Raw genomic sequence first — 56,921 nt, forward strand, 5'->3', positions numbered from 1 at the left:
GTCTCACGCTCAGCCCCTCAGGCTCGCGAGCTGCAGCTCGGTGAGGGTGGAGGTGCCGCCGACCGCGAGGTCGAGCAGAGCGTCGAGCTCGCGCCGGTCGAACGGGGCGGCCTCGGCGGTGCCCTGCACCTCGACGAACAGCCCGCGGCCGGTGACGACGACGTTCATGTCAGTGTCCGCGCGCACGTCCTCGGTGTAGGCGAGGTCGAGCATGGGCACTCCCCCGACGATCCCGACCGAGACCGCGGCGACGCTGTCGATCAGCGGCTTCGCATTCTGACCGATGAACCGCTTGCTGCGTCCCCACTCGAGAGCGTCGGCGAGCGCGACGTACGCCCCCGTGATGGCCGCGGTGCGCGTGCCGCCATCGGCCTGCAGCACGTCACAGTCGATGACGATCGTGTTCTCGCCCAGCGACTTCATGTCGACGACGGCGCGCAGCGAGCGGCCGATGAGGCGGGAGATCTCGTGCGTGCGCCCGCCGATGCGGCCCTTGACCGACTCGCGGTCCATGCGGTCGTTCGTCGAGCGGGGCAGCATGGCGTACTCGGCGGTGACCCAGCCCTTGCCCTTGCCTGCCATCCAGCGGGGAACGCCGTTCGTGAACGACGCGGTGCAGAGCACCTTGGTTCGTCCGAACGAAATGAGCGCCGAGCCCTCGGCCTGCTCGCTCCAGCCTCGCTCGATCGTGACGGCGCGCAGCTCGTCGCTCGCGCGGCCGTCCTTGCGGGGGGCGATGATGGGGAGGGCGTTGGTCATTGTTGCCTTTCAGGTAGGTGGATGACTCCAGTCTCGACCAGTTCGACGTTCTGGACCTCTGGTCCGAGGAACCGCCTGGCGAGGGACATGAATTCGGACTGGCTGTCGCCGGTTGCCTCGAACCGATAGATCGGCTTCGCGCCGGCAGAGCGTTCGAGGCCGTGCTTGACGAGCGTGCGATAGACGTCGAACGCCGTCTCCTCCGCGCTCGAGACGAGGGTGACACCGTCGCCCATGACGTACTGGATTGCCGCCGACATCAGCGGATAGTGGGTGCAGCCGAGCACGAGCGTGTCGATTCGGGCGGCCTTGAGCGGGGCGAGGTAGCCGCCTGCGACAGCGAACAGCTCGTCGCCGCTCGTCACGCCGGCCTCGACGAACTCGACGAAGCGGGGACAGGCGCGCGTGAACAGTTCCAGGTGCGGTGCCGCGGCGAACGCGTCCTCGTAGGCGCGGGAGGACACCGTGCCCGCCGTGCCGATCACCCCCACCCGGGAGTTGCGGGTCTGCCGCACGGCGGCACGCACGGCCGGCTGGATGACCTCGACGACGGGGATGCCAAGGCCCTGTGTGTACCGCTCGCGGGCGTCGCGGAGCATCGCTGCCGACGCGGTGTTGCAGGCGATCACGAGCATCTTCACACCCTGGGCGACGAGGTCGTCCAGCACCGCGAGGGTGTATTCGCGCACCTGCGCGATCGGCTTCGGACCGTAAGGTGAGTGCGCCGTGTCGCCGACATAGAGCACCGACTCGTTCGGCAATTGGTCGATGATCGCCCTCGCGACGGTGAGCCCACCCACCCCGGAGTCGAAGATTCCTATCGGCGCGTCGCTCACGGAAGTCGAGTTTACCGACGTGCGGGCGGGACCGCTGTCGCGCTAGAGAGTGTCCCGGCGAGATTCCTGGTCGACGACGGCCTCCCTGTCCGCGAGCCGGCGCAGCCCGGCGAGGGGCTGGGCCATGCGGTGATTACCGCGCAGCACCGGTTCGACCCGGTCGAGGAACGCCCAGTAGCCGGCCGTGAACGGGCACGCGTCGGGCCCGAGCCTGACCTTGGGGTTGAAACGGCAGCCGCCGCAGTAGTCCGTCATCGTGGAGATGTAGGCGCCGCCGGCCGCGTACGGCTTCGTCGCGACGATGCCGCCGTCGGCGTGCTGGGACATTCCGATCACGTTCGCGGGCATGACCCACGGCGTGCCGTCGACGAACATGCTGACGAACCAGTCGTTGAGTTGTCTGGGCTCGTAGCCGCGCTGAAGTGCATGGTTGCCGATGATCATGAGCCGTTGGATGTGATGGGCCCATCCGTGCTCGGCCACGCCGCGGATCGACTGGCTCAGGCAGTTGGCCTCGATCCGATCGGCGTCGAGTTCGAGCAGGGCCGCCGGAAGCGGCTCGTGCGCGCCGAGCGCGTTGTGGGAGTTGGTGTAGTCCTCGCCCAGCCGCCAGTAGAGGTGCCATACCCAGTCACGCCAGCCGGCGATCTGCCGCACGACGCCCTCGACGCTGGCGATCGGTGCACGGCCCGCCCGGAACTCCGCCACCACCGTGTCAATCACCTCGACCGGGTCGATGAGGCCCAAATTCAGGGGCGCGCTCAGCAGTGAGTGCGCCATCGTCCAGTCGCCCGTGAGCGTCGCATCCTCGAAGGGTCCGAAATCTCCCAGCCTGCTCTCGACGAAGTCGGCGAGCACCGCCTTCGCCTCGGCAGCGGTCGCCGCAAATCGGCGCGGGCCGTCGGCGCCGACCAGTCGCACGCGGCCCTCAGCCTGCCACCGGTCGAGGTCGGCGCGCACCTCGGCGTCGATCTCGTCCTCCTCAGGCCAGCGCGGCTCGGGAAGTCCGAGCGTCACCGCATTCTTCGGCGGCCGCTGCCTGTTGTCGTGGTCATAGTTCCATTGGCCGCCGGCTGGGGTGTCCCCGTCCATGAGGATGCCCGTGCGTTGCCGCATCGCGCGATAGAAGTCCTCGAGCAGCAGCCGTTTGGCGCCGCGCCGGTCGGCCCAGGCGGCGAACTCCGCCTCGCTCGTGACGAAGCCACGGCTCGGGAGGACCTGGGCCCCGACCTCCCGGACCAACGCCCGCGCCCGGTATGAGGTGGGATCGATGACCTCCAGGTCGTCGCGGCCAGCGACCGCATCGCGGTACCGGTGCACCTGGTGGAACTCCACCCTGTCGCCGAGCTCCGCCGCGCGGTGCCGGATGGCCGACAGGATCAGGTGGGCCTTCGCGCGGTGGATGGGCCCCCGCTCAAACACCGAACGCGCCTCGACGAGCAGCATCCGCCCGCCGTCGTCGAACTGCTCACCCAGCTGGCCAGCGAGAATCCAGCGAACACGCTCCATGCCACCCACCTCCCGTGCTGGGAATGCTAGCTGCCCAGATCACGCCGAAGCTGCACGCGGCCTAGGCTCGAGACCATGACGACCGCGCTGCTGACCGATCGCTACGAACTCACGATGATCGACGCCGCCATCAGGGCGGGCACCCACGACCGCGAATGCGCGTTCGAGGTATTCGCGCGCCGTCTGCCGGATGGCCGGCGGTACGGGATCAACGCGGGAACCGGGCGGCTGCTCGACCTCATCGCCGACTTCCGGTTCGGCGACGCCGAGCTCACCTGGCTGCGCGACAGCCGAGTCGTCACCGCACCGACGCTCGACTGGCTGGCCGACTACCGCTTCAGCGGTGACATCTGGGGATACCGGGAGGGCGAGGCCTACTTCCCGAACTCCCCGCTCCTGGTCGTGCAGGGCAGCTTCGCGGAGGCCGTCGTGCTCGAGACCCTCACCCTTAGCGTGCTCAACTACGACAGCGCGGTCGCGAGCGCCGCCGCCCGGATGGTGGGCGTCGCCAACGGGAGGCCGATCGCCGAGATGGGGTCTCGCCGGGCGAGCGAGCGCAGCGGGGTCGCCGCAGCGCGCGCCGCGTTCATCGCCGGGTTCGGGGCGACGAGCAACCTCGAGGCCGGGCGCACCTGGGGCATTCCCACGATGGGGACGGCGGCGCACGCGTTCACCCTCCTGCACGATACCGAGGAGCAGGCCTTCCGAGCCCAGGTCGACGCCCTCGGCCCCTCCACGACACTGCTCGTCGACACGTACGACGTGAAGGAGGCGGTCGATCTCGCGGTCAAGGTGGCGGGCCCCTCTCTCGGCGCGGTGCGCATCGACAGTGGCGACCTGCCCGAGCAGGTCGCGACGGTGCGCAAGCAGCTCGACGGACTCGGCGCGCCGACGACCAAGATCACCGTGACCAACGACCTCGACGAGTACACGATCGCGGCGCTCCGCGCCGCACCGGTCGACTCCTACGGGGTCGGCACCTCGGTCGTGACCGGGTCGGGACACCCGGCCGCCGGATTCGTCTACAAGCTCGTCGCTCGGCGGGACGGCTCGGGAGCGTGGGTGTCGGTCGCCAAGAAGTCCGCCGCGAAGGCGACCGTGGGCGGACGCAAGCTGCCCGTCCGGGAGCTCAATGGCGGCATCGCGACCTCCGAGACCATCCATGTCGGCGAGGGCGCCGGGCCGGCGCCCGGCGCCCGGCCGTTGCACGTGCGCCTCATGACGGCGGGGGTGCCGGACGAGCGCTATCGCGGCGCAGCCGGAACGCTTCTCGCCCGGGACCATCGGGCGGCGGCCGTCGCCGAGCTTCCCGCCGATGCGCTGCGACTGAGCCGCGGTGAGCCCGCGATCCCGACCGTCTACGTCGAGGCCTGAGAGCCCGGCCCCGCTGTTAGGGTGGCGAGCGTGAGCGTACGCATCGAGAAGGTCGAACTGCCCGGGATCGGCACCCGGCATGACGTGATCACCGAGGCGGGCCGACGAATCGGCGTTGTCTCACACCGGTCGGGCAAGCGCGAGCTGGCCGTCTTCGACGTCGATGACCCGGATGCCGCGACCGACTCGATCGAGCTGAGCGACGGCGAAGCCTCCGCCCTCGCGGACGTTCTCGGAGCCTCCGTCATGCTGGGCCAGCTCATCGGCATCCGAGAGCAGGCCGCTGGGCTCGCCACGGAGCAGCTCGTGCTCGCACCGACCTCGCCCTACGTCGGCGGAGTGCTCGGCGACACTAAGGCGCGCACCCGAACGAGCACCTCCATCGTCGCCATCGTCCGCGGCACGGAGGTCATCCCGTCCCCGACGCCCGACACCCCGATCCGGGCCGGCGACACGATCATCGCCGTCGGCACCCGCTCGGGACTCGACGCGCTCGCCCGACTGCTCTCCACCGGCCCCAGCTAGCAGCGCCGTGTCCGAGTCGACCATCCTGCTCGTAGAGGTAGGAGCGCTGTTGCTCGGACTCGGCCTCCTGTCGCGCTTCGCCGACCGGATCGGGGTCTCACCGATTCCGTTCTACCTGGTCGCTGGGCTCGCGTTCGGCGACGGGGGGATACTCCCCCTGTCGGGCGGAACTGAGTTCTTCGAGATCGGCAGCGAAATCGGGGTGATCCTGCTCCTACTCATGCTCGGACTGGAATACACCGCAAGTGAGCTCGTCACGAGCCTCACGAAGTCCCGCACTGCCGGGCTCGTCGACGCACTCTTCAATGCCCTGCCCGGCGCACTGTTCGCCCTCGTGCTCGGGTGGGGGCCCGTCGCCGCGGTCGCCCTCGCCGGGATCACCTGGATCTCCTCCTCGGGCGTGATCGCCAAGGTGCTGCGTGACCTCAAGCGACTCGGAAACCGCGAGACGCCCACGATCTTGTCGATCCTCGTGCTCGAGGACCTCGCGATGGCGTTCTACCTTCCGGTGCTCTCGGCACTGGTGCTCGGTGCCGGCATCGCCGCGGGAGCCACTGCACTCGTCGTCGCGGTTCTCGTCGTGCTCGTCATCCTCTACGTCGCGCTGCGCCACGGCCGGCTGATCTCGGCGATCTTCGCGCCGAACCACCCGGAGTCCCTGCTTCTCGGAGTGCTCGGCCTCACCATGCTCGTGGCCGGACTCGCACAGCAGGTCAACGTGTCGGCCGCGGTCGGAGCGTTCCTGGTCGGCATCGCCCTGTCCGGTCGGGTCGCCCACAACGCCCAGCCCCTGCTGTCCCCGCTGCGCGACCTGTTCGCGGCGGTGTTCTTCGTCTTCTTCGGGCTGGCGACCAACCCCGCGGACATTCTCGAGGTGCTGCTGCCGGCCAGCATCCTCGCGGTGATCACCATGGTCACCAAGACGTTCACGGGCTACCGGGCCGCCGCCAGCGCCGGCTTGGGAATCCCGGCCCGCTGGAGAACGGGCCTGACCCTCACACCGCGCGGCGAGTTCTCAATCGTGATCGCCGGGCTCGCGGTTGGCGCGGGAGTCGAGCCCCGGCTGGCTCCGCTGGCCACCGCCTACGTCCTCATCACCGTCGTCTGCGGACCCCTGCTGGCCCGGCTTCCCGAGGCCGGGTGGTTCAGAAACGCGCTGCGGCGGCAGACCGCCCGGGCGGGAACCGCGCCCGTTCCGCCTATTTCTTGAGCTTCTCGTAGATCTCTTTGCAGGTGGGGCAGACAGGGAACTTCTCCGGATCGCGCCCGGGTAGCCAGACCTTGCCGCACAGGGCGATCACCGGCTTGCCGCTCAGCGCGGACTTCATGATCTTGTCCTTCTGCACGTAGTGGGAGAAGCGCTCGTGGTCGCCCTCCTCCAGCTGCTCCTGATTGAGCAGCTCTTCGAGTTCGCGGTCGAGGGTCGACGTGCCGCCGCCGCCTTCTTGAGTGTCGTTGGCCATGACCCAATCGTACGTGCGAGCGGTCAGTTGCGCATGGTGAACGCGAGCAGCTCCGGTCCGCGGCGGTCGAAGATTCGACCGCCGAACCAGACTCCGAGCGCGAGGGTGGCCGCCCCGACGCCGAGTCCGGACAGCAGCGAGTAGAGCGGCAGGTCGCCGCCGTCGGTGAGACCGAGCAGCCCGAAGCCCAGTGCGGGAAGCGTGAGGGCGACCGTGGCGATGAAGGCGGCGGCCTGGATGAGTGCTGCCGCGCCGCCTGTCGACTGCGGTTGGGAGAACGGGCTGTCCCCCGGCTGCACCGACGGGTATGGGAATCGGGCCGACAACAGGCTCGACAGGCCGAGGCCGGCCAACAGGATGCAGGCCGAAACGCCGATGAGCGAGGCGAGCACGCTGGGATCCGGGTAGAACATGGCCGAGATCGGGGCGCCGACGGCGATGAGCACTGTGCCCAGCACGAGAACGGGAACGACGCGCCCCAGGCGGTCCGCGGCACCCGAGGTGTTGGAGGCGACATGGAGCCAGACGGCGGTGTTGTCGTAGGCGACGTCGTTGTGAAGTGACCAGCCGAGGAAGAGACACATGACCGGCAGCGGGAGCACGGCGAGATTTTGCCAGTACACCCCGCTGATCAGGAACACCACGATCATGAGCATCGGCACGATCGGCACGATGACCAATTGCACCCGGTATCTCGCGTCGCGCACCCAGTAGGTGAAGCTGCGAGCGGCGATGGCTCCGAGCGGGGTCGCCGGCAGGCGATCGAACCAGCCAAGCCCCGTGTAGGCCCGCACGCGTGCCTCACGGTGGGGAGTGACGAGCATCGCTCCGACGAGGGCCCGCCAGGCGAGCCAGAGCAGCCCGGCGCTGGCGATCGCGATCATGAGCTTCTGCACGGCGGCGTCCGAGGCGCCGGTGGCCGCGTCGGCGGGCGCCGCCCAGGCCGCGCCGAGCGGTGTCCAGCCGAGCACATCCGCGATCCCGCCGAGCGCGGCGATGCCCTCGCCGGCCCAATCGATCCCGGCGAGCACCGCGATCGTCGGCGTCAGCGCGACAAGAGCCATCAAGGCGACCAGCCCACTGATCTCGCGCGCGCGGCGTGTGGCGAGCAGGAAGGCCGCGAGCGAGGTGCTGACCCGCGCGCCGAGAACGCACGTCACGACGATGACGACGGCGCCGACCAGTGCAAGGACCACCGGGAACGGTCCCCTGCTCCACGTCACGATCTGGGCGACGGCGACCGCCGTGATGACCACGCTCGGCACGCCGACCAGCGCCGTGAGGGCGAGCAGGCCGGCAAGTCGCGACGTCGGCAGTCCGAACAGGGCGAACTTGCGGGGGTCAAGGGTGTCGTCGACCCCGAACACGAGTGGGACGACGAGAAAACCGAGAACGACGAGGGAACCGAACACCACGACGATGCTGCGCGCGAAATCGGCATCCGCGAATCGCAGCCCGACGAGGGTAGCAACGACGAACGCGGAGGTTGCGAGGCCGTAGAGCAGCGCGACGGAGATTCCGACGATCTGCCACGGGCTTCGCTTGAACGTATTGGCGAGCAGCCGGAGCTTCAGTCCGAGAAACTGTGCAACCACTCCATGCCCTCCGCTGCCTTGCGACCGCCGGCCAGTTCGACGAAGCGGTCCTCGAGCGTTGCCCCCGCTCGCACCTCGTCCATCGTGCCGCTCGCGAGAACCACGCCGCGCACGATGATCGCAACCGAATCGCAGATGCGCTGGATCAGGTCCATGCTGTGGCTCGACATCACGACGGTGCCGCCGGCCTCCGCATACTTCTGGAGGATCTCGATGACATTCGCTGCCGACACCGGGTCGACCGCCTCGAACGGCTCGTCGAGGATGAGCACGCGGGGCGAGTGGATCATGGCAGCGGCGAGGGCGATCTTCTTCATCATCCCCGCCGAATAGTCGGTGACAAGCCGGTCCAGGGCGTCCTCCAGCCCGAAGGCGGCGGCGAGGTCGACCGAGCGCGCTCGCACAGTCGCCCGATCGAGCTTTCTGAGCACGCCGGAATAGTGAAGCAGCTGGGCACCCGTGAGCCGATCAAACAGGCGCAGCCTGTCGGGCAGCACTCCCATATTGCGCTTGGCCACGACGGGATCGCTCCAGACATCGGCACCGTGCACGAGGATGCGTCCGGCGTCGGGTCGCAGCAGTCCGGTGACCATCGACAACGTCGTGGTCTTGCCCGCGCCATTGGGGCCGACGATTCCGAAGATCGAGCCCGCCTGCACCGTGAGGTCGATCCCGGCGACGGCGGCGACCGACCCGAAGCTCTTGCGGAGTTGCTCGATCACGAGGACCTTCTCGCGCCGCGCGGCGGGATTCTTGTGGACCGTCGTCGTCTTCGGGGCGCGGGCTGTGCCGGGTGCGCTGACGGGCAGGACGTCTGGCGTGGCCTGCGGCTGCGCCGCGGGTAGAGCGGTGGTCGGCCGAACGTCCGCTCGCGCGGTCGTGCGGCGGAAAGCAGCGGGAGGGTCGATGGGGCCCGGCGCGATCGTCGGCGGGGTCGTCGGCGCAACCGACTCTTCTGGCGGATTTGTCGCGCCTGTCGACTTTGTCGCGCCTATCGATTTTGTCGCGGCGGCCGGGGTCCGTGGCGCAGCCGGCGTGCGCGGCGCAGGGGCCGACGCCCCGGCGACCGGGGCCGCCCTGGGGGCGCGTGGCTTAGCCGGCGGCTTCGGAGATGGCTTCGGTGCGGGGTTCACCGCCGGCGCGTCGGCGTCGCCCACCGGCTCCGCACGCTGGTCTTTGGCCTGATCGGCGCTACGGCCGTCCGCTGGCGTGGCCGGTTTGCGGGGCGCACCTGGTTTGCGTGCCGCTGCCGGTTTGCGTGGCGCTGCCGGCTTGCGGGGCGCAGTGGGCTTGCGCGCTGCTGCGGGCTTCGTGGCGGCAACGCCAGGTTCGACGTCGGCGGTGACTGAAGGGCCGGTTGGGGTCTGCGCCGCCCCGGTCGACGGCTCCGCCGAAGGCTCGTCGACGGTGCGCGCGTGGTCGGTGATGGGCTCGGCGGCCGCTTCGGAAGCCGCATCAGAATCGGTTTCGAAGTCCATTGTGCAACCGTATCAACGCGTTGCCGAGAGGGCGTGCGTAACCCGAATTGCGCGTCGAATCCGGGGCGCGCAAAATCCCTACTGCCCAAAAAGGCCCCCTGCAGGTAAGCTGGGCACAGCACAACGAGGTGTCTAGATCCGAGTCACGAGATGAATAGCAGGTAAAGAGCGCATCGCGCTGAGCTCTCCCGACTCGTCGAAAGCCAATCTGAGGAGACAAATCGTGAGCACGCAGGTAGTTATTCTGGCCGCTGGAATGGGTAGCCGACTCGGCCGATCCCTCCCGAAGCCCCTGACGCAACTCAGCGACGGCCGGTCCATCATGCAGCAGCAGTTCGAGAACATCGAGCACGCCTTCGGCAACAGCGCCCAGGTGACCATCGTTGTCGGCTACAAGCTCGAGCACATCATCGAAGCTTTCCCGCAGGCGTCGTTCGTCTACAACGAGCAGTACGACCAGACCAACACCTCCAAGAGCCTGCTGCGCGCACTGCGGGCCTCAGGCCCCGGCGGGGTGCTGTGGATGAACGGCGACGTCGTCTTCGACCCTGCCGCGTTGGTGCGGGCCGCGAAGATGGTCGCCCGCGACCAGTCCTTCGTCTCGGTCAACCGCGAGAAGGTCTCTGACGAGGAAGTCAAGTACACCACTGACGCCGAAGGGTACATCCGCGAACTGTCCAAGACGGTCAAGGCCGGGCTCGGCGAGGCCGTCGGCATCAACTACGTCTCTCGCGGCGACAAGGCCGCCCTGATCCGCCAGCTCAGCAAGGTCGGCGACCAGGACTACTTCGAGCGCGGCATCGAGTTGGCCATTGAGCAGGACAAGCTACGATTTGAGCCGATAGACATCTCCGACTTCTACGCCGTAGAGGTCGACTTCGCGGAGGACCTCGAGAGGGCCAACCTCTTCGTCTGACGCCGGAGTGCGGAATGTCTCCCGAGTAGAGGATTCCGCGAACGTGACTGCCGCTCTCGCCACGCGACCGCACCGGTCCCCCTTCCAGCGGTATCGGCAGTCGCTGTGGCTGCTCACCCAGCGCGACCTGAGGGTGCGCTACTCGACGTCGCTGCTGGGCTACTTCTGGTCGATCCTCGACCCGCTGGTGATGGCGGCGATCTACTGGTTCGTGTTCACCCAGGTCTTCGACCGAACCGTGGGCGAGCAGCCGTACATCGTGTTCCTGCTCACCGCACTGCTGCCGTGGATGTGGTTCAACGGCGCGGTGGCCGATTCCACGCGCGCGTTCCTGCGCGAGGCGAAGCTCATCCGCTCGACCAAGATCCCCCGCACCATCTGGGTGAACAGGCTCGTGCTCTCCAAGGGGATCGAGTTCGTTGCGAGCCTGCCCGTGATCGCCGTGTTCGCCATCGCGACGGGTGCGCAGCTGCACTGGGAGGCCTTCTGGGTTCTCCTGGGGATCGTGCTGCAGGCGGTACTGCTCGTCGGCATCGGACTCATCGTCGCGCCCCTCGTCGTGTTCTTCCGCGATCTCGAGCGTGCGGTGAAACTCATGCTGCGGTTCCTGTTCTACGCCTCCCCCATCATCTACGGACTGTCCGACCTTCCCGACGGCCTGCACTTCTGGGCGGCCTTCAACCCGCTCGCCGGCATCTTCTCGCTCTACCGGGCCGCGTTCTTTCCCGAGCAACTCGACTGGTACGCCATCGGCATCGGCAGTGTGGTGTCGCTCGCCTTCCTCGCGATCGGCCTGGTCGTCTTCGCCAAGGTCGAGCGTGCCGTGCTGAAGGAGATCTGATGACACTCACCGAGAAGCTCGAGGCCCGGATCGGCCACCCGGTGATCGAGGTGACGGACGCCGGCATCCGGTTCAGGCGCAACCGTCGTTCCCGCCGCAGCTTCAAAGACCTGTTTGCCGGTCGCAACCGCCGTGGGCGGCCGGACGAGTTCTGGCCCCTTCGCCGAGTGAGCTTCAGCGTGCATCCCGGTGAGGCGATCGGCGTCGTCGGCCGCAACGGGCAGGGAAAGTCCACGCTCCTCAAGCTCGTCGCGGAGGTCATCCTGCCCGACGAGGGCGTTGTCCGGGTCGGTGCCGGTGTCGCACCGCTCATCGAGATCACCGGAGGATTCGTCGACGACCTCTCGGTTCGGGATAACGTGTTCCTCACCGCCGGACTGCACGGCATGAAGAAGGCCGAGATCGAGGAGCGGTTCGACGAGATCATCGCGTTCGCCGAGATCGGCGACTTTCTCGATACGCCCTACAAGCACCTCTCGAGCGGGATGCGGGTGCGGATCGCGTTCGCCGTCATCAGCAGGCTCGAGGAGCCCGTCATTCTCGTCGACGAGGTTCTCGCGGTCGGCGACAAGGCCTTCCGCGAGAAGTGCTATCGCCGCATCGAGGAGCTGCTCGCCGGCGGGCGCACCCTATTCTTTGTGTCCCACAACGAGAGGGACCTCAAGCGCTTCTGCACGCGGGGTCTCTACCTCGACAAGGGCGCGCTCGTCCTCGACGCGCCGATCCAGGATGTCCTTGCCCGCTACAACGCCGATTACGGGGTGAAACCATGACCGCAACACAAGACGAACGCAGGCCTCCCGCCCAGATGGAGAAGGGGATCGAGCGGCTCCTGTCGGTGCAGCGCCCGCTCGTGCTCGCTCACGTGCGAAGCATCCGAAAGCACCATCCCGACGCGTCCCCCGACAAGGTCATCCGCATTCTCGAGCGCCGCTACCTCACCGCCGTCACCGGCGGCGGGGCCGCTGTCGGGGCCAGCGCCGTGATACCCGGGGTCGGGGTCGGAATCTCGCTCGCGCTTTCCAGCGTGGAGACCGCGGGGTTTCTCGAGACGAGCGCCCTGTTCGCCCAGTCCGTGACCGAGGTGCACGGCATCGCGGTGGAGGATCCCGAGCGGGCACGCACCCTCGTGATGGCGATGATGCTCGGCACCGCCGGGTCGGACCTCGTGCGCCAACTCGCGGGCCAGGCATCCGGATCGGGGCAGAACCGGAACCGCTTCTGGGGGGACCTCGTCACACGGACGGTGCCGCAGTCATCGATTGGCAAGATCGCCGACCGGCTCAAGCACGTCTTCATCCGCCGCTTCGCGGCGACCCAGAGCGCCACGGTGCTGGGCCGGGCAATCCCGTTTGGCATCGGCGCCGTGATCGGCGGAACCGGCAATCACATTCTCGGCAAGCGGGTCATCACGAGCTCACGGCAGGCGTTCGGCCCACCCCCGGCGAGCTTCCCGATCGAGCTAGAACCGCGCGCCGAGACCGACTCGCCCCGGCTGCCGCTCCGGGCGCTCCGCCGCCGGATGAAGCTGCGCGCGCGCATCGAACCGGACTCGCCCACGCACGACTAGACGGACTATGTCGCGACGGGCAGCGACATGCTGAACTTCGTGCCGACGCCCTCCTCGCTCTCGACATCGAGGTTGCCCCCGTGCGCGATCACGATCGCCTTCGTGATGGTGAGCCCTAGCCCGACTCCGGCGACGGCGTTGCGCGTCGCAGTCGACGCCCGGAAGAACCGGGAGTAGAGCTGGTCGAGTTCGTCGGCGGGGATGCCCATGCCGGTGTCACGCACGGTCACGACAGCATCCGGGCCGGTCACGGAGAGCCCGACGGTGACCGACCCTCCGCGCGGGGTGAACTTGATCGCGTTCGAGAGGAGGTTGTCGCACGCCTGCCCGAGGCGGATGGTGTCGCCGCGCACGAGCGGCGAGACGTCGGGCAGATCGACGAACAGCTCGACCCCGGCGGCCGCCGCGACGGGCTTCGCGGATTCGATCGTGCCGGAGACGACGTCGTTCAGGGGCACATCCGAGAGGGAAAGGGGGAACTTGCCCGATCCGACCTGGGCTGTGAACAGCAGGTCGCCAACCAGCCTGAGCAGTCGATGGGCATTCCGCTCAGCGATGCCGAGGTACTGCAGCTGGTCCTCGTCGAGCGGTGCGACGTCGTCGTCCCGGAGCAGCTCGAGGTAGCCGAGGATCGACGTGAGCGGGGTGCGCAGCTCGTGCGAGACGAGACCGATGAACTCATCCTTGAGCCGCGCTACCTCGAGAGCCCGGGTGAGGTCGGTGCCGACGAAGATGTAGCCGATTGTCGATCCCTCCGCATTGGCGCGCGGTGTCACCGCCACCTCCACGGGAAGGCGCGAGCCGTCGTGGCGCACATAGGTCCACTCGCGCACCTCGGCGCGGCCGAGTCGCGCCGTCTCGACCAGGGCCGAGAACCCGGGGTTCAAAACGGTCTCGCCCGGCGGGTAGTTGAGCTCTTTCGACCTCCGCTCGAGTTCGTCCGGGAGGTGGAACTCGAAAATGGATCGGCGCCCCTGGGTCTCGCTCGGGGCGAGGCCGAGCATGAAAGCGGCCCCGGGGTTCCAGACGTCGATGCGTCCGGTGAGGTCGGTGCCGATGACCGACTGCTCGGTGACGGCGTCGAGCACGCTGCGTGTGAGCTGATCGGCTGCGAGCAGGTGGGCCTCGTTCTCGCGGAGCCGCTCGGTGCTCTCGGCGGCCGCAGCCAAGAGGAGCGCCCGTTCGGACGCGAGCGCCCTGATCGATTCCAGCTGGAGCCGCCCTTGGCGGGAGAGTTCGTTGATGACCGTTGCGCCGAGACCGATCGAGACCGGACCGAGGATGCCGCGGACCCAGCCGACGCCGTCCTCGGGCGGCGCCCACGAGACGACGTACGGCAGCATGAGCGACGCGGCCGAGCCGAGCGCGGCGACGAAGATCCATCGCCGGCCGTCCTCCGCGGCGATCCAGACAACCGGCAGCAGGATCAGGCTCGCGAAGAGGGCTTCGACGCCGGCAGGCGTACCCGCGCGGAACAGGCCGATCGAGACGAGGGACAGGCCCGGAACGATGAGGGTCCACGTGCTCTCGCGCCCCAGCATCCCGAACGCGATCGAGACGGCGATCGCACCGGCCATGATGAGTGAGCCGACGCCGATCAGGGAAAGGTCTGACACAAACACCGCCGGATTGGTCAGTGCGATCACGAGTCCGATCGAGAAGGCGATTGCCATCGGCAACTGCTTGAGCACTGGCGCGGGAAAGCCCACTCCCTGCCGTGCCCTGACCTTGCGAGCTCTGGCTGTCATAACCGCGTCGATCCCCCCGAGAACTGTGACGGATTCACTCTATGAGCTTGAGCGTCATCCCGCTGGGAGGCCCGGCTCCTCATCTTCGACGCCGTCGTCCGCTCCGACGTCGCGCAAATCCGCATCCTCCGCGTGAGCGACAGCGTGCCGGTCCCACTCCTCCATGAGCTGGCTGACCGCCGCATGGAACCGCGCCGTCGCGCGACCGGGCGAGGTGTCTCCGAAGTGGTGGGTCACCCAGTGCTCGAGCCTCTGGCGGGACTCCTCACTGCCCAGCGCTACCGCGATGAGCTCGACGACACCGCCCGCGCCGTGGGCGGTGAGCCAATCGGCGTCACCGAGATACCCGTCCAGATCGACCTCGGCCTCCGGTGAGACCGGGCGCGTGACGAGCAGCGGCTTGCCCGTCGCGAGCCGGTCGTAGACCATTGCCGAGATGTCGCAGATCGCGATGTCGGCCGCGACGAGCTGCCAGCCGAGGATGGGGCCATCGTCGAACACGTGGTGCGCCGCCGGCTCGCGGCGGTTCGCGGCGGCGATCGCGGCGATGATCGCCTCGTTCGCGGCCTTGTAGTCGGGGTCGACGACTCCGCTGCGCGGGTGCGGGCGGTAGATGACGCGGTGGCGGCCGGTCGCCAGCAGCGCCGTGACGGTGGCGACGCCGTGGCTCGCGATGGACCCGTAGGCGGCGGCGAGCCGGTCACCTTCCCAGGTCGGCGCGTAGAGCACGACAATGCGCTCGTCAGGGGTATAGGGCAGGGCGCCGGCGAAATGGTCTGCCTGCGGGCGGCCGATCGGGATCGCCCGGCGCGTGACATCGAAGTCCCACAGCTTGCGACGCAGGCGGTCGAGGGCGGCCTGGCCGGCGACGAAGGCGTAGTCGTATGCCTTGAACTGGTTCGTCGTCATGTACATCTTGTCGCTCTCACCATGGTTGATGAAGACGTGCCACATGCGCCCGTAACGCATCATCTGGAAGTTTCTGGCGTTCTGGTTGACGTAGAACACGATGTGCGGTTCCTGGTCGGCGATGAACGACTCGAGATCGACGACCTGACGGACGTACATCGTGGGAACGGGCGCCTCGGCGAGGAGCGTGAGTGCCGTACCGGGCGACCGTGAGATGATCGCCACGGGCCAGGTCTTCGCGAGCTCGGCGAGAGGCGCGTACCACTGGCGGATCTGGTACATGTTCACCGCCGAGTCGGCGAAATACACGGCGATGCGGATGCTCCCGGGCGCCGGGGCGACGAACTCCGGTCGTCTCCTGGCGAGCTCCTTCCGGGTCTTCCGCGACCGCAAGAGCGATTGCGTGAGCCGCGTCGCCGCTCTCAGGTCCTTCAACAACGCCATGCGACAACTCCAGAATTTCGACGAAACGACAATTAGATCAGCGGCGGTCTGCCGGATCGCGTCATTCGCCACACTGTTACCCAGCCGATACGGCGCCGCTCCCCCGCCGGCTCCCGCCAGCCCGCCATCCAGCCACCGAACCAGGCCCTCAACGCCGCAGGGCGGCGCGCCCAACGAATGAGCTGCACCCCGGTCCACGCCCCGACGTACAGCGGGATGAACACCAACGGGAGGTTGCGGCGGGCGAGCCAGACGCGGTTGCGGGCGTTCAACCGGTAGTAATACGCGTGCCGGGTCGGCTCGATCGCCGGATGATGGGCCACGAGGTCGCCGGCGTACCAGACACGCAGCCCCTGGTCCCAGACACGCCAGGCCAGCTCGATGCCCTCGTGGGCGTAGAAGAACGACTCGGCCCAGCCGCCGGTGGCGTCGAATACCGGGCGGGGAAGCAGCACGGCCCCCTCCCACACCGAGAAGACGTTTCCGGAGTCGGTCGCCTCGCCCTTGCGGATGCGCGGAACCCAGCGGCGGGGGTTCGTGGCCCCGGACGGGTCGACGACGCGCGGCTGGAGGAGTCCGATGTCGGGCTCGAGCCGGAGCTTCGCGATTGCGTCGCTGAGGAATGTGGTGCTCGGGATGCTCGCGTCGTCGTCGAGAAAGAAAAGGTACTCACCTGTAACGTGCTCGACGCCGCGGTTGCGCCCCGCGGGTATCCCGAGGTTCTCGGGGAGCGCCACGGCCCGCACGCCGCTCGGCAGACCGACCGGCTGCCACCCGTTTCCGACGACGACGACGTCGAGCTCGACGCCTTTCTGGGCGAGGATGCTCTGGATGCCCCGGTCGAGGTCGGCGGGACGGGTGCCCTGAGTCAGCACCACCACGCCAACCAGTGGCACACCGGCCGACACGCTCAGGACCGCACCCGCTTCGACGCCATGATGGCCACGAAGTGGCCCACGAGAGCGAGCACCGCGAAGGCCAGCAGCGCGACGATGAGAATCCGGTCGACGAGCGGGCTGCCGACGGCCAGTCCGGCGATCGCCGCGACGAAGGCGATGATCGTGAGCTCGACCGAGTGGTAGAGGCGGTGGAACGGCACGAAGCGGGCCAGTCGACGGAGCCTGGCCACGAGCCGGTGGCTCGGTTCGGCCTCCCCCTTGCGGTCGGCGAGCCGCGCAAGGCCGGCGTTGGCGCGCGCAACATGAACCATGTCGTTGAGCGCCTTGTTGAGCACGATCACGAGTGCGAGCGCGAAGCCGAGGGTCGTCCAGAGGTAGTCCACCCCGGTGTCGAACGGGTAGCCGGCGGCGCGGATGCCGAGCGCGATCGGGATGAGGGCCTCGGTCGTGTAGTGCCCGACCTTGTCAAGGAACACCCCTGCCGGGGAGCGGGTGTTGCGCCAACGGGCGACCTCCCCGTCGCTGCAGTCGACGAGCATCTGCAGCTGGCCGAGCACGAGCGCGAGAGCTGCGCCTCCGATGCCCGGGATGAGGAGCGCGGCGGCGGTGGACCAGCCCACGAGGATCATCAGGCCCGTGACGCCGTTCGCCGAGATCGACGTCTTGAGCAGCGTCCACGTCAGGTAGGGCGAGATGTCGCGCAGGTAGAGCGACGCCGTCCAGTGCTCCGCGTTGGCGCGCAGTCGAACCTCGGGAGGCTGCGTGACCTCGCGCAGCGCGGCGATGCTCGACGGTCGTTGGCTGGAGTCATGAAGCGACATTCCAGTCACCTTCCCGTGTGTGCCGTGATGTTCCTGGTCAGCTTCAGGAAGCCGAGCACGAAGCCGATGCCCCACGCGAAGTGGATGCACGGCAAGACTACGAGATACCAGAGCGCGCTACGCACACCGTCGCTGCGCACGACGGGCACCGCGGCGACGACCACGAAGGCGAGGTACAGGGCGGGCACCGCCAGGGCCAACGCGAGGGCGCCGGCCGCGGTTCCGGGCAAGAACAGTCCGATGACGCCGAGAATGAGCCCGACCGTGACGCCGAGCACCATCGCCGGGGGGACGAAGTAGCGCAGCGAGTTCGCGCGCGGGAAGCGGCGGGCGAGTTCGCCGCGCCATAGTCCTGTGGCGACGAACTGGCGGACGAGCTTGCGCAGGCTCGAGCGTGGCCGGTAGACGACCTTCAGGTCGGGGGTGAACCACACAGTGCCGCCCGTCGCGCGCAGCCGGCGGTTGAGCTCCCAGTCCTGGCCGCGCTTGATCCCCTCGTCGAAGAGCCCGACCTCGACGAGACGATGTCGCTGGAACACGCCGAGATAGGCGGTCTCCGACGGCCCCTCCCGACCACCGACGTGGTGCGGGGTGCCGCCGAGGCCGGCGCGGGCTCCGTAGGCCCGCGCAACGGCCTTTTCGAACGGGGTCTCGCCCTCCGCCTGCATGATCCCGCCGACATTGTCGGCGCCCGTGCGCAGTAGCGTCGTCACGGCAATTCGCGTGTAGTCCCTGGGCAGCACCGAATGCGCGTCGACCCGGACCACGATCGGATGCGTCGACGCGCGGATGGCCGCATTGAGCCCGCCCGGCGTCGAGCCAAGCTCGTTCTCGATGCGGCGGATGCGGGGGTCGGCCCGAGCGAGCCCGTCGATCACATCGTTCGTGCCGTCGACGCTCGGGCCGAGCGCGAGCACGACCTCACACGGCCCGTCGTAGTCCTGGCTGGTGAGGCTCAGGACCGCCGCCTCGATGTGATCGACCTCGTTGAGAACAGGCATCACGTACGACACCCCGGGAGATGTCTCGCTCGTCACATGCAGTCCAGTCGTACGGCCGAGGTCTGAGTAGTTCGCCACCGACGGCCGATCCGGCAAGCTGGCCCGAGCCTAACAGCCCGCAATCCCCCTAGCCGAGGGATCCGCGCTAGCCGAGGGATCCGAGCGTGACCGTTGCCGTGGCACGCTTTCCGTCGCGCACATAGGTGATCTCCGCCTCGGCGCCCGCGGGAAGTGCGCGCACCTGAGCGGTCAGGTCGGTCTTTCCGGTCACGGGGAGACCGTTGATCCCGGTGATGATGTCGCTGGTCTTGAGGCCGCCGCCTGCAGCGGCCCCGCCGGGCGAGACCTGCTGGATCTGCGCGCCGACAACCGGCGCTGTCTCGCTCGTGACGTCAGACACCGTGGCGCCGAGGAGTCCGTGGCTTCCGGTGCCGGTCTCGATCAGCTCCTGGGCGATGCGCTTGGCGACGTTGGAGGGAATGGCGAAGCCGACGCCGATGCTTCCGGCCGTCGACTGTCCTCCCCCGCCGGCGCTCGCGATCGCGACGTTGATGCCGATGACCTTGCCATCGCTGTCGAGCAGGGCGCCGCCGGAGTTGCCGGGGTTGATTGCGGCATCCGTCTGGATCACCGACAGCGCGATGGTGGACGACCCCGAGGGTGCGGGGGTGTCGCCCTCGGGCGTGCCGCCCTCTGGGGTGTCGAAGCGCCAGAAGTCGAACGGGTCGGTGCCGTCGGGCGCCCCGCTGTCCGGGGCCTCGCCGTCCGGGGTCTTGGGCGCCGCGGACGATGCGACCGTGATGCTGCGGTTGAGCGAGCTGACAATGCCGGTCGTCACAGTGTTGGACAATCCGAGCGGAGCGCCGATCGCGATCGCCGGGTCCCCGACGTTGAGCTCGCTCGAGTCGGCGAATTCCGCCGCCTCAAAGTTGTTGCCACCGTCGATCTTGATGACCGCGAGGTCCGAGATGGGGTCGGCCCCGACGATCTCGGTCTTGTAGAGCCGGCCATCGCTGGCCTGCACCGAGACGGTCGGGGAGCCGGCAGCCCCGTCGAGGGTGACGACGTGGGCGTTGGTGAGCACGTACCCGTCCTCGCTAATGATTACGCCCGAACCTGTTCCGCCGGCGCCCGAGCCGTCGGCCACCGAAATGGTGACGACGGATGGACCGGCGGCCGCGGCGACGGCGGTGACCGTCGTCGCGTTCGACGGGTCGTTCACGGTGATGTTCGCGGGTCCGTTCGACGAGTTGGACGTCTCGCTGACCTGGGCGGAGCCCATTGCGATCGCGGTGACTCCGGCGCCGGACACTCCGCCCACGAGGGCGCCGATGGCGAGCGCCGCGATCAGGCTGACGCTCGACCCTCGCTTCGCTGGATTATTGCCGGTCGGTGCTGATGCGGCGGGGAACCGCTCGGGGCCGGGCACCTCGGTGGACCGGTTCGCGCTGAAGGCGGGGGGAACCACGCCCGGCGCAGGTGGCGCGTAGCCGTCGGGAGATGTCGAGGCGGGCTGGGCATAGCCGGAGAGGGGCGTCGCGGCTGGCGGCGCGGGCGGACCATAGTTCGACGCGGCGGGCGTGACCGGGGCGGTGGGAGCGTGCGAGAAGGGCGAGTCCGCCTGCCCGCCGTCGAGGGGTCGCGTAGCGTTCGCATCGGTCGGGTTTTCGGGCATTTCGGAGCCAGGATTCTGGTTCTGGGTCTCGTCAGTCATGAGGGTGCTCCTTCCAAGCGCTGTCAGCATTTCCCGCCAACCTGTGCATTCTATTTGTCCACGCTGTGAGCGGGCCTCGGCTGGTACAGGGTTTCGATCCCGGTAATTCGAGGCGCGGGATGCTCAACACCCCGGTGACAGGCGGGCGGTGCACTCCGTTCCGACGAGAACTGTTTTCGCGTCACTGGCCGACACAGTGAGGCGGTTTGCTGGCACGCTGACAGTGCCGGCGATAGGAATCCACTCGGCTCCTCCGAAGCGGTACTCTGCTGCGAATCCAACCGTGAGGGTGATATCGAAAGTTCCCGGCTGAGCGTAGACATGGCTCGTGGGCGTGCGATCGAATTCCGCCAACCCGAGGTGGCTCCAGGACCATCCACCCGTCTGAAATGTGGCGGACTCGCCGTCACCGTAGTCCCAGCGGTAGGAAACCGGAGTAAACCGCACCGAGGCGGGGATACCGAGCAGCAGGTCGTCCTGCACTTGGGTAACGGTCGCGGTGTAGAAGTTCGTGTGCAGCCCGACGACCGACCAGCCGTCCGGCTGCATCCGGTGCACCTGGACCACAGGGCGGAAGTTGACGAGATCGCTGAGGGTGATCGGGCCGCGCCCCTCGAGCGGGCCGGTGACGGTGTACTGGTCGCGGCAGACCCTGCCGGTGGGGTCGCAGATCGGAGCGATCGGTGGCGGAGCGTTGACCGCGCCCGCTGACCCGCCACCGGGCTGCGGCGCCGAGCCCGGAACGGTGACGGAGGTGCCGAGATCGATCCCGTCGGGATTCACGACGGGTGTCGCGGTTGGTGGCGCGCATGCCTCCCCACTTGCCCCCCACGCTGCGCATCCTGCCCCCGTTGCAGGAACTGTTTGCCCCGGCGCCGCGCCCGGAGCAATGAGCAGGGCGATTAACAGAAGTTCGAGCCGGACCACGACTGAGACTCCGTCAAGAGAAGTGAGCCTTCATCCCCAAGCGTGAGGGCGACCTCCAGCGGGAATCTGGTTGTCCTTTCTTCGGTGGCCGTCGAAGCGCCGCCTGAATCGACCAACTTTGTACCGGACGTGTCCAAGCAGAGGTAGACGGTCACGTCGCCCGTGGCCTTGTCGTAGCTCTGAACCCGCACTGTGTCGAAGGTCTGTTCACCGACTCCACGAAGGGAATCACCACGAATGGCAGCGAAAACCTCAAGCTCCTGCTCGTAAGCGTTTCCTGTCGAAACCTCCGCCATTCGCTCTGGTTGGACACCTCCCTCATGTGCCACTTGGCTCCCAAGGTCCAGATACGCCGCATACGCCTCCGTCGCCGCCGCCAGGGCCTCCTCCTCCGACGCGAACACGGGGGACGCGCTCACGGCAGGAGCCGGAGGTTCCACGGGGGCCGCCGCGAAGCATCCGCTCACGGCGAGCACGGCGAGCGCGGCCAACGCCAGCGCCGGGACGCGCGGATACTCCCTCATGAGCCGACGGTAGGCCCCGGGAGGATCTCGCGCCAGATCTATCCACAACCCACGCGATAGGTTGGAGGCCATGACGATCTCCGGAGCCTGGGCTCGAACCGCCCGCGCCGCCATGCTGCTCGGCGACGACGGCACACTCCGCCCGACGATCTTCGCGGAGATGTCCGCGCTCGCGGCCGCCTCGGGGGCGATCAACCTCGGCCAGGGCTTCCCCGACCAGGATGGACCCCAGGAGGTGCTGGTCGCGGCGCAGCGAGCCATCGCCGACGGAATGAACCAGTACCCGCCCGGCTTGGGAATGCCCGTTCTGCGCGAGGCCATCGCCGAGCACCAGGCGCGCTTCTATGACATCTCGGTCGACTCCGACCGCGAGGTGCTCGTCACCGCGGGAGCCACCGAGGCGCTGGCGGCCACGATCCTCGCCCTCGCCGACGAGGGCGACGAGGTCGTCACGCTCGAGCCGTTCTACGACTCCTACGCCGCCATGATCGGGCTGAGCAGAGCGACTCACCGCACCGTGCCGCTCCGGGAACCCGACTTCTTGCCCGATCATGACGACCTGCGCGCAGCGGTGACCGACCGCACCCGTCTCATCCTCATCAACAATCCGCACAACCCCACCGGTGCGGTGCTCCCGCGCGAGACCCTCGAGCTCATTGTCGAGCTCGCCCACGAGCACGACGCGATCGTCGTGACCGACGAGGTGTACGAGCACCTGATCTTTGACGAGCCGCACATCCCGATCGCCGCGCTCCCCGGCGCCCGCGAACGCACGGTCACGATCTCGAGCGGCGGGAAGACGTTCAACACCACGGGGTGGAAGATCGGATGGATCACCGCCCCGCCGGAACTGGTGACGGCGATCATGGCGGTGAAGCAGTTCCTCACCTACGTCAACGGTGCGCCGTTCCAGCCCGCAATCGCGGTCGGCCTCCGGCTTCCCGACACCTACTTCCGCGAACTCGCTGACGACCTGCGCCGCAAGCGTGACGTTCTCTCCGCCGGACTCGTGGCGGCGGGGTTTACGATCTACCAGCCCAAGGGCGGGTATTTTGTCGTCGCGGATGCTGCGGGGCTCGGCTACCCCGACAGTGCGGAGTTCTGCCGCGCCCTCCCCGAGCTCGCGGGGGTCGCGGCGATTCCCCTCACCTCGTTCGTGCACGAGGAGAACCGGCACGAGTACCGCTCGCTCGTTCGCTTCGCATTCTGCAAGCGGGTCGAGGTGCTCGAACGGGCATCCGCCCAGCTGGAGCGCCTCGCACGATGATGCGCGCCCCGGCTACCGCTCCGTGACGCCGAACCGGCGCAGCGCGAGCGCGGGGTTGCGGGTTCGGACCTCCTCGATGCGGGACCTCGACACCCACGCGATCGCGACGTCGGTCTGCTCTCCCACGGTCGCAAGCTCCACCCCCATGGGGTCAACGATCATGCTGTTGCCGGCGCCGATCGGCGGCGCCTGGTCTGCTGCGGCGACGTAGAGGGTGTTCTCGAGCGCCCGTGCCGTGACGAGGGTGCGCCAGTGCTGTTCCTTGAGCGGCCCGCGCACCCATTCCGACGGCAGCACAACGACATCAACGCCCGCGTCCGCCAGGCGCCGGGTGACCTCGGGAAACCGGATGTCGTAGCAGGTCTGCAGGCCGATCGTGAGGCCGTCGACGGTGAAAGTCTCGGGCTGCTCGATCGGGCCGGCAACGACGAAGTCGCTCTCGCGCTGGCCGAACGCGTCGTAGAGGTGCATCTTGCGATACTTCGCGATGAGCACCCCGCGGGGGTCGACGGCGACAAGGGTATTCGACAGGCGCGCCGGGTCGGTCGTGGTCTCGAGCATGCCGGCGACGAGGTGCACCCCGAGAACCTTCGCGATCGCGGCGAGCCCGGCGACGAACTCCCCGTCGAGCGGCTCCGCCGCGGCAACCGATTCCGGGCCGAGCTGGGCCTCAAAGAAGGCGGAGTACTCCGGGAAGACGACGAGCCTCGCCCCCCGGGACGCCGCGAGCGTTGCGAGATCTCTCAATGTCTCGAGGTTGGCCGCCCGATCGACAGTGGGGGCAAATTGGGCCACAGCGATCGCCGTCGAATCGGCCGGACGCGAAGTGTACATCGGCCCAGCCTAAGCCGAAGCCGCGCTGCGGCGGGGGTTAGTCTTAAGGTACTCAAGGGGCAGGGGATGACTGTGGCAGTCACGCGGGCGGATGTGGCGCGGCGTGCTGGCGTGTCGCCGGCCGTCGTGAGTTACGTGCTGAACCCCGGGTCCCGCCCGGTTTCGGCGGCCGCCCGTGCTCGCATCGAGCAGGCAATTCTCGAGACCGGGTACCGCCCCAACGCGATCGCACAGGCGCTGCGCCGGTCCTCGACGATGTCGATCGGGCTCATGGTGCCCGACCTCAACAACCCGGCCACCGCGTCGCTCGTTCGCGCGATCGAAGACATCGCCTACGACGCCGGTTATGTGCTGTTCATCGGCACCGTCGGGCACGACCTCGAGCGGGAGAAGCGCTACCTGCGCACCTACGCCGACCGTCAGGTCGACGCCGTGATCATGCTCGGCGTGACCATGGGCCACCTGGCCGAGATCGCCGCCAAGGGCCTTCCCGTTCTCATCCTCGACACGATCCCGCACGGGCTCGGCGTGTCGTCGGTCGTCGCCGAAAGCCGTGAGAGTGCGGCCACGGCGGTGCGGCACCTCATCGAGGTCCACGGCCACAGCCGCGTCGCGTGCGTCACGGGTTCCGCAGCGGTGTCGAACCTGCTCGAGGAGCGCGTGAATGGATGGCGGTCCGCGCTCGAGTCGGCCGGTCTCCCCTGCGACGACGGGCTCATCGCGCGAAATGACGACCGTGACGGCGGCTACTTCGCGGCGAAGGAGCTGCTCGCCTCCGCGCGACCCACCGCCTTCTTCGTCACGACCGACATGCAGGCCGTCGGCGTGATCCGTGCTGTGCGCGAGGCGAACCTGTATGTCCCCGGCGACATCGCCGTCATGTCCTTCGACGGATCGGAGCTCGCCGCGAGGGCGTTCCCCGGCCTCAGCAGCGTCGACCCCGGCATCCAGACCATCGCCGAGACGGCGATGAAGCGCGTGCTCGCACGCCTCGACAAGTCGAACCTCGACGAGACCCACGACATCCTGCCGTCTGCACTGGTGCTCCGGCGCAGCTGCGGGTGCAACGATCCCGCGGCGGCGGCGGACGTGCTAGTCGCGCAGTGACACCGGCGGCACGAGGAGCCCGATCTCGGTGCGCACCCACCACGCCCCGCTCTCGGTGCGTTCCGCCTTGGTCGTGAAACGGTAGTCGTACACCCGCGCGCGCAGCCACCGCGGCGGCGCATCCGGGAATGGGTTCACTCGCAGCAGGCGCAGGGTCGCGCGGTCCTGCTGGAGTAGGCGCAGCATCAGGCGCTGGAACCAGCCGGTGTCGGGCGATCCGAGGGCGAGGAACCACATCTGCCAGTCCAGCCTCAGGTGGTACGGCGCGAACTGCCGTGGCATCCGCATGGGGTCGCCCGGCTTGCCCTTGAACTCGTACTCCCGCCAACGCGCTGCGGTGTCGGGGTCGTCGGAGTCGGTACCCTCGATCACCACCTCCCGCCGTCGCTTCGTGACCGTGCCGAATGCCCCATAGGCGTTGACGAGGTGGTAGCGGTTGAAGCTCGCGTTCATGAGTTGGCGGCGCGCCACGAGATTGCGGGCCGGCCAGTAGCTGAGCACGACCAGCAGCGCGGTGACCGTGAGCACGACGGCAACGAACCACACCTGCGGCGCCTCATGGCGCGGCTCGGCGAGAGCAGGGACGAGCCGCCACGCGGTGCCATCGTCGATCGCGGAGAACGCCAGCACAATCGTGATCCAGTTCAACCAGGCGAAGTTGCCGGAGATGACGAGCCACAGCTGCGTCACAATGATGAGCGTGGCGGCGATCGAGGCGACCGGCTGCGGGGCGAAGAGGAAGATCGGCACGCCGAGCTGCACGAAGTGATTGCCGAGCACCTCGAGCCGGTGCACGCGCGTCGGCATCCGGTGCGCATACCAGCTCACCGGGTTCGGCATCGGCTGCGTCTCATGGTGATAGTCGAGCGCCGTCAGGTCACGCCACTCTGCTCCCCCGCGGATCTTGATGAGCCCCGCGCCGAACTCGAGCCGGAACACGAGCCAGCGGGTGAAGAGGATGGTCACGATCGGCGGGGCGATCTCGTTGGACCCCAGGAACGCCACCACGAAGCCGGCTTCGATGAGCAGGCTCTCCCACCCGAACGAGTAGAACGTCTGCCCCACATTGACGATCGAGAGGTAGGCGGCCCACAGCACCAGAAACGCGGCCATCGGCAGCCAGGGCGGCCCGAGCTGCGGCAGGCCGATGACGAGCGAGGCGGCGATGGCCGCGCACGTCCAGCAGATCGCGAGCAGCATCCGGTCGGAATAGCGCCAGTGGAACAGGCTCGGCGACTGCCGGTAGCGGATGCGGGCGAGCAGGCGAGGCACCGGCAGCAGCCCGCGCTCGCCGAGGAGCGCCGGGAACTGGTCGATCGTCGACACGAAGGCGATCAGGTAGCACGCGGCGATCCCCCGCTGCAGCACCTGCCGCGCAAGGTCGTAGTCGACCGCGCTGAACCATTCCATCGTGCCGAAATGCTCGGCGCCCTTACCGCCCCGGGGGCCGGTACGACGGCGTCTTCTTGGCAGCTTCGTCGAGGTCCTCCGGCGTCAGAAGCGGCTTCAGACGGAGCTTCACGGCGCCGGTCGAATTGATCATGAGCGAGAGGGCGAGCGCGTCGGCCTCGTCGGGGATCTCAAAGACCCCGAGCGCATCGGTGTCCCCAAAGGCGTAATAGAAGCACTCGAGCGACCCTCCAGCGGACTTCAGGGCTTCCACGACCGCCTCGCGCCGTTTCGTACCGCCTTCACGCATGAGGCCAGTGATGCCCTCGCCAACGTAGTTCGCTTCAAACAGATACTTGGTCATGGCCGATCCCGTCCCGTGATGTGCGTGATATGGGCAATACCAGCGAGCGCTGTGCGCTGATAGTAGGCCCGCCGCGCCGCCCTGACAACGGGTGCACTCACGTGCGACCCGATCACGCCAGACGGGCCGCCCGCATCGCCGCGTACAGCTCCGCCACCTCGGACGGTCTCGACACGGAGCGACCAGTCAGCTCGGTCAGCTTCGCGAGCCTGTAGAGCACCGTATTGCGATGGCAGTGAAGCCGCAGCGCAGCTTCGGCCGTGGAGCCATCGGCTGCGAACCACGCCTCCAGCGTGTCCAGTAGCGGGGCCCGCTCTCTGGGCTCGAGTTCGAGCACCGGGCCGAGAACGTCGATTCGGAGCTCCGCCGCAGCCTGGGGGTCGCTGACGATGAGTACGTCCAGTGGCGCCGAACCGAACCGGCGAACGCCAATATTGGCCCGCGGCGTGCATCGCAACGACAACCGTGCCTGGTGCACGGCGTTTCGCGCATCCGCGAGAGAGGTCACGCTCCGGCTGATGCCGATCCGTGAGGCTGCACGTTCGGCGACGACGTTGATCGCGATAGCCACGTCCGATTCGGAGGTGCAGCCGACCAGGCCCACGAACTCGCCCTTCCATGTCGACCAGGCCGAGGCAATTCCCGCGGCGCGAAGGCGTGCGGCGATGCCGGGCATTGGGTCGGCACCCGTGCCACTCAGTTCGGCGGCGACGACGAGATAGGTGGCGTGCTCCGGAAGGTTGAGGGCACGCAGTAGGCGCGGTATCTCGCTGTGCGCGGTCTCCCCTTCCAGCAGGCTCAGGAGCATTACGCTCTTGGCCTGCTGGTCTTTGCGACCGAGGTCGTCGATGACCTCGCGGTACGACTCGGCTGCCGCGTTCGAATACTCGTCGATGATGCCCCAGACAGAGGAGGACACGCGGAGCAGCGATTCGGAACTCTGCGACGAGTGCGACCGAGCAATCATCTCCTCCCAGAGCTGCAGCCCAGCAAGGCGGTAGGCGTGCAGCAGCCCTGCCATGGGGATGCCGGACTCCGCCTTCACCCGTCCAGCGCGGCGCGGCGCGTCGAGCAATCGGTGCTCGCCCGAGAGTCCGCGAAGCAGCGCTTCCACGTTCTCAGTCACCACGGAGTGCAGCACCGGCACCGCGAGGGTGCTCTCCGTGTAGGAGTGCTCGCCGGTGAGGATCTGTTCGACGATGCGATCGGCAATGGTGCCGACGGAGCCGAGCATCTCGGCAAAAAGCGCAACGGTGTCCGTATCGATCTCGTGTGCGGCCGTCGCGGGGTTCCGAATCGCACTGTTTGCGTTGCTCATGTAAGGAACATAGCCCGGCGAAGGAGGTCACAGTTGTGCGGCCGCACAACGTCTGCCACCGAAATACGGGGCGGCTGCCTATCGGCCGCAGGGCTTCGCACGGCAACACTGGGTCTCACGATCAAAGGAGATCCATGACCATCGACGCGAGCACCCCGCTGACCGCTCCCGGTTCCGAGCTTTCCGCTTCCGTACGAGCCGCGTTCGACGCGACCATCGGCGATCTCACCGAGGGGGCTGCCACGTGGGCCTCCATGCCGCTCGCCCAACGCGCCAAACTGCTCTCGTCGACCCATGCGGCGATGGCGGCGCAGGCGCAGCGGTGGGCACTGCGCGCTCGGGACATCAAAGGATTGGGTGTGACATCCCCGCTCGTCGGCGAGGAGTGGATCTCTGGTCCCTACGCGGCGCTCGCGGGTGTCGGAACTCTCGCACACACTGTCGCCGGCCTCGCAACCGGGAAGTCGCCGCTCTCCGGAATCAAGATGGGCACCGCACCCGGCAACCGGGTCACCGTGCCGGTTCTTCCGCACACCGCGCATCAGGCGCTGCTGCTCCACGGTTTCAGCGCGGAAGTGTGGCTCAAGCCTGGCGTCACGGCAGCCGAGGCAGTGGCCTCAGCGGGCCTCGGTGAACTTACTCCGACAGCATCCGGAGGTGTCGGACTCGTGCTCGGCGCCGGCAACATCACCTCCATCCCGCCGCTGGACGTGCTGTACGAAATCGTCGCGAACAACCGGGCTGTGCTGCTGAAGCTCAACCCGATAATGGCCGGCATGATGAGCGTCTACCTCGCGGCGCTGCAGCCGCTGGTCAGCGCAAAACTGGTGCGGATCGTGCAGGGCGGGGCTGCGGAAGGAACCTACCTCGCCCACCACCCCGGCATCGCCCACGCGCACATCACCGGGAGTGCCGCGACCCATGACACGATCGTGTGGGGCACCGGGGCCGAGGCGGTGAAGCGACGGGCCGCGGGAACGCCACTGCTCGCCAAGCCGATGACGAGCGAGCTCGGAGGGGTTTCGCCCATCATCCTGGTGCCCAGCAAGTGGACCACGCGCGACCTGCGCTACCAGGCGGAGCACGTCGCCACGCAGCGCCTGCACAACGGCGGCTACAACTGCATCGCCGGACAGATCGTGGTGCTCAGCAAGGACTGGCCGCAGAAGGACGCGTTCCTCGCCGAACTGCGCTCCGCACTGGAGCGCGCACCGCAACGGCGCGCCTGGTATCCCGGCAGCGACTCCCGAATGGAGCACGCGCGATCCGCCTACCCGAAGGCGCAGCGGCTCGCCAATGGCACGCGGCTCCTGGTCGACATCAAAGTGGGCGGGGATGCCTCCGCCATCGAGTCGACCGAGTACTTCTCCCCCGTCCTCGGCGTCATCGAGCTGCCGGGCACCGGACAGGCCTACGTCGATACCGCCGTTGCGACCGTCAACCGCGACTTTCTCGGCACATTGGGTGCGAATATCATCGCCGACCCGCGCGTCATCAAGAAGCTCGGCATCGGCTTCCGGAACGCTGTCGCCGCTCTCCGGTATGGCACCGTCGCGATCAACGCGTGGACCGGGGTCGGCTTCCTCACGGCGACGGCATCGTGGGGTGCATTCCCCGGCCACACCATCGACGATGTGCAGTCGGGCATCGGAGTCGTGCATAACGCACTCCTCATCGATGACGTGGAGCGCACTGTCGTCACGGGTCCGTTCCGCCCGTTCCCTCGCTCCTTCGCGCACGGCGAGTTCGCGCTGTTCCCCAAGCCGCCCTGGTTCGTGACAGCCCGCAGCGCCCGAACCACCGGACGCCTGCTGTCCGGCTTCGTCGCCAAACCCTCGTGGGCGAAGATGCCCGCGATCTTCCTGTCCGCGTTCAAGGCTTAGCGCCCTCCGTGTTCACGAGCCCGTACCCCAACGTCAGCATCCCCGAGCTGAGCGTCTACGACTTCCTCTTCGGCTCGATCGAGGAAGCGGATCTGGATCGCATCGCCGTCACCGACGGCACATCCGGGGAGACAACGACCTACCGCGAGCTGATCGCGCAGATCGACTCCATCGCGGGCGCCCTCGCGGCCGATGGCGTCGCGGTGGGCAATGTCGTGGCCCTGCACTCGCCGAACAGCCCCGCCTTCGTGGCCGTGTTCCACGGAATCCTTCGGGCCGGTGCGACCGCGACCACCATCAATGCGCTCGCGACCGCGGACGACATCGCCTCCCAACTGTTGGACGGAGGCGCCACCCGCCTGATCACGGTCACCCCGCTACTCGAAGCCGCCCTCGCCGGCTCCCGACGCGTTGGGCTGGCTGGCGAGAACGTGATCGTGCTGGATGGGGCCGAAGGCCACCGCTCGCTGGCCGACCTGATCGGTGCGGGACTGCCAGCTCCCGAGGTCAGCTTCGACCCGAGTGTGCACCTGGCCGTGCTGCCCTTCTCCTCCGGCACGACCGCGAAGCCCAAGGGTGTCATGCTCACCCATCGCAATCTTGTCGCCAACGTCGTACAGGCGGGGCCGCTGATCGGGGTGACCTCCGATGACCGAGTGCTGGCGGTGCTGCCGTTCTTCCACATTTATGGGATGACGGTGCTGCTCAACATGGCGATCTCCACCCGAGCAACGTTGGTGACGATGCCCCGCTTCGACCTCGTCGAATTCCTGCGGATCATCACGGATCATCGCTGCAGCTACATTTTCATCGCGCCCCCGATCGCGGTGGCGTTGGCGAAGCACCCGCTGGTCGACCAGTACCAGTTGGACAGTGTGCGGGTCGTCATGTCGGGTGCAGCGTCGCTCGACGAGGCCATCGCTGCCGCCGTGGCCGAGCGTCTCAATTGCCGAATCATTCAGGGCTACGGCATGTCCGAGATGAGCCCGGTGTCGCACGCCCATGATGTGACGAGGACTGACATCCCCCTCGGCAGTGTGGGCTTCACGATCCCGAACGTCGAGTGCCGACTCATCGATCCCCTCACGGGCGACGATATTGCGGTGCCGGAGACCGGGGTGAGCGATCCCGGTGAGCTGCTGTGCCGCGGACCCAACATCATGATCGGCTACCTCGGCAATGAGCAGGCCACCCGGGAAGCCATAACCGACGACGGTTTCCTCCACACCGGCGATGTCGCCACGGTCAGCGCGGATGGTCACGTGACCATCGTCGACCGTCTCAAGGAACTCATCAAGTACAAGGGCCACCAGGTCGCACCTGCCGAGCTCGAAGCGCTCCTTCTCTCGCATCCGCTGGTCGCCGACGCCGCCGTGATCGGTGTGGCGGATGCGGATGGCGAAGAAGTGCCGAGGGCGTATGTCGTGCTGCAACCGCACGCAGGACTAACCGAAGACGAGGTGATCGCCTTCGTCGCCGAACGCGTCGCCCCGTACAAGAAAGTGAGACAGGTCGAGATGATCGAGACCATTCCGAAGTCGTCCTCCGGCAAGATTCTCCGCAAGGACCTGCGGATTCTGGCGGGCCGGTCGTGAGCGTGCGCAACGCGGGATCCTTCGACTACGTCGTCGTCGGTGCCGGTTCCGCCGGTGCAGCGCTGGCCAACAGACTGAGCGCCGACCCCTCAACCACTGTCCTGGTCCTCGAAGCGGGGGGCCCGGACAAGAACCAGGCGATTCACATCCCTGCGGCGTTCTCCGGTCTCTTCAAAAGCGACTTCGACTGGAACTACGAGACGACACCGCAGCCCGGGCTGGGCGGACGAACCGTGTATTGGCCGCGCGGGAAGGTGCTGGGCGGGTCATCCTCGCTCAACGCCATGATGTGGGTGCGCGGATTCGCAGCCGACTACGATCGCTGGGCCGAGCTGGCGGGCGCCGGCTGGTCATTCGAGTCGCTTCTGCCGATCTTCACGAGGGTCGAGAAGGTACAGGATGCGACGGACCCCGAGCACGGGGTCGCCGGCCCGATGAGCGTCGAGGCGCAGCGCAGCCCTCGGGCGCTGACTGGCACGTTCCTTCAGGCTGTGACGGAAGCCGGCTATTCGGTCGTACCGCCGAACTCGCGGCAACCCGAAGGGTTCAGCCAGACGATGCTCAGCCAGACCAAGGGTGCGCGCCACAGCACTGTCGACGGTTACCTGACCCCCGCGAAGGGGCGCAGCAACCTGACCGTGCGAACCGGCGCCCAGGCCACCCGCGTTCTGTTCGACGGGACACGCGCCGTGGGCGTGGAGTACTCAAGCGGAGGTGAACTCCACCAGTCCACAGCGCGCGCCGAGGTCATCCTCTGCGGCGGCGCCGTCAACACGCCCCAGTTGCTCATGCTCTCGGGGATCGGTGACGCCGCGCACCTGAAGTCCCTCGGCATCCCCGTGGTGGCGGACTCGCCCGAGGTCGGAGCCAACCTGCGGGATCATTTGGTGTCGTTCGTGGCGGTCGGGACCGCAGGCGGAACGCTGTTCACCGCCACGGCACGGGGCGAGGTGGGCAAATACCTGCTGCGTCGTCGCGGGATGCTCACGTCGAATGTCGCCGAGGCCTACGGGTTTGTCCGGTCGAGTGAGGCCGTCGCCTTGCCGGATATCGAGATCATCTTCGCGCCCGCCGCCTACGTCGACGAAGGTCTCTCCGGCATTCCCGCACACGGCATCAGCGTGGGGCCCATCCTCCTGCAACCCAAGAGCACGGGAACGGTCACGCTCGCCTCCGCCGATCCCCTCGACAAGCCGATCATCGACCCCCGCTACCTGTCGGATGCCGGCGGAGAGGACCGCGCGGTCATGATGGCGGGCCTGGCCATCGCAGAACGCATCTTGGCGACACCCTCGATGCGGGCGGTCGCAGACGGAACCTACCTGCGCCCGATGAACGGAGAGAATCTCGACGCGGTCACGCGTGCGGAGCAGTCGCTCAACGGCCTCTCCCACACGCTGTACCACCCCACGAGCACGGCGCGCATGGGATCGGATTCCGCGGCTCCCGTGGACGGCGACCTGCGCGTACGCGGGGTGCAGGGTCTTCGGGTCGCAGACGCCTCAGTAATGCCCGAGATCATCCGCGGGCACACCAACGCCCCCTCGATTGTGATCGGCGAAAAGGCGGCGGACCTGATCATCAGTGGCGCCCGCCAGGGGGTGCGGGAGTCCCTGACCGTCAGGTGATCTGCGATTGAGGGTCATTCTCGCCGCGGCCTGGCCGAGACCGAATGACCGATGACAATCACGCATCCGTTTCTCGGGAGCTTCATGCCCGCGGCACAGGCTGCGCCCATAAGGATTCGAGTTCTCACACGAACACCCGTTTACCCACTTCGGGTCATCTCGTGTGCCCTAATCTCGGCGTGTGAGCGCGCGTGCGCTCCAGAGCGGAGACTCCCATGGCCACCACGACAACCCCCAGCCGCCAGGCTTCCCCCCGAGTCGCGGAGGCCTCGACGCTCGACGCCCGCCGGATCGCAGTCGGGCTCGCGCTGGCTGTTACAGCGGCGATCCACGTGCTCGACCTGCCCAGCAAGGTGCAGGAGGTGCCGTACCTTGCGGTCGCGTACGTCCTGCTCATCGTGGCATCGTTCGTCATCATGGAGCGCATCTTTCGCCACGGGATTCTCATCGACTACCTCGCCGCGATCGGCCTCGGCCTCGCCATCCTGCTCGCCTTCGTCGTCAACCGCACGGTCGGAATGCCCGGCGCGACCGACGACATCGGCAACTGGCTCGAGCCTCTCGGTCTGCTGTCGCTCGTCGTCGAGGGCTTCGTCGTCTGGCAGGCCGCCGCCGCCATCGCGCTCCTGCGCCGCGCGAACGGTGCTCAGACTTCTCCCTGACAAGGTGTGGCCTGAACCGCAGCCTGCGGCGACTCCCTCTAGATGCTGCGGTGGTCGCGAACAGCGAGTTCGAGCGCCTCGAGGCGGGCGCGATTGCGGCATCTACGGCCATCGGGTCGGTCAAATTGAGCTGCTGCATCGCCCGACGGCCTTCCGGTGCGGTGTTTATTTCATGCTCGCCAGCCTCCAGGGCAGCAATCAGGTCGGCGATGACGTCATCGAGCGATCGACGCTCCCACCCGAGGTCGGCACCGGCGTTCTGCGACGTCATCATCGCCGTGTCAGTCGCGCCGGGATAGACGGTCGCAACATGCACGCCGGTTCCGGTCAATTCGCGGCGAAGCGATTCGCCGAACTGCGCAAGGCCCGATTTTGTTGCCGCGTAGACCGAGTAGAACGGCATTCCGACGAGCGCAATCCCGCTGGCAACATTCAAGAGGATGCTGCCGCGTGCCTCACCGCTCTGCCGAAGGGCAGGAAGCAGGGCCCTGGTCAGCATGATCGGGGCGGTGAGATTTAGGTCGATCATTGCATGGACATCCGCATCGGAGATCAGCTCGAGCCGGCCGGCACGCACATTGCCGGCGTTGTTGACGAGAAGATCAACGGCACTCCACGACGCGACCGCCTGAGCGATCCGGTCCACTGCGCCGGGCCGGGTGAGGTCGTCGACCAGGATCTCGGTCGTTCCGCCCTCAGCTGCAACGAGCCGAGCGGTTTCCGCGAGCGTGGCAAGCTGACGGCCGACCAGCAGCAGGTGACCTCCGCGTCGACCGAATTCGAGCGCGAGGGCCCGGCCGATGCCCTGGCCGGCGCCCGTGATGATTCCGCGTCGATTGCTGAGATCACGATGATTGAGGTCCATGAGCGATCTCCCTGTGATTGCGGCGGGATGACGGCGGCCGGACTGTCCCGACCACCGCCACAATGCTCTTAAGGACAACAGGCCATCGCGAGGGAAATTCCGGGCTGGCCTCGGACTGGCTCCCGCGTCACCGGCAGCGGTGGTGCGCCGTCCGGGGCCCGCCAGCAGACGGCTGGCTCACCACTGCGCGTTACTTGAGGATGCGAATGAGCTTCTTGTTGGCGAACTCCGCGATGCCGAAGCGACCCAACTCGCGGCCAAAGCCGGACCGCTTCACACCGCCAAAGGGCAGCTCAGGGCTGTCGAGGAGCGAGCCGTTGATGAAGACCATCCCCGCCTCGATCAGATCGGCGACGCGCAGGGCCTGCTCCGCATCCGTCGTGAAGAGGTAGGAACCGAGGCCATACGGGATGTCGTTCGCCACCTGCACTGCCTCGGTCTCGCTCTCCACACGGTAGATGGCGGCGACCGGACCGAAGAACTCCTCCCGGTAGGCGTCACTCTGCGGGGATACATCGGTGAGCACCGACGGAGAGAAGAAGGCGCCGTCGCGGCGCCCGCGTACGACAACGGTCGCCCCCTGTGCTTCGGCGCGGTGGAGCTGCTCCTCGAGGGTGTCGGCCGCGCCGAGGGATGAGAGCGGGCCCAGCGTCGTGTCCGGCGAGGTGGGGTCCGCCGGAAGAGTTCCGCCGATCTTCTCCGTGAAGAGTTCAACGAATGCGTCGAACAGACCGTCGATCACGATGAATCGCTTGGCTGCGTTGCAGGCCTGGCCGGAGTTGTCGATGCGAGCGGCGACAGCGGCGTCGACGGCTTCCTCGAGGTTGTCGGTGCTGAGCAGGATGAACGGGTCTGATCCGCCCAGTTCGAGTACGACCTTCTTGAGGTTGCGGCCGGCGACCTCGGCGACCGCGGCCCCCGCACCCTCCGAACCCGTCAGCGAAACGCCGCACACGCGGGGATCCGCGATGATGTCCGCGATCTGGGCGTTCGACGCGTAGAGGTTGCGGTAGGCGCCTGCGGGGAAGCCGGCATCCGCAAAAATCTCCTCGATGGCGGCGGCGGATTCGGGGCACTGCGAGGCGTGCTTGAGCAGGATCGTGTTGCCGAGCACCAGGTTCGGACCGGCGAAGCGGGCGACCTGGTAGTACGGAAAGTTCCAGGGCATGATGCCGAGGAGTACGCCCAGTGAGGCGTTGCGCATGAACGCCGAGCCCTCACCGCCGAGCAGCTCGATCGGTTCGTCGGCGAGGAAGGCCTCGCCGTTGGTGGCGTAGTACGAGTAGATGTCGGCTGAGAAGTCGACCTCGCCGAGTGCCTGGTCGAGCGGCTTGCCCATCTCACGCACGATGAGGTCGGCCAGGTGATCCCGGCGCTCGGAGTGCAGGTCCGCGACACGCTGCATCAGTGCTGCGCGGTCGGCCACCGAGGTGCGGCGAGAGAATTCGCTGTGTGCACGGTCTGCGGCACCGATGGCGTCGGTGACCTCGGCATCCGTTGCCAGAGCAAAGGCTGGCCCGGTCGCCCCGGTAGCGGGATTCGTGACTACGTATTTGTTCATGATCTCTCCACAGGTTTCGTCGCTGGCGCCGATCGAGAATGGACCCACTACTGCCGAGACAGGGCCGAGCTCGTGTCGTTACAGTCTGCCGCAGTCGCGGCTGTGGGGAAGCCATTTTGAATCGTCCCCGGGTTTCTCGCCGCATTCTTTCTGGTGAAAGGATCAGGGGTGACCGAGAAGGAGTCGGTCGAGTTGCGGGAGGCGAGGAAACGGATCCGGCTGCTGGGCCCCGTCACGGTGACCTACCGGGTATTGAAATTCTCCAAGCACGCCTTCTACCAGTGGCTCCGAAACCCGATCGCGCAACGAGACTGGGATGATGCAGCGGCTCTGGTCCGTGTTTGCGAAGAAACGCGTCCTGAGTGGCAAGGCCGGTCCGCCCGTGCACGACGACCACGTCCAGCGGAACCCCGCCGCGGCAGGCCCGAACGAGCGGTGGTTGACCGACATCACCGACCATCGCAGCGCTTGAAGGCAAAATCTACCTCTGCGCGATCAAGGACGTGTGGTCGAACAAGATCGCGGGCTACTCGATCGACTCCTGGATAAGGGCGACAGCTACCAGGTCGCAGTGCTCCGTGAACCCTCCCACGACGGCACAGTGGCCTCGGCGGCGGTCTGAACTGAATTTATCTGGAAGTTGACGGGGAGACGCGTGCGGCTTCGCGGCGGTATCGTGAGGGTGCCAGTGCATGGGAGGTGAACGCGATCACGATTTCCGATGTCAGCCGTCTCGCCGCACCCGGCGGGCACCGAACCCGGCGAATCCTTGTCGCGCTACTCGGGGTGGGGGCCTTGCTGCTCGGCATCCTCATGATGCACTCGATCGCGAACACTCACGACGCCGCGAGCGACATTTCGCAAGCGGCAGTGTCCCACTCGGCGGGTGAGCCGCTGACTGCCGCGGCGAGCGCCGCAACGCTGGCGCCTTGGAGCGCGCTCGGAGCACTGGAATGCAGCGGACCCTGTGAGCATGACCACGTGTCTGGCCTCATGCTGTGCATGCTGGCGCTCCTCACTGTGGGCTTGTTTGCGGGCTTCTCACTTATGTCCCGTCCAACACACCGCCTCCGGCCCCTCCGTCAAGATCTCGCCCGCCCAGAATCGCGCTCGATGCATCTCGCACCTGACCTCGTACTGCTTTCGATCAGTCGGACCTGATTCGGACGCCACCTGGATCTGCCCGGTGTGCCCGTCGGAGAACCCTGCCGCACGAATCCGGTACGGCCTCCGTCCCTATCGATCTGTTCGACGTGATGATCGATGCATTGGGTGGTGCGCGCGACGCTAACGTCTCGATTCCGCTGACTTCGCCCCGAACGCCCACTCAACTACACCCGTAACTACCCTCATGCTCGTCAGTCGACACATCACGAAGGGACACATCGCCCATGAATAACAGACAATCGGTCGTACTCGAAATCTCGGGCGTTCACTGGGCGTCATCGAAGGCCATCGCGGAGTCCACCCTCCGACGTCGGCCCGGTGTAATCAGCGTGGAGGCGAATCCCGTCTCACAGACAGCGAACGTGACGTACGATCCCCACGCGACCAATGTCGGGCAATTGCGCGGATGGATCGAGGATTGCGGCTTCCATTGCGCCGGGCAATCTGTCCCGGGCCACATCTGCGATCCCATGGAGGAGCCAGCCAACCGGATGAGTGCGTTCACCGGCCCCGGTCGCGATGAGGACAACAATGGGGCGATTGACCACACGAAGCATTCTGCCGAGGTGCACACAGGACCTGGTCTGGCATTGGCGGAACCGGTCCCGGGGACGCCGTCGGAGCACCTGCATAGTGAACACGGGCACGGCGCAATAGGCGCTCAGGATTTGACCGCTCCCCCTGAGGCTGCCGGGCCAGCGCATGATCACGCCCCACGCACGGCTCAGGATATGATGGGTCACGGTGGTCATGGCGGCGCTGCGAGCATGGATGTGATGGTTCGCGATATGCGCAATCGCTTCCTCGTCGCCGCGATCCTGTCCATCCCGATCGTGTTGTGGTCCCCCATCGGTCGGGACGTGTTCGGATTCTCAGTTCCCACACCGTTTGGACTCAGGGACGACGTTTTCTCGCTCATCCTCTCGCTGCCTGTGATCTTCTACTCGGCCTGGATCTTCTTTGACGGCGCCTACCGGGCGCTCAAGGCGCGAACGCTCGACATGATGGTGCTTGTCGCAGTGGGTATCGGCGCCGGCTGGGTGTACAGCGTGGTGATCACGCTGACCGGCGGTGGCGAGGTGTTCTACGAGGCTGCGACTGTGCTCGCCGCGTTCGTGCTGCTCGGGCATTGGGTTGAGATGAGAGCCCGTGGTGGTGCGAACGATGCCATCCGCACGTTGCTGGAGCTGGCGCCACCGCGCGCGGTCGTGATCCGTGATGGTGAATCCGTCGAGGTGTCCACATCGGAGGTCGTCCCTGGCGACCTGATGCTCGTGCGTCCCGGTGCAAAGGTTCCCACTGACGGTGTCGTCGAAGACGGCGACTCGGAGATCGACGAGTCAATGGTGACCGGCGAGAGCCTCCCCGTCGTCAAGCAGCCGGGGTCCGAGGTCATCGGCGCGACCGTGAACACCACGGGCACGCTTCGGGTGCGCGCCACGAAGGTTGGCGCCGACACCGCTCTGGCGCAGATCGTCGCGCTCGTGCAGGAGGCGCAGAACTCCAAGGCGCCCGGGCAGCGCCTCGCCGACCGAGCTGCATTCTGGTTGGTGCTGGTCGCACTCATCGGCGGCACCCTCGTGTTCGTGGTGTGGCTCCTTGTTGGGGCGACATTCCAGTCGGCACTTCTCTTTGCGATCACGGTCGTGGTGATCACGTGCCCCGACGCACTCGGGCTGGCGACCCCGACCGCGATCATGGTCGGCACCGGACTCGGTGCGAAGCGGGGCGTGCTGTTCAAGAACGCATCAGCCATCGAGTCGGGGGCGAGCATCGACACGGTCGTGCTCGACAAGACAGGCACGCTCACGAGGGGCGAACCGGAGGTCACCGACTACATCCCGATCGGCTACGACAAGCTCGAGCTGCTCGCACTCGCCGCTGCAGCCGAGCGCGAGTCGGAACATCCACTTGCCAAGGCGATCGTTGCCTACGCCGAACAGCGTGGTGCACGCAAGCTCTCGGCAGAGTCGTTCCGCAATATCACCGGCCAAGGCGCCGTCTCGACGGTCGAGGGCCACCGGGTCCTGCTCGGCAACACGCGTCTGATGGATGCGGAGGGCGTCGACTCCTCAGCCGTCAGCGCGGAGCAACAGGCACTTGCGAGCACCGGCCGCACCGCCATCATCGTGGCCGTCGACGGCACGGCCGTCGGCATCATCGCTCTCGCCGATGCCGCCCGGGAGACAGCGGCAGCCGCGATCACCGCGATGCACGAGATGGGGATAGAGGTGGTGATGCTCACCGGCGACAACGCCCCGACCGCTGCGCGCATCGGGCAGCAGCTCGGTATCGACACGATCATCGCCGAGGTCCTCCCCGAGGATAAGTCGGCGAAGATCGCCGAACTGCAGAGGGCTGGCAAGAAGGTCGCGATGGTCGGCGACGGTGTGAACGACGCACCCGCACTGGCGCAGGCCGACCTCGGAATTGCGATCGGAGCCGGCACCGATGTCGCCATCGAGACCGCCGACGTCGTGCTCATGCGATCCGATCCGCTCGACGTACCCATCGCGCTCCGCATCGGAAAGGGCACGGTGCGCAAGATGCGCCAGAACCTCGGCTGGGCTATCGGGTACAACGCGGTCGCGCTGCCGATCGCTGCCGGTGTGTTCTACCCGGCATTCGGGATCATGCTCAGTCCCGAGATCGCCGCGATCTCGATGTCGGGCTCGAGCGTGATCGTGGCAGTCAACGCGCTCCTTTTGAAGCGACTTCGCCTACCCGCCGCTCCGCCCACAGGCTCGGCGGCACCCCGCCCGGGGCCCGCGACACAGTCCCGCGGCGGGACGGTCAGCGAATCGATGCCGGAAGCCAACTCATGAGCGCCACCTCGAGCGACATTCTCGGCGAAGTGCAACTGACTCGGAGTGAGATCGCAGGATGGCCGCATCACGACGACCGGTTAGCCAGGAGTTCAAGGACGGGTTGTGCCGGGCGGTGATTGCCACCTCGAAGCCGATCAAGTAAGCGGCCGCAGCCTACGCTGTCGGCGCCGAGACCTTGCGTAAGCGTCGATGCCCGACCTCGTGAAGCGCGACTTCACCGCAGATCGCCCCGGAATCAAGTTCGTCGGCGCCACGCGCTGTCCGAAATTCACGCAGCAGCCCAGTTGCCGGCAGCAGGGTCCCCCTCACGTGCGTTGTCCACCGGCCAGTGAGCCCCCGCGCGGACACCGGACCGTTCGTGAGCAGGTTCTCTGCGCTTACCGCGACTGAGCTGGTCACGGTCGGCCCGGTGTCCGCGGCGGCGGGCTTCACGCCGCAGGACTTTCCGAGGCGCGTTTACACGGACTGTCGAAGGTCGGTCGTCGCGGGACCGGCTGGGACAGCGGGGGTTCGAGGCCATGTCCAGGCGGAGCGCAGGATGAAGGCCAGGAGCAGCACCTCTAGTCCGATGGAGAGGCCGTAGAACCAGGACCAGTCCCAGGACTCCCCTACCGCGTTGAACGCCGAGACGGCGATGTAGAGCGATCCAACGACGAGGTTCGTGGCGCGGTTCACGCGGGCCGGCAGCGTCATGGAGAGCCACACCATCAGGGCCGGGATTGCTATGAGCGCGACAAAAATGGTCATCAACGTCGGGCTGATGTCGAACTCGAAGGTGACGCCGGCGCGGAGGTCGTCGATCACGCCGGGCTTGTAGAGGTGGAAGTAGTCGATGTAGATGTAAAGGAACATGAAGCTGGTCCATGCGGCGGCGAGCTTGGACTGCACCGGGATCGGCGGGTTGTCGAGCAGGTTCGGGGTGTTCGTGCCGATGGTGCTGGTTCTGGACATGGCGGACCTCTCAGGTTTTCAGATAGAACTTACGGTTGTAAGGACTGATCGCCAGCGTAGCCTTACAAGCGTAAGTGCGCAAGGATGGGGGAATGACGCCGCGCACACCGCTGAGCAGGGAGAGGATCATTGGCGCGGCAGCGGAGGTAGCCGACCGCGCGGGTGTTGCCGCCGTGAGCATGCGCAGTGTCGCGAAAGTGCTCGGCGTTGAGGCGATGTCGCTCTACCATCACGTCCCAAGCAAGGAGGCGCTGCTCGACGACCTCGCCGATTGGGTGTTCGAGAGGATCGAGCTGCCCGAGGTCGGCGACACCTGGCGCGAGGCGCTGACCGGCCGGGCACGATCGGCACGATCGGTGCTCACCGCTCACCCGTGGGCGCTCGGCATGATGGAATCGCGCCCTAACCCGGGCCCGGCGCTGCTGAAGCATCACGACCGGCTGCTTGGCGTGCTGATGATGTCAGGCTTCAGCGCCGCGCTTGCGACACATGCGTTCTCTGCGATCGACGCCTACGTGTATGGGTTCGCGCTGACCGAGTCGAGCCTGCCGTTCCAACCTGGGGACGGCGCCGAGGCGGCGTTCGCCGCCACGGTGGCGCCTGCGGCGGAGCTGTATCCACACCTCGCGCGCTCGCTCGCCGAGTTGCTGGGCGATGGCGGTTACGCGTTCGCGGACGAGTTCGACTACGGATTGGAGCTGCTGCTAGAGAGCTTGGAGCGTCGGGTCGCCGACGCGAGCCCCGCGCTGCGCGAGCGTTAGCGCCTCCGCCGCAGGACTCGCCCGACTAACGAAGCGAGCCACGGGTGCAGGACCCTATCAAGGGGAAATGCCCGATGGTGGCGACGTAACGGGCGCTTGTGAATCACGTGCGGGCTCGCTGGGTGGTTTGTGGACGCGGCAGGAGGACGACGAGAGCGTCGAGGCGCCAGTCGCAGAGCCGTATTGCAGTCCTGTGCGGATCGCACACTGATGCTCGGTCTCGTGCAGGTCACCAATAACGAGGCCAGCCAGTTCGCGCAGAGGTTTTCTACAGGTTTTCTGTAGGTGCTACACGTGCGTTAACCCTCAAAGTCCCGGAAACCTTGCGGTTTCCGGGACTTATTGTTGTCGCGGGGACAGGATTTGAACGTGCGACCTCTGGATCAATCCCTTGGTCAGCGGTTGTTCCCTGATGTCTCGGAAACCGCCGAGTTCCCTTTAGTTGTAGGGGATGCAGGCGGTTGGCCTGATCCGAGTGTAACGGGTTCACCGCGGTCGGTTACGGAAGATTGCGATGGGTAAACGGTGGGGTGGTTAGGGCGACGCCAAGAATCATAAACCGCGTGCTCCCGCGACATTGCGAATCAAATTAATGAGGACCCTTCGGCGACACCAGCCAACGCTGCCCAGTGACCCGGATACTCGGGCCGCAACTCGGCAAGCACAAGAGCATAGCGCGCACAGAATTGTCGCAGGTGGTGCTTTCTCAAGAATAGCATTTTCCAAGAGATCTTCATCATTCGTACGGGCGGCCTAATTGAAACTATGGCGGATCCGTTGACTACTTTTGAGGGTGCTCGCTAAAACATTTATCTCAATCCTATATTTGAGCATTATCCGAAGAGTTCCCTCGACGACGGATATCCGCCGTTATGTCAAGTGGTAGTTGCTCTATTTGCGGAATGTGCAATCAGGGTAAAAGCGGATAAGACTTCGGCCCCTCCCCGATTATCGGTCTGACCAGGGCTTTCTCGGACTCAGTTCCGTTCGATCGGGACTCTGCAGTGCCAACATTCTGTGGCCGATTCCGCTCGCTCAATCGCACCTGATCAGGGATTTCTCCGTCGTGGATTCATAAACTGCAATCGGAATGCAAAACTTGCAATCGATGAGAAGGCGTGATTCGCCGGATGGATCAGGGAATGTCGCGCACTTTCCAGTTGCCAGCGATGCCCACAATCCTGACGCTTTGCTCGAACGCGTGCTCGACGGTTGGGCGCGTGCGCAGCGCTCAAGCGACTTCTCACCGAGCACGATTCGCACTTCGACCCCATAGATGACGGCGCTCACTGAAATTCCCCAGTTCTGCTCACTGAAATTCCCCACTCCGGGTCGCTTCCGCACATAGAAGCGGGCCCTCCTCGATGCTGATGGTCTTCGACCACACACCCGCTCGAGAAGGGCCCTACTCCTATGCTTTCAGAGGAGGACGACGTGGACATCCACGCGCTCAAACGGCAAGGGATGACGATCAGTGAGATCGCCCGCCGCACCGATCACGACCGCAAGACAATCCGTGCTTATCTGGCCGGCGAACGTACTCCGGGGGTGCGTCAACGAGCCGCGCCGGACCCGTTCGACGCCTTCATCGATTACGTCACCGCCCGGCTGAAGGAGGACCCGCATCTCTGGGCGGCGACGCTGCTGGACGAGCTCGTCCCGCTGGGCTTCGAAGGGTCGTATCAGACCCTAACCCGCCAGATCCGGGACCGGAGCTTGCGTCCCGCTTGCACCGCCTGCGCGCATGTGACCAAGCGGCCTAACGCGATCATCGAGCACCCGCCGGGCGAGGAGACCCAGTTCGACTGGGTCGAGCTGCCCGACGCGCCAGCCGGCTGGGCGTTCCCGACCAAACGCGCCTACGTGCTCGTCGGCTCGCTCGCGCACTCGGGGGTTTGGCGGGCGGTGATTTCCCCGTCGATGGACCTGCCCCACCTGCTCGCGGCGATGACGGTGCTGCTGAGCCTGCTCGGTGGGGTGACGAAGTCCTGGCGGTTCGACCGAATGAGCACCGTGCTCAAGGCCGGGACGAGTGATCTGACGCCGATGTTCGCCGCGTTCTCCAAGCACCACGCCGTCACCGTCGTCGCCTGTCGGCCCCGGTCGGGCAACCGCAAGGGCGTGGTCGAGAAGAACAACCACACCGCCGCGCAACGCTGGTGGCGCAACCTCCCGGACGAGGTCACCCTCGAGCAGGCACAGCAACGCCTGACCGCGTTCTCCAGAGGCCAGGACGGCCGGCGCCGCGAGGGCCGCGATGGCTCCACGACGGCCGCTGTCATGTTCGCCGCCGAACGCCTCCAACCGTTGCCGCCGACGCTGTTCCCGGTCGTCGTGACGGAGCAGCGCACCGCAACACGGCAGGCGTTGATCGATTGGCGCGGAAACCGGTACTCGGTCCCGCCGGAACTGGCCGCGGCCCGCGTCGTCGTCCACCAGCGCCTCGGCACACCGACCATCGATATCGCCACGGTCTCTGGCGTCGTCATCGCCCGGCACACGCTCGCGGAGGCCGGCCTCGGGGTGACGATCCGCGACAGCGGACACGTCACCGCCCTCGAGAGCATCGCGATGGCCGCAGCGCCTCCCAGCCGGCCGCACCGGAAGAAGGAACGCATTCCACCGGGCACCGCGGCCCGCCGCGCCGCGATGGCGCTGACCGGCATTACCGAACCCACCACCGTGATCAGCCTGGCCGCCTACGAGACGGCCGCGAAGAACAGGAACACCCTCCGATGAACACACCACTCACCACCGCCCAGACGACCGCCACGACCGTGACCGCGGCGACACCGGCGAGCGTCTATCAGCAGCTGCGCGGCCACCTTACCGAGCTCAAGCTCGCCGACGCCGCCGACGCCCTGCCCCGCGTCCTCGACCAGGCCCAAGCCGAGGGCTGGACCCTCACCCACACCCTCGAGCGGCTACTGGCGATCGAGGTCACCGCGACCGACGCCCGCCGTCTCTCCGGGCGGTTCCGCTTCGCGAACCTGCCCACCGGCGCCACCCTGGACGACTTCGACCTCGACGCCGCCTCCGGCATCGACCGGTCCCTCCTCGCCGAGCTCGGCACCTGCCGCTACCTCGAAACGGCGACCAACGTGCTGCTGATCGGACCGCCCGGGGTCGGCAAAACCCACATCGCCACCGGCCTCGGCCATGCCGCAGTGCAGGCTGGCTACCGCACCTACTTCACCTCCGCCGCCGACCTCGCCGCACGCTGCCACCGCGCCGCGATCGAGGGCAAATGGGGCACGATGATGCGATTCTTCGCCGGCCCCACGCTGCTCGTAATCGACGAGCTCGGCTACCTGCCGCTGCCCGCCGAGGCCGCGTCAGCACTGTTCCAAGTCATCAACCAGCGCTACCTGAAAACGTCGATCGTGATCACCACGAACCGGCCCGTCGGCGCCTGGGGCGAGATCCTCGGCGACACCACCGTCGCCGCCGCGATGCTCGACCGGCTCCTGCACCGATCCGTCGTCGTCACCCTCGACGGCGGCTCCTACCGACTCCGCAACCACGCCGCCCAATCCAACGAACTCCGCCGCGTGACAACCGGCACAAACTTCCGCTAACCTAACCCCGCGACCCGGGGAGCTTCGATGAGCAGGACTGGGGAATTTCGCTGAGCGCCGTCATAGACGAGTTGCAATGCGACAGCTGCCAATGAGAGTCCGGGTCGACGTGACGACGCTCACGACGAACGTCCCTAGCGGGGACGACGAGGCCGGGCGGCGAATGGCGAAGCTGGCCGCCCGCGACGAGGACCTGAGAGCACACGGCCGCTCAAGCTACCGGGTGTGCACGACGGTCGTCATCCCCAACGGCGATTGCGTGATGATAGTCGACACGCTCGAGCGAGAGGAGATCCAGCAATGACGAACCTGCAGCCGGGCGTGCTCGAAGAGCCGCCAGCAATCGAACTGTTCCTGATCCCGGATGAGGTCAGCGCTCAGTTGCGGATCAGCCGCGGTGAGCTGAAACGGCGCAGGGATGCCGGTGAAGGTCCCGCGTACTTCACGCTCGGCCACACCGTTCGTTATCTCGCCACCGATTTCGAGATTTGGCAGGCCGGACGTGCGGTCCCCCAAGTCCAACCAAGGGCCGCAGTAATCTGGAGCCATGCGAGAGACGCCTATTACCCGATTGGTGGAGGACTACCTCAAGGTGATCTGGAAGGCCAGCGAGTGGTACGACGGTGGAGTCTCCACTTCGGAACTCGCAGCCGCGATGGGTGTTTCAGCTTCCACAGCATCGAGTGCGCTCAGCAAACTCGCCCGCGACGGATTCGTGAATTGGGAACCCTACGAGCAGGCCCGTCTCAGCGACCGCGGCCGAGCAGTGGCAGTCGGGATGGTGCGAAAGCATCGCATCATCGAGACCTACCTCGTCCAGATTCACGGGTACACCTGGGATGAAGTGCATGACGAGGCCGAGGTGCTTGAGCACGCCATCTCAGACCGGCTCCTGAACGCCTGGGACCGAACCCTCGGCTACCCCACCCACGACCCGCACGGAGACCCCATTCCTAACGCAGACGGGGTCCTCGCGGAGACGAGCGGGGTCAGGCTTCACGACCTCACCCCTGGCAGTGCCGCACAAGTCATCCGAGTGTCAGACCACGACGCCGAACTGCTGCGCTACTTGGACGAGCTCGGCATCCGTGTCGGAGCCACGTCGAGGTCACGAACAATCGTCCGTTCGCCGACTCGACCACGGTGCGCCTGGAACGCGGAACCGTTGACCTCTCTGCCACCGTCACCAATGCCGTCTGGGTTACCCCCGGCCGCTAGCCGAACAGCTCGCCCAGCCAGTTCTCCTTGCGCCGAGGCTTCTGGCCTGCATACCCGTGATCATCATGCCGACCGTCGTAGTCAGAACGCGCCGGCCTTGCGGCTCCTGCAGCTGCTCCGGGGCCTGCAACTCCTGCAGACCGTTCGATGATCTTGTCGAGCTCGCCACGGTCCAGCCAGACCCCGCGGCATTGGGGGCAGTAGTCAATCTCGATGCCGGAGCGTTCCGACATCACCAGCGCGGTGCCGTCAATGGGGCAGTTCATGCTTTCACCTCTCGGTCGTTGTGCGTGAGTTGATCGTGGTCGACGATTTCGGGCCCAGGGCTGCGCCGGAAGGGTGCCGCAAGGGTTGGCAGGATGTCGTGCCGGTGAATCACCAACGCCACGATCGCGATGACGATGTGAATGCCGCTGAGAACGTAGCGGCCGGTTGTGTCTGTGACGAAGAACTGCACCGCAAACAGCGCCGCCAGCGCGATCGCCGACCACCGGTGGAATCGCAGCGCAACGATGATCGCCACACCCATTACCGTCTGGCTCGCGGTGAGAACAAACTCCTCGACCTGGCGGGCGTCGAGGGCAAGGTCCCCGCCGCCACCACCGAGCCAGTGGGCCACCGGAAGCGAGCCCACGAGAAGGGTCCATTGGTTGATCTTGGACGCGATCAGGATGCCGATCGCGGCAGCGCCCATGCCCCGCAACGCGAACATGACCGCGACTATGAACTCCGGCGCCTCAGATGCCAGCGGCGCCAGCCACTGCACCAGGAAGTAGCTATCGATCCCTAGGGCACTGCCGGAGTCGACAAGCGCGGTCGCGAACGGCTCAGCGGAGAAGAGGATGATCGCCGCGGAGACCACGAACATGCTGATCACCGTGACACGTCGCGCGATAGTGGGCATCCCTGCGATGTGAGCGGCTGTTCCCACGAACTTCTCGTCACCGTGGTCATGCACCCGGCTGGCCCGCCACAAATAGAGACCAAAGATTGCAATAAGGATGATCCCGAACCACATGGCGATCGTGCCCATCACCGGGATGACGAAGGCGAGCAATGCGACAATTGCTAGCACCCCGACATCCATTCGGCTGTTGCCCGGCAGCTGAAGAACTCGAGGCAATGCCTTACCGGTCGCACCTCGCTCGCGGGCGATGCGCCGAGCGACGAATAACGCGACAAAGACGATCAAGGGCCAGCCGAAGCCCAGGAGCAGCCGGTTGGAGCCGGTCATGTTGGCGGCCGCGAATTGCTTGTATGCCGGGTCCGAACCCGAGCGGAACGCGTAATACAAGTCGACCGCGTACTCCGGTAGTACAGCGATGAGCGCAAGGATCGCGATCGCCAGAGCGCCCGAGATGTCTTTCTGTGCGGCTTCAGCCGCCCACGCCAACATGAAAGATGCTGCAACGACTGCGGCACCAAAGATGAACAAATCGACTACCGGGTTGGGGGCGAACCCTGTAATGCGGAATGTGATTGCCGGTGTGGCAATCGCCAGGCACAAGATGATGCGCCTCAAAAGTGGGCCGGGCATAGCTGGTCCTTCGGTCTGGCCGTGACCCGAGGACAAGCAAAACGCGAGACCTCGGCCATGGGGATGGCCGAAGGTCTCGTTCGCTCCGAAAGAATCAGAGTGGCAGGCCGGGCACTCGTCCTGAGCGCCAGTATGTCGACCTACCGCGACGCCCGCCGATGTTGCGGACTGTGGGAACTACTCCCCTTCGATGTTTCAAGCTAAGCAGACCACCACAAGCATTTCCATGCTTACGCATGTATTTGGTTTCTCAAAATGCTGAGTTCGACGCATCAAACTTCTGCGGACACCTGGGAGGAGCTTGGGCTCACAGGTCATAGCCCATCTCTCGTGACGGATCAGGAAACACCCTGGCCTGTTCTGGGAAGAGTCCGCCCATGGTTGCGCCTGGGTTGGGTGGCTGGGGGGTATCCATTGCCGCAAGGCTCGCCGCATTAGCGGATCCCCGATAGGAGGAACGAAGGGCAAGCCGATCGACGTTCGCTGTACCTGGGTCGCCACCCGCCGACACCGCGATCCTGGCTCACGCGAGCGAAGTTGAGCGAGGAGCCCCGCCAGGCATCGTCAACGCACTCTTCCCCGCAGATCGCGCACGACTCCTTTCGACCAAGCGGTACATCCGGCGAGCTCCCCGCGGCTAGCGCGTCCGCTGTCATACGGCAGCCGGGCGTAGCGGGACTCGAAATGCGGCGGCCGGAGAAGCTCGATCTCAGTCAATAGTCGAAGCCATCGCCGCGACGCCCCACGGGCTTGGTGTGAAAACGGATAACGCGATTCACCAAAATGCTTAAATTTGGTTACCACGCTTGCCATTTCCACTACGCTACGGCGGCCTTGAGCACCTCGACGTAGTCGGCCGGCACCTGCAGCGCCCAGTCCGGAGGGAGTACCGCACCGCTCGACGCCGGAACGGTGTCCATGACCGCGTGCGGATAGTCGTGCGGGCCGGTGCGGAGCTCCGCGCCATCCGACACGCGCACCACGACGGCCCGACCGGACAGGGTGCCGAAGTCGATGCCGATGACGTACTGATCAGCTGCGCGGAAGGTCGTGGACTCATTCGTCGTGGGCCACGCTGCTGCCCCAGAATGCGGCCGCCGTGTGTCAGCGGTGCCTCGCCGCGGCCAACCCGTTCCCAGGAGCCACGATCGACACGGGCATCCCGGCCGTCCTGCTGCTGGCGCTGCCTGCGCTGCTTGCCCTGACGCTCGCGGTCGGGATTACCGACCAGATACTGCGGCGCGGGCGGCGTTCCCGCGAGGCCGCCAGCCAGCTGCTGCGCGGTGCGCAAAGGCGCCGCATGCATGGACACGACGTGTCGGTGGTCTCAGCCGAGCGGCCGTTTGCAGTCACCTTTCCCGCCCGCCACGGCGGCATTGTCGTGTCCACCGGCGCCGCGGCCGTGTTAGACCACGATGAGCTCGCCGCGGTGCTGGCCCACGAGCACGCCCACCTGAGCCAGCACCACCACGCGGTCTCGTCCCTTGTGGCCTCCGTCGGGGTATTCCTGCGGTGGGTTCCGCTGATTGCCGCGGCGGCGGACGCGTTGCCCCAGTACCTCGAGATCGCTGCCGACAACGACGCGCGCCGCGCCGCCGGCACCCCGGCGCTCGTCAGCGCGCTGATCAAGCTCGGCGAGCGCGTCCAGCCAGCCGACCAGGACCAGTCCTTCACCGAGGCGCTGCACGCAACGGGACCCGAACGCATCCGCCAGCTCGTGCGCCCCGTCGACGGCCGCGCCGGAGCCCTCCCGGCGATGATCATCGGGTCCTATCTCGTCGCGCTGGCAGTCGCCAGCGCCGCCGTCACCCTGCCCTACGCCGCAGCGGCACTGAACGGGTGCGCATGAGCGCCCCGCGCCGCCGCGACATCGCCAGACTGACCGTGGCCGGACTATTCATCGCGGCGGGGGCCCTGTTGATCGGCGCACTCACCGCGCCTCAAACGGTGGAGCACGCCTATGGGGCGGCCAAGACGTCGATCACGGGAGCGGTTGACGAGGTGCGCGAAGTGACATTTGGCGTGCTGCCGACCGTGCAACTCGGTTCCACCGGCGGCATGCCGTCGCTGGATCAGTGCGATGGCACTTTTACCGAGATGGCTTCCTACGAGCGGGAGGGAGTGCCTCCGGTCTGGGCAGCCCACAACAACTGTCTCGGTGACGTGCTTCTGCCGTGGGAGTCGGGGCAGCACATCCGACTCGAGGGTAATGGCCAGGTTTATGAAGTCATCGACATCCGGCACACGGACAAAACGTGGGCCACCACCGAGGACCTCATCGGACTCGGCGGGTCCCTGGCCCTTCAGACCTGCCTCTACGGCGAGGATCGCATCAAGTTTGTGGGCCTCGAGCCGGTCCGGTCCTGACGCGCACCTGAGACATCGTATTGCTCAGACATGAGCCCGACATCGTTGGCGACCCCGAGCAGCCGATCCATGAGCTCGGTCGCGTCCGCCAGCAGACCGCTACGCCCAGATGCCGGCGCTCTCATCTACCCCTCCTCGACGTTCCGCCCGACGTGATCTGACCCGCGGCTTCGTCGGATTCGTCTGACGATCAGCAGTGCGATCACGACGACAATGGCCGCGTAGGCCGAGTAATTGAGATATTGAGAATACTTGTCGATAAGTGCATATTGCGTGCCAAGCGCGGCACCAAGGCCGATCAGTAGGAGGTTCCAGAGGACGCTTCCGGCGACGGTGAAGACGCTGAAGGTCATCAGGTTCATTCGCTCCGCGCCCGCAGGCAGCGAGATGAGACTCCGTACGCCGGGGATGAATCGTCCGAAGAAGATCGCTGATTTGCCGTGTCTGGAGAACCATCCAGCGGCTTTCTCGAAGTCGTCTCGGTCGACAAGAGGAAGTCGTGACAACCAGCGGATGGATCGTTCCATTCCGAAGGCTGCTCCCAGATAGTAAAGGAGGACGGCACCGAGATAGGCGCCCAGCGTGCTGGTGAGGACGATCAGTGCGAAGTTCATCTGGCCCTGTTGCGAGAGAAATCCAGCCAGAGGCAAGATGATCTCGCTGGGGATCGGGGGAAAAACTGTCTCCAAGAAGGTGAACAGACCGACACCCCCTTCGCCGAAGTTGGACATTAGCTGGACTGCAAAACCGAGGATCCCAGAGAGATCTTCCGGGGAGGTGGTGGGCGATGCGATCACGGGCTTCTTTCTGAGGTTTGCAGCGACACATGGTTGGGAGTCCAGTCATGCGGGCGCTATCAGCGCTCGATCGTGAACGTATCGATGAGTGTTCCCGATTGGGTGATCGCCCGGCCGATGAGGCGCTCGTCATAGACGAGCAGATCCAGGTAGTGCAGGGTGGAGCTGCTCACCTTGGTGAAGTCTTCCCGGCCAGTGGGGCGGAGTTTCGCGCCAGCTCCCGACACGACGTAGGTCACCCCGTCTTGCGGTAGTGAGCGCTGGTAGTCGTGGTCGTGCCCGGCTAACACCAATGGGACGTCGAATTCAGCGAATAGCGGGCTCCATGCCCGCCGCACCGCCAGATCTGATCCGTGGTGCCCTGCGGAGTATGCGGGGTGATGCATCGCGACGAGCGTCCAAGTTCGATCCGGCGTAGGTTCCGCCAAGGTGTTTCGCAACCAGGCGGTCTGTGCGGGGTCTTCGACCCTGTTGGAATCGAGCACGATCAATCTGACCGACGCGATTTGCTCAACGTACCAAGGATTGTCCTGCCCCAGCGCGGCGAGGATCTGTTGTTGCTCATTGCTGCGGTAGTCGTGGTTGCCGAGTACCGGAATCAGCTCGGCCCCCGCGTCGATTATTGGTGAGAATGGTTCGGTGACTGCATCGCCGAGCAGCGCTACCTCGCCGTCCTCGTAGATCAGATCACCCAGCAGCAGCAGTGCATCGTACGGGTCATCTTGTGCTTCAAGGGCCATCCGTCGCGCGGTCGCATGTTCGGCTTCAGTTCTCGTGCCGGTGTCTCCCGCTACCGAGATTCGTGCCTCGGGATTCCCCGCTATCGGGGGCACCGTGTCGCCGGCGATCGGGGACGATGCTTCATTGTTGAACGGGGTGAAGTTGGGTGGGGACAACAAAGTGATGCTCACGATGGCAGCGACGCCAACCGCGGCGGCCGTTATCGCAGCGGACCGGATGCGCAATGTTCTCTCCCGCTGATCGAATCGAATGGGTGGTGTAGCTATACAGGGGTGAGCGGGAGTTGCCGAACCAGTGGCGGAAGCGCTGAAGGGGCGCTTCGCCACCGGTCGGGGGGGGTTAGTCGTCGTTTGTCGCGGTGTCGTCGTCAGTGTCCTGGGCGAGGACGCTTCCGTTGCCTGCGTCGACCTTCACATCGACCGAACTGCCGTCCGCGGCGGTGACCTCAACACTGTAAACGACGTACCCGTTCTCGTTGTCGAGCTCGACCGCTCCTGCTGTTCCGGGAACCGCGGCAAGGGCCGCGGCGGTGGCCTGTTCTGGAGTCGTCGTCGCCAAGGGCTGCAGACTCATCGACTCCTCAGCCTCAGACGCCTCGTTGTCCTTCCCCTCAGCTTCGGTGCCCTCGGCTTCGGTGCCCTCGGCCTCGGTGCCCTCGGCTTCGGTGTCCTGGGGAGCGGGAACGCTGCCGACATAGGTGGGGTCCTGTTCCTGGGAGCCGCCCTCCGTGGTCGAGTTGCTCCCTCCGGAAGTGGCGGGTGAGTTAGTGGAGGCCATCGCGACCCCGGCGCCGCCGAGGGCGAGTCCGCTGATGAGGATTCCTGCGGTGACGGTCCGCTTGATCGGAAATTTCATGGTCATTGCTCCTTCTAGCTTGTCGGTCACGTGGTTTCGTGACCGTGATTAGAGGCTATAAAGAGGGCGATGAGATGAGCATGAGAGAGCTCGAACCTGCGATGCCACCGTGTGCGGAGGGGAAGCCGCAACGTCACTGTGGTGCCGCGTCCGTGCTGGGAGTCGAGAGCGACCGATCCTCCGTGTGCATTCATAATCTGTTGAACGAGGGCGAGGCCCAGGCCATGGCCGGGTGTGGTTCTCGTGTCGTCGGCGCGCCAGGACCGTTCGAACGCGTGCGAGAGCTGATCGGTGGTCATTCCTATTCCGTCGTCGCGAACCTGAATGACGGCCGTCACGTCCGCGACTGTCGTGGTCACGCCGATGGCACCGGCTGGGTCGCTGAATTTGAGCGCATTGTCCACTAAGTTTCCGATCGCGCGAGAGTTGAGTTCGTCAGATCCCGAGACGGGACCTGGCGCGCCAAGGTGCGCTCTCACGATCGGGCTTCCTGTCTGAGCGCCAGTGGCATGTGGCACGACGCCGACGACGGCTGCGTTGACATCGACTGGAGCGACGCCGGAGGCGAGTTCCTCTTTCGTCTCGTCGTTAGGGACAGTCTGAGGAGATCGTCGGCGAGCCGGGTCAGCCCGTTCACCGCGTCAAGGGAGGTGGCAATGGCGACTTGGTAGTTGGTCGCCGTGCGTGAGCAGGTTAGGGCCAGCTCGAGTTCAGCTTGGATCATGCTAAGGGGGTGCGCATTTCGTGGGAGGCACCGTCGACGAATTGTTGTTGCCGCTCGAAGCTGGCCTTGATGGGCTTCAGTGCGGCGCGTGCCATCAGCCAGCTGGAGAGAGGGATGGCAACGAGCAGGCAGGCGTAGAAGAGGAGGAGCGCTGTTCGCAACAATTCAAATCCTTGCTCCGCTCCGATCACTGCTCCTTCTCCGTCGTGTTCGGCTGCATCGAAATCGAACGTTCCTTTCACGAAAATAGAGATTCCGATCGCGAACACCGCGAACCGTCCTTATTGAATGACGGCGTAGGCGACCGTGAGTCGGATCGTCGCCTGACGAAATATCACTTGTCTGCGGCAATCAGGTAGCCGTCCCCTCGGCGCGTTTGGATGATGTCCGGTTCCGCGGGAACGCCCAGTTTTTGGCGGAGGTAGCGGATGTAGCTCCGCACGACATTGCAGGTTCTCGAACATCACGACCACCACGTGGTCGAAGGCGCCGGTGGGTCGCTCCGGTCGATCGTCGAAGCGCAGTGACGGCTGCTGGTTCACCGCCGACCCGACCGCGTCCGCGCCAACGCCGGCCGCGGCCGTGCCCGCCGCCACAATCCCCACCGTCCTGAGAAGCGTGCGCCACGACGGCGATCGGTTGTCCTCGAGTCAAGGATCTGGTGGCGCCTCCGGGCTCATCATGGTGGTCTCGATTCAGGTTTGGTGCTCGGGGAGCGTCAGGGTGACCGTGGTTCCGGATCCCGGCGCGGAGGTGATGCTCACCTTGCCTTTGTGGGCGGAAACGATCTGTTTCACTAGCGGCAGCCCGAGGCCGAAGCCGGGTGTCGTTCTCGCGTCTTGCGCTCGCCAGAAGCGGTCGAATGCGTGAGCAGATTCGGCGTCGGTCATTCCGATCCCGTTGTCGGCGACTTGGATGTACGCAATCCGGCCGGTGCCCGAAATGATGATGTCGATATGTCCGGACTCGTCAGTGAACTTGGCTGCATTGTCGACGAGATTGGTGAGTGCTCGGGTGAGGAGCTCTGTGGAGCCATCGACGATAACGGCGCGCGACTCGGTCACGGCAATTCTTGCTGCAGCTCCATGACCGCGGGCTGCTTTGTGAGCAAGCCCGTTGAGGGAGACGGGTTCGAAGGTTGCTTCCAGCTCGTCAGCGTCCTCACGAGTGAGAAGGAGAAGGTCGTTGGTCAACCTCGTCAGGCCCTCGGCCGATTCCAGGGCGGCCGTCATGGCTGCCCGATACTGGGCCGGCGTTCGCGATCGCGAGAGTGCGAGTTCGAGCTCGCCTTGAATGACGCTCAACGGACTGCGGAACTCGTGCGACGCTCCGTCGACGAAGCGCTGTTGCAACTCGTAACTGCGGCGCACCGGCGCTAGGGCACTTCGAGCCATGAGGTAGCTCGATACAGGGAGCACGACAACAAGTGCCGCATATCCCACTAACAGTCCGTTTCGCAGCAGCGCGAAACCCTGCTCGGCGCTGGCGATGAAGGCTTCACCGTCGAGTTCGGGAACGTCGAAGTCGAAGGTCCCGGTGACAAAGGCGTAGATGCCTAGCGCGAAGGCTCCGAAGAGCAGCAGCTGCACGACCGTGTAGGTCAAAGTGAGCCGGATGATGGCGCGGCGGAAGATCATCGGTCGGCTGCGATCATGTATCCGGCGCCGCGGCGAGTCTCGATGATCTCGATTTCGCCGGGCAGGGTCAGTTTCTGCCGAAGGTATCGGATGTAGGTCTGAACGACGTTGCTGTAACCCTCGTAGTTGCTGTCCCAGGCGTGGGTGATCAGCTCTGAGGCGCTGATGATCTGGCCAGGGTTTCGCATAAGGTATTCCAGCACGGCGAACTCCTTCGCGGTTAACGCGATGGTTCGACCGTTGCGGGTCGCGGTGCGCGTTGCCGGGTCGAGGGCGACTCCCTGTGCGGTGAGGATAGGTGCATGCGCCCGTGGGGCTCGCCGAAGGAGAGCGCGAACGCGGGCGACGAGCTCAACGAGGTGGAAGGGTTTGACGAGGTAGTCGTCGGCTCCGGCATCCAGCCCCTCCACCCGTTTGCGAGTCGAGTCCAGCGCGGTGAGCATGAGCACCGGGATGTCGCGGTTGAGTTCGCGGATTCGGGCACACACATCCATGCCGCCTCGAGGCAGCCCGGGGAGCATCAGGTCAAGAACCACAAGATCGTAGGCTTCGATCTCGAATGCCTCAACGCCGGCGGGGGCGGTGTGGACGACGTCGACGGCGTAGCCGGCTTCGGAGAGCGTGCGTCGGACGACGTCCGCGATGCGGACGTCGTCCTCCACGACAAGCAGCTTCACAGCAAGGCCTCGAGGTCCGGGTCAGTCTGCTGCATCTCCCTCTCCGGATCCCTTCGTCGCCGTGGCGTTGGCCACTTGGACGCCGGCGGCGCTGACCTCGATCGTGAAGTCCACCTGGTTCTTGGAGCTGCGGTAGACGCTGAAGGTATTCTCCGGGAAGTGGCCAGGACCGGTCTCACCGTCGAACGACAGCGTACTCGTCGCGCCCGCTGGGAGCGTAAAACCGTCCAATGCCTGGTGGTATGCCTCGCTCTGCCCAGTCGTCACGTCCTTCATCACGTAATAGATCTCGAATGTGGACAACTCGCTGCTCGTGTCGTTCTTTACTGTCACCTGCAGCCGGTCATCGATCGGAGCCTGAGTATCGGGGTCGACATTGTCCTCGGCTGCCGCGGACACGATTGTGAGTCCCGGTGCGGTGCTCGTGTTGGCAATCGGGTTCGAGTCCACCGGGAGCACGGCACCGGCAGACGTTCCTGAGCCTGCCGCTTGTGAGCTTGCTGGTGCCGGCGTTGTCGACTGGCAGCCTGCCAATGCGACGACCGTGAGGGATGCCACCAGGGCGACGGGAACGAGCAGTCGTAGCTTCATGAGATCTTCCTTTGCAGATTGCGTCGGGTGGTAACCCCGACGGCGAATGTCACGGAGGCGAGGGTCGCCGCCGCGAGTGTGATGGCGTAGCCCCACATGTCGGCCCACACGATGCCGAGGGGCTGCTGGTTGTATTTGTCTTTGATGCCCAGGAACGCGAACGACA

General features: G+C 66.3%; 53 protein-coding genes and 5 pseudogenes (2 of these 58 cut by a window edge). 22 read left to right on the top strand and 36 right to left on the bottom strand.

Annotated elements, in window-relative coordinates:
• The 4 genes in view from rdgB to ABIB15_RS06310 are tightly spaced (at most 42 nt apart) and all read right to left on the bottom strand, a layout consistent with a single transcriptional unit that may run on beyond the window.
• Positions 1-7, bottom strand: the beginning of a protein-coding gene (rdgB, locus tag ABIB15_RS06295) for an RdgB/HAM1 family non-canonical purine NTP pyrophosphatase (protein ID WP_354476146.1). Its footprint begins 620 nt before the window's first position; only the first 7 of its 627 coding nucleotides appear in the window; it begins with the start codon at positions 5-7; its stop codon lies beyond the left edge, outside the window.
• A gap of 2 nt (positions 8-9) precedes the next feature.
• Positions 10-759, bottom strand: a complete 750-nt coding sequence (gene rph, locus ABIB15_RS06300; protein WP_354476147.1) for a ribonuclease PH — start codon at positions 757-759, stop codon at positions 10-12.
• On the bottom strand, positions 756-1,595 hold the full coding sequence (gene murI, locus ABIB15_RS06305; protein WP_354476148.1) for a glutamate racemase: 840 nt from the start codon (positions 1,593-1,595) through the stop codon (positions 756-758). Before murI ends, rph begins: the two co-directional genes overlap by 4 nt.
• A 42-nt stretch (positions 1,596-1,637) precedes the next feature.
• Entirely contained in the window at positions 1,638-3,104 is a 1,467-nt protein-coding gene (locus ABIB15_RS06310; RefSeq protein WP_354476149.1) for a cryptochrome/photolyase family protein, read from the bottom strand.
• A gap of 75 nt (positions 3,105-3,179) precedes the next feature.
• Between ABIB15_RS06310 and ABIB15_RS06315 the strand changes: the two genes are divergently transcribed.
• Genes ABIB15_RS06315 through ABIB15_RS06325 form a run of 3 tightly spaced genes read left to right on the top strand, consistent with a single transcriptional unit; the run spans position 3,180 to position 6,213 of the window.
• Complete coding sequence (locus tag ABIB15_RS06315; protein WP_502908914.1) at positions 3,180-4,478, top strand: nicotinate phosphoribosyltransferase; 1,299 nt, start codon at positions 3,180-3,182, stop codon at positions 4,476-4,478.
• 30 nt (positions 4,479-4,508) lie between these two features.
• On the top strand, positions 4,509-5,003 hold the full coding sequence (locus ABIB15_RS06320; RefSeq protein WP_354476150.1) for a cation:proton antiporter regulatory subunit: 495 nt from the start codon (positions 4,509-4,511) through the stop codon (positions 5,001-5,003).
• A gap of 7 nt (positions 5,004-5,010) precedes the next feature.
• Positions 5,011-6,213 (top strand): cation:proton antiporter, encoded by a 1,203-nt coding sequence (locus ABIB15_RS06325; protein WP_354476151.1) that lies wholly within the window; start codon positions 5,011-5,013, stop codon positions 6,211-6,213.
• Here the strand turns inward: ABIB15_RS06325 and ABIB15_RS06330 are convergent.
• The 3 genes from ABIB15_RS06330 to ABIB15_RS06340 are packed head-to-tail and all read right to left on the bottom strand — an operon-like array spanning position 6,203 to position 9,539.
• Entirely contained in the window at positions 6,203-6,466 is a 264-nt protein-coding gene (locus tag ABIB15_RS06330; RefSeq protein WP_354476152.1) for a DUF3039 domain-containing protein, read from the bottom strand. The genes ABIB15_RS06325 and ABIB15_RS06330 overlap by 11 nt on opposite strands.
• A gap of 23 nt (positions 6,467-6,489) precedes the next feature.
• The gene (locus ABIB15_RS06335) at positions 6,490-8,061 is read right to left on the bottom strand and encodes an ABC transporter permease (protein WP_354476153.1); all 1,572 of its coding nucleotides are present in this window, start codon (positions 8,059-8,061) and stop codon (positions 6,490-6,492) included.
• A complete protein-coding gene (locus ABIB15_RS06340; protein ID WP_354476154.1) occupies positions 8,037-9,539 on the bottom strand; it encodes an ABC transporter ATP-binding protein in 1,503 nt (500 codons plus the stop codon). Before ABIB15_RS06340 ends, ABIB15_RS06335 begins: the two co-directional genes overlap by 25 nt.
• Before the next feature lie 223 nt (positions 9,540-9,762).
• Here ABIB15_RS06340 and ABIB15_RS06345 point away from each other — a divergent pair, with 223 nt between their 5' ends.
• The 4 genes from ABIB15_RS06345 to ABIB15_RS06360 are packed head-to-tail and all read left to right on the top strand — an operon-like array spanning position 9,763 to position 12,866.
• A complete protein-coding gene (locus ABIB15_RS06345; protein ID WP_354476155.1) occupies positions 9,763-10,455 on the top strand; it encodes a phosphocholine cytidylyltransferase family protein in 693 nt (230 codons plus the stop codon).
• A 43-nt stretch (positions 10,456-10,498) separates the two neighbouring features.
• Positions 10,499-11,296 carry an ABC transporter permease gene (locus ABIB15_RS06350; RefSeq protein WP_354476156.1) on the top strand — a complete coding sequence of 266 codons (798 nt, stop codon included), beginning with the start codon at positions 10,499-10,501 and terminating at the stop codon, positions 11,294-11,296.
• A complete protein-coding gene (locus ABIB15_RS06355; RefSeq protein ID WP_354476157.1) occupies positions 11,296-12,069 on the top strand; it encodes an ABC transporter ATP-binding protein in 774 nt (257 codons plus the stop codon). Before ABIB15_RS06350 ends, ABIB15_RS06355 begins: the two co-directional genes overlap by 1 nt.
• The gene (locus ABIB15_RS06360) at positions 12,066-12,866 is read left to right on the top strand and encodes a hypothetical protein (protein ID WP_354476158.1); all 801 of its coding nucleotides are present in this window, start codon (positions 12,066-12,068) and stop codon (positions 12,864-12,866) included. Before ABIB15_RS06355 ends, ABIB15_RS06360 begins: the two co-directional genes overlap by 4 nt.
• Before the next feature lie 5 nt (positions 12,867-12,871).
• On the opposite strand, the gene ABIB15_RS06365 is transcribed toward ABIB15_RS06360, so the two are convergent.
• The 8 genes from ABIB15_RS06365 to ABIB15_RS06400 all read right to left on the bottom strand — a co-directional run bounded on the left by ABIB15_RS06365 (position 12,872) and on the right by ABIB15_RS06400 (position 21,853).
• Positions 12,872-14,539 carry a PAS domain-containing sensor histidine kinase gene (locus ABIB15_RS06365; RefSeq protein ID WP_354476159.1) on the bottom strand — a complete coding sequence of 556 codons (1,668 nt, stop codon included), beginning with the start codon at positions 14,537-14,539 and terminating at the stop codon, positions 12,872-12,874.
• A 129-nt stretch (positions 14,540-14,668) separates the two neighbouring features.
• A complete protein-coding gene (locus ABIB15_RS06370) occupies positions 14,669-15,967 on the bottom strand; it encodes a CDP-glycerol glycerophosphotransferase family protein (protein WP_354476160.1) in 1,299 nt (432 codons plus the stop codon).
• A 32-nt stretch (positions 15,968-15,999) separates the two neighbouring features.
• Positions 16,000-16,875: a glycosyltransferase family 2 protein gene (locus ABIB15_RS06375; protein WP_354476161.1), complete on the bottom strand. Its 876-nt coding sequence runs from the start codon at positions 16,873-16,875 to the stop codon at positions 16,000-16,002.
• 2 nt (positions 16,876-16,877) lie between these two features.
• Entirely contained in the window at positions 16,878-17,687 is an 810-nt protein-coding gene (locus tag ABIB15_RS06380; protein WP_354476162.1) for a CDP-alcohol phosphatidyltransferase family protein, read from the bottom strand.
• 5 nt (positions 17,688-17,692) lie between these two features.
• Entirely contained in the window at positions 17,693-18,730 is a 1,038-nt protein-coding gene (locus ABIB15_RS06385; RefSeq protein ID WP_354476265.1) for a glycosyltransferase family 2 protein, read from the bottom strand.
• 103 nt (positions 18,731-18,833) lie between these two features.
• A complete protein-coding gene (locus ABIB15_RS06390; RefSeq protein ID WP_354476163.1) occupies positions 18,834-20,402 on the bottom strand; it encodes a S1C family serine protease in 1,569 nt (522 codons plus the stop codon).
• 123 nt (positions 20,403-20,525) lie between these two features.
• The gene (locus ABIB15_RS06395; protein ID WP_354476164.1) at positions 20,526-21,185 is read right to left on the bottom strand and encodes a PKD domain-containing protein; all 660 of its coding nucleotides are present in this window, start codon (positions 21,183-21,185) and stop codon (positions 20,526-20,528) included.
• 119 nt (positions 21,186-21,304) lie between these two features.
• The gene (locus ABIB15_RS06400) at positions 21,305-21,853 is read right to left on the bottom strand and encodes a hypothetical protein (protein ID WP_354476165.1); all 549 of its coding nucleotides are present in this window, start codon (positions 21,851-21,853) and stop codon (positions 21,305-21,307) included.
• A gap of 70 nt (positions 21,854-21,923) precedes the next feature.
• On the opposite strand from ABIB15_RS06400, the gene ABIB15_RS06405 reads away from it, so the two are divergent.
• Positions 21,924-23,120, top strand: coding sequence for a pyridoxal phosphate-dependent aminotransferase (locus ABIB15_RS06405; RefSeq protein ID WP_354476166.1), 1,197 nt, complete (start codon positions 21,924-21,926; stop codon positions 23,118-23,120).
• A gap of 12 nt (positions 23,121-23,132) precedes the next feature.
• On the opposite strand, the gene ABIB15_RS06410 is transcribed toward ABIB15_RS06405, so the two are convergent.
• Positions 23,133-23,954 (bottom strand): carbon-nitrogen hydrolase family protein, encoded by an 822-nt coding sequence (locus ABIB15_RS06410; protein ID WP_354476167.1) that lies wholly within the window; start codon positions 23,952-23,954, stop codon positions 23,133-23,135.
• Between the two features lie 66 nt (positions 23,955-24,020).
• Between ABIB15_RS06410 and ABIB15_RS06415 the strand changes: the two genes are divergently transcribed.
• Complete coding sequence (locus tag ABIB15_RS06415; RefSeq protein WP_354476168.1) at positions 24,021-25,061, top strand: LacI family DNA-binding transcriptional regulator; 1,041 nt, start codon at positions 24,021-24,023, stop codon at positions 25,059-25,061.
• Here ABIB15_RS06415 and ABIB15_RS06420 read toward each other — a convergent pair.
• The 3 genes from ABIB15_RS06420 to ABIB15_RS06430 form a co-directional block, all read right to left on the bottom strand.
• On the bottom strand, positions 25,047-26,471 hold the full coding sequence (locus ABIB15_RS06420; protein ID WP_354476169.1) for a lipase maturation factor family protein: 1,425 nt from the start codon (positions 26,469-26,471) through the stop codon (positions 25,047-25,049). The genes ABIB15_RS06415 and ABIB15_RS06420 overlap by 15 nt on opposite strands.
• 22 nt (positions 26,472-26,493) lie before the next feature.
• Positions 26,494-26,814 (bottom strand): GYD domain-containing protein, encoded by a 321-nt coding sequence (locus ABIB15_RS06425; protein ID WP_354476170.1) that lies wholly within the window; start codon positions 26,812-26,814, stop codon positions 26,494-26,496.
• A 112-nt stretch (positions 26,815-26,926) separates the two neighbouring features.
• Entirely contained in the window at positions 26,927-28,132 is a 1,206-nt protein-coding gene (locus tag ABIB15_RS06430) for a PucR family transcriptional regulator (RefSeq protein ID WP_354476171.1), read from the bottom strand.
• A gap of 134 nt (positions 28,133-28,266) precedes the next feature.
• Between ABIB15_RS06430 and ABIB15_RS06435 the strand changes: the two genes are divergently transcribed.
• The 4 genes from ABIB15_RS06435 (at position 28,267) to ABIB15_RS06450 (ending at position 33,900) form a co-directional block, all read left to right on the top strand.
• Complete coding sequence (locus ABIB15_RS06435; protein ID WP_354476172.1) at positions 28,267-30,015, top strand: aldehyde dehydrogenase family protein; 1,749 nt, start codon at positions 28,267-28,269, stop codon at positions 30,013-30,015.
• Between the two features lie 8 nt (positions 30,016-30,023).
• Positions 30,024-31,610, top strand: coding sequence for an AMP-binding protein (locus ABIB15_RS06440; protein WP_354476173.1), 1,587 nt, complete (start codon positions 30,024-30,026; stop codon positions 31,608-31,610).
• A complete protein-coding gene (locus ABIB15_RS06445) occupies positions 31,607-33,238 on the top strand; it encodes a GMC family oxidoreductase (protein ID WP_354476174.1) in 1,632 nt (543 codons plus the stop codon). Before ABIB15_RS06440 ends, ABIB15_RS06445 begins: the two co-directional genes overlap by 4 nt.
• Before the next feature lie 215 nt (positions 33,239-33,453).
• On the top strand, positions 33,454-33,900 hold the full coding sequence (locus ABIB15_RS06450) for a hypothetical protein (RefSeq protein WP_354476175.1): 447 nt from the start codon (positions 33,454-33,456) through the stop codon (positions 33,898-33,900).
• A gap of 313 nt (positions 33,901-34,213) precedes the next feature.
• Here the strand turns inward: ABIB15_RS06450 and ABIB15_RS06455 are convergent.
• A pseudogene (locus tag ABIB15_RS06455) lies at positions 34,214-34,765 on the bottom strand (SDR family NAD(P)-dependent oxidoreductase); the annotation flags it as partial.
• A gap of 190 nt (positions 34,766-34,955) precedes the next feature.
• On the bottom strand, positions 34,956-36,326 hold the full coding sequence (locus ABIB15_RS06460) for an NAD-dependent succinate-semialdehyde dehydrogenase (protein WP_354476176.1): 1,371 nt from the start codon (positions 36,324-36,326) through the stop codon (positions 34,956-34,958).
• 228 nt (positions 36,327-36,554) lie between these two features.
• On the opposite strand from ABIB15_RS06460, the pseudogene ABIB15_RS06465 reads away from it, so the two are divergent.
• The 3 genes and pseudogenes from ABIB15_RS06465 to ABIB15_RS06475 form a co-directional block, all read left to right on the top strand.
• Positions 36,555-36,883 (top strand): annotated as a pseudogene (locus tag ABIB15_RS06465) (IS3 family transposase); the annotation flags it as partial.
• Positions 36,884-37,717: 834 nt separating this feature from the next.
• Positions 37,718-37,864 (top strand): annotated as a pseudogene (locus ABIB15_RS06470) (cation transporter); the annotation flags it as partial.
• A 405-nt stretch (positions 37,865-38,269) separates the two neighbouring features.
• A complete protein-coding gene (locus ABIB15_RS06475; protein ID WP_354476267.1) occupies positions 38,270-40,318 on the top strand; it encodes a heavy metal translocating P-type ATPase in 2,049 nt (682 codons plus the stop codon).
• Positions 40,319-40,777: 459 nt separating this feature from the next.
• On the opposite strand, the gene ABIB15_RS06480 is transcribed toward ABIB15_RS06475, so the two are convergent.
• Complete coding sequence (locus ABIB15_RS06480) at positions 40,778-41,272, bottom strand: DUF6326 family protein (RefSeq protein ID WP_354476177.1); 495 nt, start codon at positions 41,270-41,272, stop codon at positions 40,778-40,780.
• A gap of 92 nt (positions 41,273-41,364) precedes the next feature.
• Between ABIB15_RS06480 and ABIB15_RS06485 the strand changes: the two genes are divergently transcribed.
• The 3 genes from ABIB15_RS06485 (at position 41,365) to istB (ending at position 45,611) form a co-directional block, all read left to right on the top strand.
• Positions 41,365-42,033: a TetR/AcrR family transcriptional regulator gene (locus tag ABIB15_RS06485; protein ID WP_354476178.1), complete on the top strand. Its 669-nt coding sequence runs from the start codon at positions 41,365-41,367 to the stop codon at positions 42,031-42,033.
• 1,434 nt (positions 42,034-43,467) lie between these two features.
• On the top strand, positions 43,468-44,772 hold the full coding sequence (gene istA, locus ABIB15_RS06490; protein WP_354476179.1) for an IS21 family transposase: 1,305 nt from the start codon (positions 43,468-43,470) through the stop codon (positions 44,770-44,772).
• Positions 44,769-45,611 carry an IS21-like element helper ATPase IstB gene (gene istB, locus ABIB15_RS06495; protein ID WP_354476180.1) on the top strand — a complete coding sequence of 281 codons (843 nt, stop codon included), beginning with the start codon at positions 44,769-44,771 and terminating at the stop codon, positions 45,609-45,611. Before istA ends, istB begins: the two co-directional genes overlap by 4 nt.
• 216 nt (positions 45,612-45,827) lie before the next feature.
• Here istB and ABIB15_RS06500 read toward each other — a convergent pair whose 3' ends face one another.
• Positions 45,828-46,160 carry a hypothetical protein gene (locus tag ABIB15_RS06500; protein ID WP_354476181.1) on the bottom strand — a complete coding sequence of 111 codons (333 nt, stop codon included), beginning with the start codon at positions 46,158-46,160 and terminating at the stop codon, positions 45,828-45,830.
• On the opposite strand from ABIB15_RS06500, the pseudogene ABIB15_RS06505 reads away from it, so the two are divergent.
• Positions 46,159-46,659: pseudogene (locus ABIB15_RS06505) on the top strand (metal-dependent transcriptional regulator); the annotation flags it as partial. The gene ABIB15_RS06500 and the pseudogene ABIB15_RS06505 overlap by 2 nt on opposite strands.
• A 166-nt stretch (positions 46,660-46,825) precedes the next feature.
• On the opposite strand, the gene ABIB15_RS06510 reads toward ABIB15_RS06505, so the two are convergent.
• The 3 genes and pseudogenes from ABIB15_RS06510 to ABIB15_RS06520 all read right to left on the bottom strand — a co-directional run.
• Positions 46,826-47,095: a TFIIB-type zinc ribbon-containing protein gene (locus ABIB15_RS06510; protein WP_354476182.1), complete on the bottom strand. Its 270-nt coding sequence runs from the start codon at positions 47,093-47,095 to the stop codon at positions 46,826-46,828.
• Positions 47,092-48,366 (bottom strand): calcium:cation antiporter family protein, encoded by a 1,275-nt coding sequence (locus tag ABIB15_RS06515; protein ID WP_354476183.1) that lies wholly within the window; start codon positions 48,364-48,366, stop codon positions 47,092-47,094. Before ABIB15_RS06515 ends, ABIB15_RS06510 begins: the two co-directional genes overlap by 4 nt.
• A gap of 824 nt (positions 48,367-49,190) precedes the next feature.
• Positions 49,191-49,388: pseudogene (locus ABIB15_RS06520) on the bottom strand (ribulokinase); the annotation flags it as partial.
• Positions 49,389-49,465: 77 nt separating this feature from the next.
• Between ABIB15_RS06520 and ABIB15_RS06525 the strand changes: the two are divergent.
• Both ABIB15_RS06525 and ABIB15_RS06530 read left to right on the top strand, forming a co-directional pair.
• Entirely contained in the window at positions 49,466-50,215 is a 750-nt protein-coding gene (locus ABIB15_RS06525; protein ID WP_354476184.1) for a M56 family metallopeptidase, read from the top strand.
• On the top strand, positions 50,212-50,733 hold the full coding sequence (locus tag ABIB15_RS06530) for a hypothetical protein (protein ID WP_354476185.1): 522 nt from the start codon (positions 50,212-50,214) through the stop codon (positions 50,731-50,733). Before ABIB15_RS06525 ends, ABIB15_RS06530 begins: the two co-directional genes overlap by 4 nt.
• Before the next feature lie 125 nt (positions 50,734-50,858).
• On the opposite strand, the gene ABIB15_RS06535 is transcribed toward ABIB15_RS06530, so the two are convergent.
• From ABIB15_RS06535 to ABIB15_RS06580, 10 genes are all read right to left on the bottom strand, one after another.
• Positions 50,859-51,464, bottom strand: coding sequence for a DedA family protein (locus tag ABIB15_RS06535; RefSeq protein ID WP_354476269.1), 606 nt, complete (start codon positions 51,462-51,464; stop codon positions 50,859-50,861).
• Positions 51,465-51,589: 125 nt separating this feature from the next.
• On the bottom strand, positions 51,590-52,441 hold the full coding sequence (locus ABIB15_RS06540; RefSeq protein ID WP_354476186.1) for a metallophosphoesterase family protein: 852 nt from the start codon (positions 52,439-52,441) through the stop codon (positions 51,590-51,592).
• A 169-nt stretch (positions 52,442-52,610) separates the two neighbouring features.
• Positions 52,611-53,126, bottom strand: coding sequence for a PepSY domain-containing protein (locus ABIB15_RS06545; protein ID WP_354476187.1), 516 nt, complete (start codon positions 53,124-53,126; stop codon positions 52,611-52,613).
• 26 nt (positions 53,127-53,152) lie between these two features.
• Positions 53,153-53,644, bottom strand: coding sequence for a sensor histidine kinase (locus ABIB15_RS06550; RefSeq protein ID WP_354476188.1), 492 nt, complete (start codon positions 53,642-53,644; stop codon positions 53,153-53,155).
• Between the two features lie 202 nt (positions 53,645-53,846).
• Complete coding sequence (locus tag ABIB15_RS06555; protein ID WP_354476189.1) at positions 53,847-54,119, bottom strand: ATP-binding protein; 273 nt, start codon at positions 54,117-54,119, stop codon at positions 53,847-53,849.
• Positions 54,120-54,184: 65 nt separating this feature from the next.
• Positions 54,185-54,292: a winged helix-turn-helix domain-containing protein gene (locus tag ABIB15_RS06560; protein ID WP_354476190.1), complete on the bottom strand. Its 108-nt coding sequence runs from the start codon at positions 54,290-54,292 to the stop codon at positions 54,185-54,187.
• A 253-nt stretch (positions 54,293-54,545) separates the two neighbouring features.
• Positions 54,546-55,487, bottom strand: coding sequence for a sensor histidine kinase (locus ABIB15_RS06565; protein WP_354476191.1), 942 nt, complete (start codon positions 55,485-55,487; stop codon positions 54,546-54,548).
• Positions 55,484-56,164: a response regulator transcription factor gene (locus tag ABIB15_RS06570; RefSeq protein ID WP_354476192.1), complete on the bottom strand. Its 681-nt coding sequence runs from the start codon at positions 56,162-56,164 to the stop codon at positions 55,484-55,486. The genes ABIB15_RS06565 and ABIB15_RS06570 overlap by 4 nt, the downstream gene beginning before the upstream one ends.
• Before the next feature lie 21 nt (positions 56,165-56,185).
• Positions 56,186-56,755, bottom strand: coding sequence for a hypothetical protein (locus tag ABIB15_RS06575; RefSeq protein WP_354476193.1), 570 nt, complete (start codon positions 56,753-56,755; stop codon positions 56,186-56,188).
• Positions 56,752-56,921: the final stretch of an ABC transporter permease gene (locus ABIB15_RS06580; protein WP_354476194.1), read on the bottom strand. It continues 802 nt past the right edge of the window; only the last 170 of its 972 coding nucleotides appear in the window; its start codon lies beyond the right edge, outside the window — the gene reads right to left on this strand; the stop codon is at positions 56,752-56,754. Before ABIB15_RS06580 ends, ABIB15_RS06575 begins: the two co-directional genes overlap by 4 nt.

The organism is Marisediminicola sp. UYEF4, from assembly GCF_040546025.1.
Taxonomy (GTDB): Bacteria; Actinomycetota; Actinomycetes; order Actinomycetales; family Microbacteriaceae; genus Marisediminicola.

What these genes read in the sequence shown, in the direction of transcription:
- rph (WP_354476147.1), bottom strand. Translation starts at nt 759, where the DNA reads ATGACCAACGCCCTCCCCATCATCGCCCCCCGCAAGGACGGCCGCGCG.
- ABIB15_RS06310 (WP_354476149.1), bottom strand. Translation starts at nt 3,104, where the DNA reads ATGGAGCGTGTTCGCTGGATTCTCGCTGGCCAGCTGGGTGAGCAGTTC.
- ABIB15_RS06315 (WP_502908914.1), top strand. Translation starts at nt 3,180, where the DNA reads ATGACGACCGCGCTGCTGACCGATCGCTACGAACTCACGATGATCGAC.
- ABIB15_RS06330 (WP_354476152.1), bottom strand. Translation starts at nt 6,466, where the DNA reads ATGGCCAACGACACTCAAGAAGGCGGCGGCGGCACGTCGACCCTCGAC.
- ABIB15_RS06340 (WP_354476154.1), bottom strand. Translation starts at nt 9,539, where the DNA reads ATGGACTTCGAAACCGATTCTGATGCGGCTTCCGAAGCGGCCGCCGAG.
- ABIB15_RS06355 (WP_354476157.1), top strand. Translation starts at nt 11,296, where the DNA reads ATGACACTCACCGAGAAGCTCGAGGCCCGGATCGGCCACCCGGTGATC.
- ABIB15_RS06360 (WP_354476158.1), top strand. Translation starts at nt 12,066, where the DNA reads ATGACCGCAACACAAGACGAACGCAGGCCTCCCGCCCAGATGGAGAAG.
- ABIB15_RS06365 (WP_354476159.1), bottom strand. Translation starts at nt 14,539, where the DNA reads ATGGCAATCGCCTTCTCGATCGGACTCGTGATCGCACTGACCAATCCG.
- ABIB15_RS06370 (WP_354476160.1), bottom strand. Translation starts at nt 15,967, where the DNA reads ATGGCGTTGTTGAAGGACCTGAGAGCGGCGACGCGGCTCACGCAATCG.
- ABIB15_RS06380 (WP_354476162.1), bottom strand. Translation starts at nt 17,687, where the DNA reads ATGTCGCTTCATGACTCCAGCCAACGACCGTCGAGCATCGCCGCGCTG.
- ABIB15_RS06390 (WP_354476163.1), bottom strand. Translation starts at nt 20,402, where the DNA reads ATGACTGACGAGACCCAGAACCAGAATCCTGGCTCCGAAATGCCCGAA.
- ABIB15_RS06400 (WP_354476165.1), bottom strand. Translation starts at nt 21,853, where the DNA reads ATGAGGGAGTATCCGCGCGTCCCGGCGCTGGCGTTGGCCGCGCTCGCC.
- ABIB15_RS06405 (WP_354476166.1), top strand. Translation starts at nt 21,924, where the DNA reads ATGACGATCTCCGGAGCCTGGGCTCGAACCGCCCGCGCCGCCATGCTG.
- ABIB15_RS06410 (WP_354476167.1), bottom strand. Translation starts at nt 23,954, where the DNA reads ATGTACACTTCGCGTCCGGCCGATTCGACGGCGATCGCTGTGGCCCAA.
- ABIB15_RS06415 (WP_354476168.1), top strand. Translation starts at nt 24,021, where the DNA reads ATGACTGTGGCAGTCACGCGGGCGGATGTGGCGCGGCGTGCTGGCGTG.
- ABIB15_RS06420 (WP_354476169.1), bottom strand. Translation starts at nt 26,471, where the DNA reads ATGGAATGGTTCAGCGCGGTCGACTACGACCTTGCGCGGCAGGTGCTG.
- ABIB15_RS06425 (WP_354476170.1), bottom strand. Translation starts at nt 26,814, where the DNA reads ATGACCAAGTATCTGTTTGAAGCGAACTACGTTGGCGAGGGCATCACT.
- ABIB15_RS06430 (WP_354476171.1), bottom strand. Translation starts at nt 28,132, where the DNA reads ATGAGCAACGCAAACAGTGCGATTCGGAACCCCGCGACGGCCGCACAC.
- ABIB15_RS06435 (WP_354476172.1), top strand. Translation starts at nt 28,267, where the DNA reads ATGACCATCGACGCGAGCACCCCGCTGACCGCTCCCGGTTCCGAGCTT.
- ABIB15_RS06450 (WP_354476175.1), top strand. Translation starts at nt 33,454, where the DNA reads ATGGCCACCACGACAACCCCCAGCCGCCAGGCTTCCCCCCGAGTCGCG.
- ABIB15_RS06460 (WP_354476176.1), bottom strand. Translation starts at nt 36,326, where the DNA reads ATGAACAAATACGTAGTCACGAATCCCGCTACCGGGGCGACCGGGCCA.
- ABIB15_RS06475 (WP_354476267.1), top strand. Translation starts at nt 38,270, where the DNA reads ATGGTTCGCGATATGCGCAATCGCTTCCTCGTCGCCGCGATCCTGTCC.
- ABIB15_RS06480 (WP_354476177.1), bottom strand. Translation starts at nt 41,272, where the DNA reads ATGTCCAGAACCAGCACCATCGGCACGAACACCCCGAACCTGCTCGAC.
- ABIB15_RS06485 (WP_354476178.1), top strand. Translation starts at nt 41,365, where the DNA reads ATGACGCCGCGCACACCGCTGAGCAGGGAGAGGATCATTGGCGCGGCA.
- istB (WP_354476180.1), top strand. Translation starts at nt 44,769, where the DNA reads ATGAACACACCACTCACCACCGCCCAGACGACCGCCACGACCGTGACC.
- ABIB15_RS06500 (WP_354476181.1), bottom strand. Translation starts at nt 46,160, where the DNA reads ATGGCTCCAGATTACTGCGGCCCTTGGTTGGACTTGGGGGACCGCACG.
- ABIB15_RS06510 (WP_354476182.1), bottom strand. Translation starts at nt 47,095, where the DNA reads ATGAACTGCCCCATTGACGGCACCGCGCTGGTGATGTCGGAACGCTCC.
- ABIB15_RS06515 (WP_354476183.1), bottom strand. Translation starts at nt 48,366, where the DNA reads ATGCCCGGCCCACTTTTGAGGCGCATCATCTTGTGCCTGGCGATTGCC.
- ABIB15_RS06530 (WP_354476185.1), top strand. Translation starts at nt 50,212, where the DNA reads ATGAGCGCCCCGCGCCGCCGCGACATCGCCAGACTGACCGTGGCCGGA.
- ABIB15_RS06535 (WP_354476269.1), bottom strand. Translation starts at nt 51,464, where the DNA reads ATGTCCAACTTCGGCGAAGGGGGTGTCGGTCTGTTCACCTTCTTGGAG.
- ABIB15_RS06545 (WP_354476187.1), bottom strand. Translation starts at nt 53,126, where the DNA reads ATGAAATTTCCGATCAAGCGGACCGTCACCGCAGGAATCCTCATCAGC.
- ABIB15_RS06565 (WP_354476191.1), bottom strand. Translation starts at nt 55,487, where the DNA reads ATGATCTTCCGCCGCGCCATCATCCGGCTCACTTTGACCTACACGGTC.
- ABIB15_RS06575 (WP_354476193.1), bottom strand. Translation starts at nt 56,755, where the DNA reads ATGAAGCTACGACTGCTCGTTCCCGTCGCCCTGGTGGCATCCCTCACG.